The organism is Wolbachia pipientis (assembly GCA_023052945.1).
Classification (GTDB): Bacteria; Pseudomonadota; Alphaproteobacteria; order Rickettsiales; family Anaplasmataceae; genus Wolbachia.
Genome location: CP095495.1, coordinates 1,384,118 through 1,441,788, shown reverse-complemented (window position 1 = coordinate 1,441,788; position 57,671 = coordinate 1,384,118). Strand labels below are relative to the sequence as shown.

The 57,671-nt window shown below is 35.6% G+C and carries 55 protein-coding genes and 3 pseudogenes (1 of these 58 cut by a window edge); 39 read left to right on the top strand and 19 right to left on the bottom strand.

Going from position 1 to position 57,671, the window contains the following annotated elements; all coding sequences use genetic code 11:
• From MWH06_07155 to MWH06_07120, 8 genes are all read right to left on the bottom strand, one after another.
• A protein-coding gene (locus tag MWH06_07155) for a DUF4815 domain-containing protein (GenBank protein UPA54998.1) crosses the window boundary here: on the bottom strand, positions 1 to 1,865 show its 5' portion. The gene continues 52 nt to the left of window position 1, outside the view; the window shows 1,865 of its 1,917 coding nt (coding positions 1-1,865); the start codon lies at positions 1,863 to 1,865; its stop codon lies beyond the left edge, outside the window.
• A 106-nt stretch (positions 1,866 to 1,971) separates the two neighbouring features.
• A complete protein-coding gene (locus MWH06_07150; GenBank protein UPA54997.1) occupies positions 1,972 to 2,718 on the bottom strand; it encodes an ankyrin repeat domain-containing protein in 747 nt (248 codons plus the stop codon).
• A 98-nt stretch (positions 2,719 to 2,816) separates the two neighbouring features.
• Positions 2,817 to 3,830 carry an ankyrin repeat domain-containing protein gene (locus MWH06_07145; GenBank protein ID UPA54996.1) on the bottom strand — a complete coding sequence of 338 codons (1,014 nt, stop codon included), beginning with the start codon at positions 3,828 to 3,830 and terminating at the stop codon, positions 2,817 to 2,819.
• A gap of 20 nt (positions 3,831 to 3,850) precedes the next feature.
• A complete protein-coding gene (locus MWH06_07140; protein ID UPA54995.1) occupies positions 3,851 to 4,243 on the bottom strand; it encodes a hypothetical protein in 393 nt (130 codons plus the stop codon).
• A 28-nt stretch (positions 4,244 to 4,271) separates the two neighbouring features.
• Complete coding sequence (locus tag MWH06_07135) at positions 4,272 to 4,664, bottom strand: hypothetical protein (protein ID UPA54994.1); 393 nt, start codon at positions 4,662 to 4,664, stop codon at positions 4,272 to 4,274.
• A gap of 32 nt (positions 4,665 to 4,696) precedes the next feature.
• Positions 4,697 to 5,836 carry a ribosome-inactivating family protein gene (locus tag MWH06_07130; GenBank protein UPA54993.1) on the bottom strand — a complete coding sequence of 380 codons (1,140 nt, stop codon included), beginning with the start codon at positions 5,834 to 5,836 and terminating at the stop codon, positions 4,697 to 4,699.
• A gap of 4 nt (positions 5,837 to 5,840) precedes the next feature.
• Positions 5,841 to 5,987, bottom strand: a complete 147-nt coding sequence (locus tag MWH06_07125) for a hypothetical protein (protein UPA54992.1) — start codon at positions 5,985 to 5,987, stop codon at positions 5,841 to 5,843.
• 7 nt (positions 5,988 to 5,994) lie between these two features.
• Positions 5,995 to 6,618: a hypothetical protein gene (locus MWH06_07120; GenBank protein ID UPA54991.1), complete on the bottom strand. Its 624-nt coding sequence runs from the start codon at positions 6,616 to 6,618 to the stop codon at positions 5,995 to 5,997.
• Positions 6,619 to 6,930: 312 nt separating this feature from the next.
• Between MWH06_07120 and MWH06_07115 the strand changes: the two genes are divergently transcribed.
• The 7 genes from MWH06_07115 (at position 6,931) to MWH06_07085 (ending at position 13,263) form a co-directional block, all read left to right on the top strand.
• Positions 6,931 to 7,428 (top strand): sigma-70 family RNA polymerase sigma factor, encoded by a 498-nt coding sequence (locus MWH06_07115; protein UPA54990.1) that lies wholly within the window; start codon positions 6,931 to 6,933, stop codon positions 7,426 to 7,428.
• A gap of 52 nt (positions 7,429 to 7,480) precedes the next feature.
• Positions 7,481 to 8,284, top strand: coding sequence for an ATP-binding protein (locus MWH06_07110; GenBank protein ID UPA54989.1), 804 nt, complete (start codon positions 7,481 to 7,483; stop codon positions 8,282 to 8,284).
• A 22-nt stretch (positions 8,285 to 8,306) separates the two neighbouring features.
• Complete coding sequence (locus MWH06_07105; protein UPA54988.1) at positions 8,307 to 9,110, top strand: helicase RepA family protein; 804 nt, start codon at positions 8,307 to 8,309, stop codon at positions 9,108 to 9,110.
• A 40-nt stretch (positions 9,111 to 9,150) separates the two neighbouring features.
• The gene (locus MWH06_07100; protein UPA54987.1) at positions 9,151 to 9,642 is read left to right on the top strand and encodes a hypothetical protein; all 492 of its coding nucleotides are present in this window, start codon (positions 9,151 to 9,153) and stop codon (positions 9,640 to 9,642) included.
• Complete coding sequence (locus MWH06_07095; protein UPA54986.1) at positions 9,639 to 10,856, top strand: helicase RepA family protein; 1,218 nt, start codon at positions 9,639 to 9,641, stop codon at positions 10,854 to 10,856. Before MWH06_07100 ends, MWH06_07095 begins: the two co-directional genes overlap by 4 nt.
• Positions 10,857 to 11,016: 160 nt before the next feature.
• Complete coding sequence (locus tag MWH06_07090; protein ID UPA54985.1) at positions 11,017 to 12,993, top strand: AAA family ATPase; 1,977 nt, start codon at positions 11,017 to 11,019, stop codon at positions 12,991 to 12,993.
• Positions 12,994 to 13,104: 111 nt separating this feature from the next.
• Positions 13,105 to 13,263: a hypothetical protein gene (locus MWH06_07085; protein UPA54984.1), complete on the top strand. Its 159-nt coding sequence runs from the start codon at positions 13,105 to 13,107 to the stop codon at positions 13,261 to 13,263.
• Positions 13,264 to 13,986: 723 nt separating this feature from the next.
• Here MWH06_07085 and MWH06_07080 read toward each other — a convergent pair.
• Positions 13,987 to 15,093 carry a hypothetical protein gene (locus MWH06_07080; GenBank protein ID UPA54983.1) on the bottom strand — a complete coding sequence of 369 codons (1,107 nt, stop codon included), beginning with the start codon at positions 15,091 to 15,093 and terminating at the stop codon, positions 13,987 to 13,989.
• 150 nt (positions 15,094 to 15,243) lie between these two features.
• On the bottom strand, positions 15,244 to 16,290 hold the full coding sequence (locus MWH06_07075) for a hypothetical protein (GenBank protein ID UPA54982.1): 1,047 nt from the start codon (positions 16,288 to 16,290) through the stop codon (positions 15,244 to 15,246).
• Positions 16,291 to 16,516: 226 nt separating this feature from the next.
• Between MWH06_07075 and MWH06_07070 the strand changes: the two genes are divergently transcribed.
• From MWH06_07070 to MWH06_06955, 24 genes and pseudogenes are all read left to right on the top strand, one after another.
• The gene (locus tag MWH06_07070; GenBank protein ID UPA54981.1) at positions 16,517 to 16,984 is read left to right on the top strand and encodes a Holliday junction resolvase; all 468 of its coding nucleotides are present in this window, start codon (positions 16,517 to 16,519) and stop codon (positions 16,982 to 16,984) included.
• Positions 16,985 to 17,097: 113 nt separating this feature from the next.
• Entirely contained in the window at positions 17,098 to 18,312 is a 1,215-nt protein-coding gene (locus MWH06_07065) for a DNA modification methylase (protein ID UPA54980.1), read from the top strand.
• Positions 18,313 to 18,339: 27 nt separating this feature from the next.
• Complete coding sequence (locus tag MWH06_07060; GenBank protein UPA54979.1) at positions 18,340 to 18,825, top strand: hypothetical protein; 486 nt, start codon at positions 18,340 to 18,342, stop codon at positions 18,823 to 18,825.
• A gap of 19 nt (positions 18,826 to 18,844) precedes the next feature.
• Complete coding sequence (locus tag MWH06_07055) at positions 18,845 to 20,320, top strand: ankyrin repeat domain-containing protein (protein ID UPA54978.1); 1,476 nt, start codon at positions 18,845 to 18,847, stop codon at positions 20,318 to 20,320.
• Positions 20,317 to 22,143, top strand: a complete 1,827-nt coding sequence (locus MWH06_07050) for a phage terminase large subunit family protein (protein ID UPA54977.1) — start codon at positions 20,317 to 20,319, stop codon at positions 22,141 to 22,143. Before MWH06_07055 ends, MWH06_07050 begins: the two co-directional genes overlap by 4 nt.
• Positions 22,144 to 22,367: pseudogene (locus MWH06_07045) on the top strand (gpW family protein).
• On the top strand, positions 22,368 to 23,789 hold the full coding sequence (locus MWH06_07040) for a phage portal protein (GenBank protein ID UPA54976.1): 1,422 nt from the start codon (positions 22,368 to 22,370) through the stop codon (positions 23,787 to 23,789).
• Positions 23,749 to 24,807 (top strand): S49 family peptidase, encoded by a 1,059-nt coding sequence (locus tag MWH06_07035; protein ID UPA54975.1) that lies wholly within the window; start codon positions 23,749 to 23,751, stop codon positions 24,805 to 24,807. The genes MWH06_07040 and MWH06_07035 overlap by 41 nt, the downstream gene beginning before the upstream one ends.
• Positions 24,808 to 24,874: 67 nt before the next feature.
• Positions 24,875 to 25,249 (top strand): head decoration protein, encoded by a 375-nt coding sequence (locus MWH06_07030; protein ID UPA54974.1) that lies wholly within the window; start codon positions 24,875 to 24,877, stop codon positions 25,247 to 25,249.
• Between the two features lie 36 nt (positions 25,250 to 25,285).
• Positions 25,286 to 26,290: a major capsid protein gene (locus MWH06_07025; protein ID UPA54973.1), complete on the top strand. Its 1,005-nt coding sequence runs from the start codon at positions 25,286 to 25,288 to the stop codon at positions 26,288 to 26,290.
• Positions 26,290 to 26,601, top strand: a complete 312-nt coding sequence (locus MWH06_07020) for a hypothetical protein (protein ID UPA54972.1) — start codon at positions 26,290 to 26,292, stop codon at positions 26,599 to 26,601. The genes MWH06_07025 and MWH06_07020 overlap by 1 nt, the downstream gene beginning before the upstream one ends.
• Before the next feature lie 7 nt (positions 26,602 to 26,608).
• Complete coding sequence (locus tag MWH06_07015; protein ID UPA55775.1) at positions 26,609 to 27,097, top strand: phage tail protein; 489 nt, start codon at positions 26,609 to 26,611, stop codon at positions 27,095 to 27,097.
• 9 nt (positions 27,098 to 27,106) lie between these two features.
• Positions 27,107 to 27,589 (top strand): hypothetical protein, encoded by a 483-nt coding sequence (locus MWH06_07010; protein UPA54971.1) that lies wholly within the window; start codon positions 27,107 to 27,109, stop codon positions 27,587 to 27,589.
• Positions 27,576 to 28,040, top strand: a complete 465-nt coding sequence (locus MWH06_07005; GenBank protein ID UPA54970.1) for a phage baseplate assembly protein V — start codon at positions 27,576 to 27,578, stop codon at positions 28,038 to 28,040. The genes MWH06_07010 and MWH06_07005 overlap by 14 nt, the downstream gene beginning before the upstream one ends.
• A gap of 5 nt (positions 28,041 to 28,045) precedes the next feature.
• Entirely contained in the window at positions 28,046 to 28,300 is a 255-nt protein-coding gene (locus tag MWH06_07000) for a PAAR domain-containing protein (GenBank protein UPA54969.1), read from the top strand.
• Positions 28,301 to 28,321: 21 nt separating this feature from the next.
• Positions 28,322 to 28,657, top strand: coding sequence for a GPW/gp25 family protein (locus tag MWH06_06995; GenBank protein UPA54968.1), 336 nt, complete (start codon positions 28,322 to 28,324; stop codon positions 28,655 to 28,657).
• 2 nt (positions 28,658 to 28,659) lie between these two features.
• A complete protein-coding gene (locus tag MWH06_06990; protein ID UPA54967.1) occupies positions 28,660 to 29,460 on the top strand; it encodes a baseplate J/gp47 family protein in 801 nt (266 codons plus the stop codon).
• The gene (locus tag MWH06_06985; GenBank protein UPA54966.1) at positions 29,460 to 30,605 is read left to right on the top strand and encodes a phage tail protein; all 1,146 of its coding nucleotides are present in this window, start codon (positions 29,460 to 29,462) and stop codon (positions 30,603 to 30,605) included. The genes MWH06_06990 and MWH06_06985 overlap by 1 nt, the downstream gene beginning before the upstream one ends.
• A gap of 167 nt (positions 30,606 to 30,772) precedes the next feature.
• On the top strand, positions 30,773 to 31,492 hold the full coding sequence (locus tag MWH06_06980; GenBank protein ID UPA54965.1) for an ankyrin repeat domain-containing protein: 720 nt from the start codon (positions 30,773 to 30,775) through the stop codon (positions 31,490 to 31,492).
• Between the two features lie 25 nt (positions 31,493 to 31,517).
• Positions 31,518 to 31,988, top strand: a complete 471-nt coding sequence (locus MWH06_06975; protein UPA54964.1) for an ankyrin repeat domain-containing protein — start codon at positions 31,518 to 31,520, stop codon at positions 31,986 to 31,988.
• A 106-nt stretch (positions 31,989 to 32,094) separates the two neighbouring features.
• Entirely contained in the window at positions 32,095 to 32,370 is a 276-nt protein-coding gene (locus tag MWH06_06970) for a hypothetical protein (GenBank protein UPA55774.1), read from the top strand.
• Positions 32,279 to 33,997 (top strand): recombinase family protein, encoded by a 1,719-nt coding sequence (locus tag MWH06_06965; protein UPA54963.1) that lies wholly within the window; start codon positions 32,279 to 32,281, stop codon positions 33,995 to 33,997. Before MWH06_06970 ends, MWH06_06965 begins: the two co-directional genes overlap by 92 nt.
• Positions 33,998 to 34,119: 122 nt before the next feature.
• Positions 34,120 to 34,725 carry a recombination mediator RecR gene (gene recR / locus MWH06_06960; GenBank protein UPA54962.1) on the top strand — a complete coding sequence of 202 codons (606 nt, stop codon included), beginning with the start codon at positions 34,120 to 34,122 and terminating at the stop codon, positions 34,723 to 34,725.
• A gap of 3 nt (positions 34,726 to 34,728) precedes the next feature.
• Positions 34,729 to 35,955, top strand: a complete 1,227-nt coding sequence (locus MWH06_06955; protein ID UPA54961.1) for a KAP family NTPase — start codon at positions 34,729 to 34,731, stop codon at positions 35,953 to 35,955.
• Positions 35,956 to 36,078: 123 nt separating this feature from the next.
• Here the strand turns inward: MWH06_06955 and MWH06_06950 are convergent, their stop codons facing one another.
• From MWH06_06950 to MWH06_06940, 3 genes are all read right to left on the bottom strand, one after another.
• On the bottom strand, positions 36,079 to 36,894 hold the full coding sequence (locus MWH06_06950; protein UPA54960.1) for a transposase: 816 nt from the start codon (positions 36,892 to 36,894) through the stop codon (positions 36,079 to 36,081).
• 55 nt (positions 36,895 to 36,949) lie between these two features.
• Complete coding sequence (locus MWH06_06945; GenBank protein ID UPA54959.1) at positions 36,950 to 37,582, bottom strand: hypothetical protein; 633 nt, start codon at positions 37,580 to 37,582, stop codon at positions 36,950 to 36,952.
• A 78-nt stretch (positions 37,583 to 37,660) separates the two neighbouring features.
• On the bottom strand, positions 37,661 to 38,962 hold the full coding sequence (locus MWH06_06940) for a pyruvate dehydrogenase complex dihydrolipoamide acetyltransferase (GenBank protein ID UPA55773.1): 1,302 nt from the start codon (positions 38,960 to 38,962) through the stop codon (positions 37,661 to 37,663).
• A 73-nt stretch (positions 38,963 to 39,035) separates the two neighbouring features.
• Between MWH06_06940 and MWH06_06935 the strand changes: the two genes are divergently transcribed.
• The gene (locus MWH06_06935) at positions 39,036 to 39,524 is read left to right on the top strand and encodes an SH3 domain-containing protein (GenBank protein UPA54958.1); all 489 of its coding nucleotides are present in this window, start codon (positions 39,036 to 39,038) and stop codon (positions 39,522 to 39,524) included.
• Here the strand turns inward: MWH06_06935 and MWH06_06930 are convergent.
• From MWH06_06930 to MWH06_06920, 3 genes and pseudogenes are all read right to left on the bottom strand, one after another.
• Entirely contained in the window at positions 39,521 to 40,024 is a 504-nt protein-coding gene (locus tag MWH06_06930; GenBank protein UPA54957.1) for a hypothetical protein, read from the bottom strand. The genes MWH06_06935 and MWH06_06930 overlap by 4 nt on opposite strands.
• Before the next feature lie 114 nt (positions 40,025 to 40,138).
• A complete protein-coding gene (locus MWH06_06925) occupies positions 40,139 to 41,467 on the bottom strand; it encodes an IS4 family transposase (GenBank protein UPA54956.1) in 1,329 nt (442 codons plus the stop codon).
• 240 nt (positions 41,468 to 41,707) lie between these two features.
• A pseudogene (locus tag MWH06_06920) lies at positions 41,708 to 42,079 on the bottom strand (transposase).
• 77 nt (positions 42,080 to 42,156) lie between these two features.
• Here MWH06_06920 and MWH06_06915 point away from each other — a divergent pair.
• Positions 42,157 to 42,417, top strand: coding sequence for a transposase (locus MWH06_06915; protein UPA54955.1), 261 nt, complete (start codon positions 42,157 to 42,159; stop codon positions 42,415 to 42,417).
• Positions 42,418 to 42,431: 14 nt separating this feature from the next.
• A complete protein-coding gene (locus MWH06_06910; protein UPA55772.1) occupies positions 42,432 to 43,313 on the top strand; it encodes an IS3 family transposase in 882 nt (293 codons plus the stop codon).
• 137 nt (positions 43,314 to 43,450) lie between these two features.
• Here MWH06_06910 and pdhA read toward each other — a convergent pair whose 3' ends face one another.
• Positions 43,451 to 44,431: a pyruvate dehydrogenase (acetyl-transferring) E1 component subunit alpha gene (pdhA, locus tag MWH06_06905; protein UPA54954.1), complete on the bottom strand. Its 981-nt coding sequence runs from the start codon at positions 44,429 to 44,431 to the stop codon at positions 43,451 to 43,453.
• Positions 44,432 to 44,486: 55 nt separating this feature from the next.
• Here pdhA and hemJ point away from each other — a divergent pair, with 55 nt between their 5' ends.
• From hemJ to MWH06_06885, 4 genes and pseudogenes are all read left to right on the top strand, one after another.
• Entirely contained in the window at positions 44,487 to 44,915 is a 429-nt protein-coding gene (gene hemJ, locus MWH06_06900) for a protoporphyrinogen oxidase HemJ (GenBank protein ID UPA54953.1), read from the top strand.
• Positions 44,916 to 45,318: 403 nt separating this feature from the next.
• Positions 45,319 to 46,647, top strand: a complete 1,329-nt coding sequence (gene miaB, locus MWH06_06895; protein ID UPA54952.1) for a tRNA (N6-isopentenyl adenosine(37)-C2)-methylthiotransferase MiaB — start codon at positions 45,319 to 45,321, stop codon at positions 46,645 to 46,647.
• Between the two features lie 50 nt (positions 46,648 to 46,697).
• Positions 46,698 to 50,119, top strand: a pseudogene (gene ileS / locus MWH06_06890) (isoleucine--tRNA ligase).
• Between the two features lie 61 nt (positions 50,120 to 50,180).
• A complete protein-coding gene (locus MWH06_06885) occupies positions 50,181 to 52,919 on the top strand; it encodes a hypothetical protein (protein ID UPA54951.1) in 2,739 nt (912 codons plus the stop codon).
• Here the strand turns inward: MWH06_06885 and pheT are convergent.
• A complete protein-coding gene (gene pheT / locus MWH06_06880; GenBank protein UPA54950.1) occupies positions 52,916 to 55,255 on the bottom strand; it encodes a phenylalanine--tRNA ligase subunit beta in 2,340 nt (779 codons plus the stop codon). The two genes, MWH06_06885 and pheT, sit on opposite strands and share 4 nt — an antisense overlap.
• Positions 55,256 to 55,367: 112 nt before the next feature.
• The gene (locus MWH06_06875; GenBank protein UPA54949.1) at positions 55,368 to 55,655 is read right to left on the bottom strand and encodes a hypothetical protein; all 288 of its coding nucleotides are present in this window, start codon (positions 55,653 to 55,655) and stop codon (positions 55,368 to 55,370) included.
• A gap of 589 nt (positions 55,656 to 56,244) precedes the next feature.
• Between MWH06_06875 and MWH06_06870 the strand changes: the two genes are divergently transcribed.
• A complete protein-coding gene (locus MWH06_06870) occupies positions 56,245 to 57,213 on the top strand; it encodes a reverse transcriptase N-terminal domain-containing protein (protein ID UPA54948.1) in 969 nt (322 codons plus the stop codon).
• Positions 57,214 to 57,671 lie beyond the last annotated feature (458 nt).

Sequence of the window (57,671 nt, the reverse complement as noted above, 5' to 3'; positions counted from 1 at the left end):
TCACTTGGGGAAAATCCTTCGATCTCAAAATCTTGTACTGCTTCTCTCATAAATTCAGCTTCATATGAATTACTTGACAATAGCTCTGTTGTTTCTCTAGTATTAAATTCTCTTGTCACTGGACTTTTCCACACTGTCTTTACCTCGGGCCAGTGATCTGTATTCTTGGTGATTGTAACTTTTGCAGGTATCGGATCAAATGCCTGATATGGATTGATCCTTTCACTTTTAGTCTGTAAAAGCTGTTCCAATACCGGCTCAAGTTCATACGGCAATAAATAAGGTTCTTTGCCCTTTTCGACGTCTGTAACTTCTACATCAATCGGCAAAATTAGTTCCTTATTTACTATTGCTGCAAACTGAACAATTCCTTGATCACGCATATCATCATCAAAGAATGGATCAACAAATACTCCTTTTTTGGCTGTAGGATCCCTTGAATTTGCATCACTGCGTAGACGCTCCTCTGCAACTAGCGCATAAAGATCTCTTATTGCACTCTTCATTGCTTCGAGTTCATTCATCGGTACTACATGGATAGCATTATTCATTACTTTCACCTTTTCCCCATCTTTCCACGTTTGATGAATGTAGCAGAGCAAAAGTTGTCCGCTAGGCGCTTTTGGCATTGATGGTTTCCAAGGATGGGCAATTCCTTTTATTCTTCTTACCACCCCTTTTGCATCTATGGTAATTAAATCAAAGCGGGGCATTTTCCAGGTGTAATCAACTAAAACCAAGCTATTGTCAACTGCTCCTTTTACTTTGCATCCCTCTTCACTTATATCTTCAGGGCTCACCTGAGTACGACAGCGATAAGTTATTTGATAACTACTCCCAGGTGCTGGTTCTTTTCCTGCTAATGACCAATCAATATTTCCTGCGTTTAGTTTATAATCTACACTATTTTCATAAATTATATTGCCTTGCTTAACTTGAATAATCTCAAGTACTGCAGAGTCAGGTATTGGATCAACAGCTCCTGAGTATGAACCGTGAGTAACAGCAATGGTTTTTTGAACAGTTATATCTACTTTTTTAATTTCACTGATTGGAAAATCATTAACTTTCAGTTCCATTACTCTTTGGCTATTTGGCTGAAAAGTATGTGGTTCTGATTCAACTGCTTTTATATCTGGGTCTTCATCAAAAGAAACACGAATACTGTGAGGTAGCTCAATCTCATAGCCGTCAACATGAGCTTTTCCCTCATTAATCACAAATATTTTTTTTCCTCCTTCTCCCTCTTCCTTTTGCAGAAACATTACTTCTAGGCCATTTACAACATAGGAACCATTTGCCTCCTTGTCATAACGAGCAAGTGCAGTGGTTACTATGTTTGCCTGTGGTGGCGGTGAATACTGAACAAGAACTCCGTTTTCAATATTGTAAATTGGATAAAATTCTCCTTCAGAAAAACGTGGAAAAAAACCTTCTGCTTGATAACCCCAAATGGTGGAAACTTTAAGCCTTGCTGCTCCTACTTCTTGATAATTACGCGTACCAACTGCAGGATCACGAAGATTTTCATCCTCAAGTTCTGTGATGGTAGATAGGGCGAAAAAAACACCTATGCGAACTGTGGTATTTAGTGGAATAGTAAATTCTTCCTTTTCAACGCTTCTAACTGCTCCACGAAGATAGATTTTTCCCGCTTCAAGCGTGACTTTTTCCCCATCTATGATACAATCAGCTCCAGTTATAACATCACCATCACGAAATATCGCATCTCCTATGCCTTTGAGCCTCAAAAGAGCATAATCTTGAATCTCATTTAATTCTGCTGACTGCAAACCTCTTCCTGCTAGGAATAAACTTTTTTCGTATTCTTTGTCAGAGCGATTGTAATAGTTATTCAAGGTCATCTTTTTTCCCTTTTGCTAAAATGTAACGACAAAGGCAAAGGTTTCATGGATTGCTGCAGTTCTAATAAATGGGTTCAAGTACCAACAAATAGTTATTTGAGAGACCTCACTCAGAAACTTCCATTATCCAAACTTCACTTGGACTATGATATGTATCTATACACATACTGACTTTTTGTCCGGTTAAGTAGGCAAGTTTTGCTAATTGCTGTACTCTTACTACTTGGTGTTGTTGCGCTGTACCATCAGCTACTCTATATGGGATCTTATGCTCGTACTCATTGTGAACACTCAGATATTCTACTACACTTAGTGCACCACTATCAGCAGCCCAGTGTAATGGCGTCCAACCATCATTGTCTCTTGCACCAATATCAGCACCTAGTCTTAAAAGGTATTTTACTACATCTAGTCTATTACTCTTAGCTGACCAGTGTAAAGATGTCCGACCATGAGAATCTTTAGCTTCAATGTTAGCCCCTCTTTCTACAAGGTATTTTGCTATGTCTAAGTGATTAGCATCTGTAGCCCAGTGCAACGGTGTATAGCCCCATTCTCCTCTACCATCAATGCTAGATACTTTATCAGCATATTTTTTAACATCATCAAAAGTACCATTTCCTGCAGCATTACATAAATGCCATATATTTGATTCCTCTTGACTTAAAAAATTTACTACATCTGCTTGATTGGCCAATTGAGAAGGTTTCTTCTCTTCATTGTTCTTAGCATAAACGCTAGCCCCTTTCCCTACTAGGTATCGTACCACTTCTAATTTATTACCTATAGCTGCCTGGTGTAAAGCTGTCCAACCGTTAGAGTCTTTAGCTTCAATATTGGCCCCACTTTCCATAAGATATTTTACTACATCTAAGTAACCGTAACCTGCAGCTCCATGTAATGCTGTACCACCATAAGAATTTTTTGAATCAATATTAGGTACTTCTTTACTTAGATCTTTAACTTCATCAATATTACCTGACGTTGCTTTAATGATAAAATTTTCTGTTGTTGTTTTTGCATGCTGTAAGTAATCTTCGACATTTCTTTTATTTTGGCTCTTGCAAGTTCTTCAGGTGTTTCAGAACTATCATCTTCAAGATAAATATTAGCGCCATTTTCCACGAGATATTTTACTACATCTAAGTGACCATTTTCAGCAGCATAGTGCAAAGGCGTACGATTCTGACTGTCTTTAATATCAACTCCTTTTTTTATCAGGCGTTTTACCACATCCAGGCGACCATTTTCAGCAGCATGATGTAGTGCTGTGCGATTACGCAAAGGTCCCAAAAATTCTGCTACTTCTGAATGATTTTTTTCGCTAGCCAAATCATAAGGAGTTCTATTCCTTTTTTCCTTAGCATTAAAATCAGCTCCTTTTTCTACAAGATATTTCACTGTATCTAATTGATTACTATCAGCAGCCCAGTGCAAGGTCGTCCACAAATTTTCGTCTTTAGCATCTAAATCAGCTCCTCTTTCTACAAGAAGTTGCACTAAATTCAACTTATTAAAGGTCCAATGTAAGGGTGCATAATAATTATCATCTCTAGCATCAATATTCACTCCTTGATTAATTAAACTTGTAATTTGAGCAAGATCATTACCATGGTAATAATAATTATTTAAAGCATTGAATAAACTACTTTCCTTTTCAGATCTTTTTCCCCTTAAATAGGATACTATATCTGTGTGGCCTTTTGTTGCAGCCAATTGCAACGACGTAAAGCCATCATTACTATTAGCGTAAATATTACTACTACTATCTATTACAACATACGATTCTGGATTTTGTAAAGTCCAGCTTTCAATGTAACTAGATAATCTTACTTCATTCACAATCTTACCACCTGGTGCATTACTGCAAAGTCTTTTGAGGCTATCACTTGCTTTAGCAAATGCCGATTGAGAAGTAACTAAAATTGAAATTGCAATAGCAATACCTTGTACAGTCTTTTTCATAATTATACCTTTATATAGAGTTACGATCTTGAAACTTCCATGATCCACACTTCATGCGGACTTGCACTTTGATCTACACACATATTTATTGTTTGCCCAGTTAAATAGGCAAGTTTTGCCAACTGTTGTATTCTTACTACTTGGTGTTGTTGCTCTGGATGAGTACTATCAGTTCCCCTGTATTGTATTTGATATACCCCGCCATCTTTATTGTGAATATAAGCTCTCGGATCACCTGCGGTCCAACTTTCGGTGTATCCTCTTATCTTCATATCCTCCACAAGCTGACCAGGTGCTGCATTACTACAAAGTCTGCTCAGTGTATCACTTGCTCCAGCAAATGCAGACTGAGAAGCAACCAAAACTGAAACTGCAATAACAACGCCTTGTATAGTCTTTTTTATAGTTTTCATAATTACACCTTTAAGTTAAGAATAAAATTTAATTAGAAATTTCCATGAGCCAAACTGTGTTGTTGTGTGGAAAATTAGTAACACACATGTTAACCTTTTGCCCTGAAAAATAGGCAACTTGTGCTAAATCCTGAATCATTGCTGCTTGATGTTTCTGTTTCTCGTCGGTTTTATAGCCAGATTCATTGATACCAGATGAAATCTGATACTCTTGACCATCATCACATTTGATAAAAGATCGTGGATCTTGCAGAGTCCAACTTTCAATGTAGTTAGTTATTTTCACTCCTTCAATAATCCGTCCACGCGTGTCATGGTCATTGCAGTCTTGATGTAATGTACTGCTTGCCCCAGCCAATACAGATTGAGATGAAACCAAAATTGAAACTGCAGCAATAATAACTTGTATAGTCTTTTTCATAATTTTACCTTTAATTTAACTCAAAAAAATGTTTACCCGGCATGGGCAGAAGCTCCATAATCTATGTGTGTATTAAGTATTTCACTGATCAAAATAGGAGCAGAATCAATGTCCCAATATGAGTTGCCTGTCATGATGCCTTCTCTGCCTATATCACCAAGATAGCATTTGTCAGGAGAGTGAGACTCAGTATCCCTAGGAGAACGTCCACTAGGTCCTGGTTGATTAGAATTAATACATGAGTGAGCTAGCCCTAGAATGAGAGACATATCAGATTCAGAAATAGTTATAGTTTCCCTTCCTTCATATATCTGAGCGCTAAAGTAATTATTTATAGTATCTATAAGCTTAGTCAACTTTTGCCAATTTACGATTAGCCAGGATAGGTTATATACCGCAAGCCCCAAAACATAATCTGGATATCTTAAGCCTCCCACTGCAAAAAGATTGGCATTTGTGTTAACTGCACGATATGAGTTTAATGCATTTTGTACTTCACGCTGTACTGGAAGAAACCTTATTGCCTCAGATAAAATGAGAGCAAATCGGAATATAGAAGCTCTTGTCTCTGTAGGAATAGGGCTATTTTCATCTAGTCTTTGAGGGTCTGATCTATTAAGATTTCTTCTCTCAGCATAACGAATAAGTGGACGAATTAAGTCGTCAGGATCATGGCCAATGTTTTCATGAGGAATATCATAATTAGTTACTGGAGGCATATCTCTTATGTTTTGGCTGGGTATGTCAACGGTGATTCCTTCGTTTAGATTCCCATCTCTCATTCTATAAAACACACCATCTCTGATAAACCCAATAATATAAAGATCGCTATTTCTGAAAACTAATTGTACTGAGCCTACTTGATCACTGCCTACAAGTTCAACTCTACGTCCCCCTCCATCACCTCTTATTACTGGTATGTTATTAGATGGTCCTACGTAATTTATATTGCCATTATCACGACGAGCAAAAAGGTTTCTTAATTGATTAATAAACTCAGTATATCTATGGTCATTTCCAAATAGGTCTTCAAGTCTAATTGTCGGTGTCGGTATATCTCGTTTTTTCCGTATTAACTCAGAAGGCACTGAGTGCATTTCCTCAGCTAACAATCCATTACTTAGAATGGAAAAACTTAAAATAATTGCAAGTATGAAACGTATTTTTGACAAAATGTTACCTCCATATAGAAAATGCCATAGCTATGAGTTTGAAAGAGCTTGGATTAGCCGTTTTTTTTGCCGAAACTAACGTTAAACTCTGTGGGATCTCTAGTCCCATCCTTTGCAAGCGAATATTTGTCATTTCTTTTTCTCCTTTCATAAAATTTTCAAAATGTAACCACAAATGAAAAAGTTTCACGAGTTGCAGCAGTTCTGATAAGTGGTACGGTGTGTTCTAAAACTAATAAAATTCCCGGGTCTTCTATATCTTGCGGTTCAAAATATCTCTGTCCAGGCGGTACTTTTTTCTTCAGCTTTGTACCAACCATAACCCCAAGTTCCCTTATCACTTGATTTGCTGCGTCCGTGAAATCGAAAGTAAATGTGAGGAAAAGGTTATTGGTTGGTACATTAGAGGGCCTAAACCTTCCAGAAGGAGTTACAAGCTCTCCATTCTCATCACCTGTGCAGAATAGCACTTCATCTGCAGTACGTCTGCCAAGTTCATTCAAGAGCTTTATAGAATTTATAGGTTCAGGTGGTGTGCTTTCAGTATACTCTACAGTAACTGCACTATTTGCCCTGATAGAGCTATCTTCCGTACGTTTTATTACACCACTACTGCTATCAACTGTATAATCAATACTTGGCTGATAAATTGTTTGCCCGGCAAAAACTTTTACGTTTTTAATAGCGTGATGATCTAGGGTTATTTTGCCATCGGTGAAAATTTTCTCTACTTTATGGCTACTTCCCCAATTTCCATCACCACTTCCCCAGGCAAGATGCATAACTTGCTCTTTTATACTTGCGGCTATTGCTGCCCGACCCGATTGTGTAAGAATTGACACCTGTGATAAGTTTGAAAGGCTTATATAATATATATTCAGGATTTGGAAAATTTTTGTCCAAAAAAAATGAATTTTTGCCTAATTTTTTGTTGCAGTATTATTTAAAAATCGAACTGTATTATTCTCGAAAAAAAACAATAGAATATCAATAGGTTAAAAATCACATCTGTATTATTTATTTTTGTTCCTGTCCTACAAAGTGTACCTATAAGTTCTCATCCTTAAAGCTATTCATTGTTTTAAGGAGAAGTTATGAAACGTTATTCAGGTGTTGATCCTATAGTTGTTCAAAACATACAGTACCAAGTTAAAAGGTTAAAATTTTTTGAATGCTTTACTCATGAGACTCATCAAGATCTTGAGCAAGAACTCTTCTGTGAAATTTGGACTTATCTTGATAGATATGATGAAAGTAAAGGTAGCTTTAACACTTTTGTAGCAAGATTAACTGAACGTCGTGCTAACAACTTATTAGAGAAACAACTATGTATAAAACGCAATATTAATAACCACATCAATATTGAGAAAATAGAAGCTTTTGAAGATGAAGTAGCGAAACGTACTGATGTAGATTACATGATTTCAACGCTACCAAGAAAGATGCAAAAGATATGTGAGCAACTCAAGCACTTTAACTTATATGAAGTTGCTAAGATGAACAACATATCAAGAACTACTTTAAATACTATGATAAGAAAAATACGTACAAAACTCTCTTCCATTTACTACAAGGGCAAAAAGAAAAATTGAACATAAATTCTACCTTTCCTGAATATATAACATATAACATTGAGGTGAATAAATGACTTTTAAAATTTTAAACAATAATGAAAGACTGAAAACAACCACAGGCATAAAAGTAGTAATTTTTGGTCCTTACGGTATTGGTAAAACCAGCCTCTTAAAGACTATAAGTGAACCAACACTTTGTCTTGACTTTGAAGCAGGTCTGCTTGCTGTTCAAGATTGGCAGGGAGATTCTATTAGTGTTCGTACTTGGAATCAAGCTCGTGATATTGCTTGCCTAATTGGTGGTCCAAACCCTGCACTAAAATCTGATCAAGCGTATAGTCAAAAACACTATGAGCACGTATCAAGTAAATACAATGAAGAGTTTTCTAAATATCGATGTATTTTCATTGATAGCATTACTGTTGCATCTCGTTTGTGTCTCTTATGGGCAAAAATGCAACCGGAAGCTTTTTCTGAGAGAAGTGGAAAGCAAGACATGAGAGCTGCTTACGGAATACTTGCGCAAGAGATGATGGCTTGGCTCAATCAGTTTCAGCACATTCCAAATAAAGATATCATTACCGTTGGTACTTTAGGTCAATATCTTGATGACTGCAATCGTCCAACCTGGCTACCTCAATGTGAAGGAGCTAAAACTGCTAGTGAGATTCCAGGCATTGTTGATGAAGTAATCAGTATGGTTGGAATCAAGAAAGATGATGGTACAGAGAAACGTTCATTCGTCTGTCAGACTATTAACTCTTGGGGATACCCTGCTAAAGATCGAAGTGGTTGCCTTAATATGGTTGAAGAACCGCATCTGGGTAAATTACTTGCAAAAATTAAAGCCAAAACCTTGGCTTCTGTTGCCTAAATTTAATTTTAAAAGGAGTAATATGGAACAAAGCTTTTTCAATATCGGTCAAAAAGTCCCCTTTTTCAGCGTAAAGGAGTATTTAAGTGATCAAACGCCAATACCAGAGGACATAATTTCCCCTAGAATTCTAACTAAAAGAGGTTTGTTGGTACTGGGTGGCCCACCTAAAATCGGCAAAAGTGACTTTTTGATCTCTTGGCTTGTCCACATGGCTGCTGGAGTTTCGTTTCTTGGTATGACGCCGAGTAGACCTTTGAAGATCTTCTACATGCAAACTGAAATTGAATATGAATATATGAAAGAACGTTTGCAACGACTTCAACTTGATGAAGAACTTGTGAATATAGCCGCTAACAACTTAATCATTACACCAAAAGTGCACTTATCATTTAATCATGATGAAATAAGTGAAATTAAGGAAATCGTGAAAGAACGCTTTAAACCTGATGTTTTAGCCATAGATCCATTGCGTAACATCTTTAGCAGTGAGTATGGAAATGAAAATGACAATAGTGCTATGTTGTTCTTTCTGCAGAAGACTCTTGAAAAGTTACGCAGTGCTGTCAATCCAGATGCTTGTATTGTACTCACTCATCATACAAAAAAATTATCGAAAAAGATGCTGGAAGAAGATCCATTTCAGGGTTTAAGCGGAGCTGGTTCTTTGAGGGGATTTTACAGTACGGGAATGGTGATGTTTGCTCATGACGAAGAAAGTACTGTACGTCAGATAGTATTTGAACTGCGTAATGGTGAACGTGTGGCAAGTAAGCTTGTCGATAAGATAAATGGTCGTTGGAAGATTGTAGACCAATGGAGTTGATTCTTTTTTTCACTTTGCAATTAATCTATAGGAGGACAATATGCTATCAGATTTTTTAACTGATTTTAATACTGCAAAATCACAAAGTAATTTAATACCAAAAGGTACAGCGGTAAAAGTCAAAATGGCCATTAAACCAGGAGGTTATGAAAATTGGTTCACTAAAAGCTATACTACTGGCAGCATCTATTTAAACGCTGAATTTACTGTTACTGAAGGTCCATATGCAAAACGCAAGATTTTTCAGGTAATTGGTATTAAAAGTGGCAAGGCAAGCGTTGAAGGAGAAGATGTTTGGGCAGAATCTGGACGTTCTATGCTTAGAAGTATTTTGGAGTCAGCGCGGAACATTCATTCAAATGACACTTCAGAAAAAGCAGTTATTGCTAGAAAGATCAACTCTATAGCTGATTTTAACGGGTTAGAATTTACTGCAAAAGTTGGTATTGAAACTGATCGATATGGAGAGAAAAATAAGATTGCCACTGTTATTACTCCAGAACAATCTGAAGTTGATTGGTTGCCATTTTGAAGTACGACGAAGAGAAACTCTGGATTGCTGTAATTGAGAGAGCTATCAAAGATGCAGCAGGAAAAAATCTAGAGCTAAAGAAAGAAGCAATTAAATGGTTTGATTCAGAGTCTTTTGAAACTGTTTGTGAGCTAGCTAATCTCAGCTCTAAGCGTATGAAAAGTATGTATGGGGGTTTTATGCAGAGAAAGGAAATAAAAGGATTATTGATTGATAATATTAAGGAGTGTGTACCTTACCTAATTCCAAACGGTAATTTTTATCGAGAGAGGACTTATGTTGGCAACTGTGACGGGGATATGATTACAGTTAAAATAGTGGGTAAAGAAGCTGGAAATTGGCGTAATTTTACTAAAGGAATCAGTGGTGATATTATTGATCTTTGGACTTTAGTTAAAGGTGATATAAATTCCGCTAAGAAGTGGTTAAATACTAAAGAAAACACAACAGAACATAAAATTACATCGTTTTCAGCAAGGCATTACTTAAATGATAAATCACCAATGCCAAAAGATATAATAGGCCCAAGAATTCTAACTCCAGGCGGTCTTTTGGTTATAGGTGGTACTCCAAAAATCGGCAAAAGTAATTTTTTACTTTCTTTATTAGTGCATATGGCAGGAGGAATATCATTTCTTGGCATGAAACCTGAAAGACCACTGAAAGTATTCTACCTACAGAATGAAATGGAATACGATTATATAAGAGAACGTTTGCAGCAACTGAAAGTTAACCAAAAGATTCTTGATATAGCAACAGAAAACTTAGCTATTACTCCAAAAACAAAATTAGCTTTGAACCTTGAAGGCATAGAAAGAATAAAAAGTATTATAGCAGAAAAATTTAACCCAAAAACAGTTGATCTTATTGTGATAGATTCTCTCTATAATATACGTGATTATGGAAATAGTAGAGCCATGCTTTCTTTTTTGCAAGATGGAACTGAAAAATTACGTTCTATAACGAGTCCCATGGCTGGCATCATCCTTACGCATCATACTAAAAAAGTATCTACAGCCATGTTAGAAAAGAATCCATTTCAATCTTTAAGTGGTGCAGGAGTTTTAAGAAATTTCTACACGTCTGGCATTGTAATGTTTAAATCTAAAGAGCATAAAAGTACCTTAAAAGTAATGTACGAGCTCAGAAACGGAAAACCTATACCAACAAAATTCATAAACATGGTTAACGGACGCTGGATAGCTACAGCTTAACCAAATTTCTAAACTTTAAATATATTGGAGATTTGATGGATATTTATTGTGATTTTAATACTGTGGCTTCAAAAAAAATGGAAGCTATAAATTATCAGAAGAGAAAGAACAGCTTAAAGCTCAGCTTCTGTTGAATATCAGATCATGCCTTTCTTATCTATTGCCAAAAGGTATTTTTCGTGGTGATAAGTTTTATGTAGGAAATATACAAGGTGATAAAGGCAAGAGTCTAGTAGTAGAATTAAGTGGCAGTGAAGCTGGCCTATGGCATGATTTTGCAACAGGAGAAGGTGGTGATATCATTGATCTTTGGGCAGGAGTACATAGAAAAAGTACGAGAATAGAGTTTCCTGAAGTAATGGCTTCTATAGCTGAGTGGCTTGGTCATTTCAAAAGTTCAGGTAATCCAACTGCACATTGGGATTATTATGATGAAAACGGCCAAGCTATTGTTAGAGTCTATCGTTATGATGATAATAATGGAAAGCGATATCTTCCTTTTGATATAAAAAAATCTGACTTTGGTGCACCGAAGATAAGGCCACTATATAATATTCCAGGTATTTTGAAGTCCGATAAGGTTATTCTTGTTGAGGGAGAAAAATGTGCAGAAGCGCTGATGGAACAAGGTATCACAGCAACAACAGCGATGTCTGGAGCAAATGCACCAGCTGATAAAACAGACTGGTCACCCCTAAAGGGTAAAAATATAATTATTTGGCCAGACAATGATGAAGCAGGTAATAAATACGCAAAAAATGCTGAAAAAAAGCTTTTTGACGTTGGAATTGCATCACTTGTTGTTCTTAAAATTCCACAAGGTAAACCGAAAGGGTGGGATGCTGCAGATGGTGTATTAGAAGGAACGAACGTTGAAGAATTTATTCTTAACAACAAAAGCCCTAGAAAGTCAAAAACAATTGATACTACAGCTTGGACCAACACCGCTCCAGAGAGAAAATGGATTATTAAAGATTGGCTTCCTGTGGGAAGTGTTACAGCTCTCTACGGCGACGGTGGAGTTGGAAAATCTCTTCTTGCTCAACAATTAATGACTGCTGCTGGTATTGGTAAATCTTGGCTTGGTATAGATATTCAGCAGATGAGAACATATGGTGTGTTTTGTGAAGATGAGGAAGAAGAACTTTGGCGCAGGCAATGTGCAATACATAAACTTTATCAATTGGATATGGAATCTTCTGATTTTCATGACAATGTTTGCTTGTTGTCTCGAGTGTGGAAAAATAATATACTTATGGTTTTTAACAACAAAGATATAGGTCAATTGACCCATTACTTTCAAGAGTTACTTGAAGATATTGAATTGTTTCAGCCAAAGCTAGTGATTTTGGATACAGCAGCAGATCTATTTGGAGGCAATGAAAATAATCGTTCCCATGTAAGACAATTTATTCAAAACTGTTGTGGTCGCATAGCAGAAGCAATAAAAGGAGCTGTTTTGTTGTGTGCTCATCCTTCTGATTCAGGGATAGTACGTAAAACAGGTACAGGAGGTTCAACAGCGTGGAATAATTCTGTTCGATCTAGATGGTATTTGTCAAAACCAGAAAAGGCTAGTACTTGCCCTAATGATCGTGTTCTTTGCCGCATGAAATCTAATTATTCTGCATCTGAACAAGATAAAATTTCATTGTATTGGCACAACGGGTCATTTATGCAACATGATGTAACCTTTGATTCGGGAAGAATAGTAAGAGATAATTATAATCGAAAACTTGATTTGGAACGCTCAAGAAGACATGATATTATTTTAGAGTTAATTGCTAATGAAGCATATAAAGGTGAAACTTACACTGCGGCACACTTTGCTAAGTATTTTGAGGGAAAACTAGGCCTTGGAAGTGAACGTAGCATTCGTGAAAGGATTAGCCATCTTGCAGCTCTTGGTCATATAAAGTTCTTTAAGGAAGCTCTTGGATATAAAGTATCAAGGACTAAATCAAAGTACGGCTATTTATGTGTTAAAGACATGGAGTTAAAAATTTCTGAAAATCAACATGTGCTGGTAAAGCCAGATTATTATCTTTCACCAAATAACGGAGTAACCTTACCAGTTGAAAATCCAGACGTTTGGGTGATACATAATTCTACAAAACAAGATGGCAAAATAGTATAGTAAGTTGGCAAGATGGTAAGTTGGCAGACTTAAGAATTCGCCATCTTGCCAACTTAAAATTGATAAAAATACAAGAAAATCAACAGCTTAAAGAAATAGTAAGATGGCAAGATGGCAAAAAGTTGCCAACTAGATAGCATGGGTAAAGTCCTCTTCTATAGCGGGTTTGGGGAAGTTGGCAAGATGGCAAAAATCTATATATATATAAATATATACTATGCTATAGTACATAGTATATATCAGTTAAAAGAAGAACTTGACGTTTTTTGATGTCCTTTCATAATTTTGCTTTGTCTATGGAGTTGCAACCGATAATAAAAATATAAAGTAAAGGCAGTGAAAAACAAATGATCCATAATTGCGTTTTAAAGCGATTCTACAACTTCAGGGTACAAATTATACCACCAAGACCTAAGTTACTCATGTAGGGTAGCTTAAAGCTCGATCACGAGGCACTTCTAAATTATTTTTTACCCCAAACTTTTATTTACTACAAGAAACCCTAGAAATAGTCTATCATGTTTTTTTGTTGGTTGCAAAGAAAGTTTTTCAAACCTAAAGAACAAATGGTTAGTAGACTTTTTGAAACATTATTTTTGCAATAGCTTTGCTTCTACCATAAGTTTAACAGAGGCTCTATTCCTCATCTTTTTTTTACAAACGCATAACGCTGGTCCACTGAGTTTAATAGCTGAACTAAGAATTCAGATCTCCGGATTTTCCGGAATACTCAATAACTTCCAAGTGAGCTGGGTCTAGTTGCTTTAATAAGGCTTTTATGCAAGCGCGATGAAGACTTGAGGTAGAAAAGATTGAAGAAAGCAAAAGAAATTTAGGCTTTTACGTAATTGAGAATTTGTATTTTTTTAGATGAGGTAAAAACTTTGTTTTAAAGCTAGATGTAACTTTAGGAAAAATATACTACCCCAACCAAAGCTTAAAACTCAATTACACGAATTTTACTTTTTCCGTTTTTACTTCTCGTCAACACAGTTAACGAACTACCACAGTAAAAGGGTTAATACGATAACCATAATCTTTACGCGATGATCCCGGCCAACCAACTGTTTGAATCACATCATTACGTTCGATGTTTAGTCCTAACTTTTTAGCTAAGGTGGTTTTTATTGTCCTTTGGATTGTATTTAGTGGTTTTCTGATGTGATGTTCTGGATCTGCTTCTGGATCAAGATTTAGGCGCTTTTCTATTTGAGTTATGCTAAGCAACATGTGTTTTTCAGGAGGTAATTCCTTTTTACAATCATTCAAAAATTGTTCAAATAATATGCGAAAAACTTTCATACATGCTACAGCTTTCTTATTCAGAATCTCTATATTGTTTACGTAAAGAGAACCTTCTACCAATTGTAATTCTAGTAATTCTTTCTCTTTAGCAGGTTCAATTTGCTCAAGTGAAGTATGTAAAATTTGCATTGAAGTATTTGGTATTAATTCTGGCACTCCTTTTTTTACTGTTTCTTGAAATACTTCAATTAAAGTCCTGCGCTGACAGAAAAGGTCAACCATTTCTACTATAGGCAAATCAAGAGGTATGTCTGGTATGTTTTTTCTCAGTATTACTAATACGGTTGGATTGACTCTTAGCCTATCTATGGTTAAGAATGTTGGATTGGTGCAAAAATCAAGAATAATGAGATTTACAAATTCACCTTGGCCACCAACATGATAAACTCCTTTTTCCACCTTTTGCCACATGAAATGCGTATTACTTAGCTGATCTTCAAACCAATGCATGATTTTCTCTGGGTTTAAATATACAGATAAGCGATGAAATCTTTGCTTCTTATAGGTGTTAGGCAAAATATCACGGTTGCAATTTTCACAAATTATATTATCGCATACTTCATCAAAATCCTCATCAATGAAAATCTCATTGTTACAGTATGGATCAACTACATTTGGCCAATCTAATTTATCTTGTCTATGAGAGCAGATAATATAGGCCCTCTCTTGCATCTTAATTAATTCAAGATTCGACAAATACTTTGCTGCTTTGATATAATTTTGATTTGAATTAACCCAGGAACTACCAGAACTAAAAATGTCAGAAATTTGCTCTTGGCAAGATTGTAAGACCATAAAATTGTTTCATGTATGCTTTAAAATCCTCTCTTTCCTTTTTATTCAACGGATGTTCAGAGTAGTAAATTGCTATGTACTCATCACTTTGCTTAAAAAATAATCCTATCTTTTTGCCTTGAAATATTATCTTCATCAATTCAATAGATTTTAGTATATCACCAATAGAAGGGTGTAAAATATAAAGCTCAGATGCAATAGGATCATGTGGTATAACGGTAAAGTAATGCAAGTGTTGCTATATTTAAAACGATTTGACTGAAATTTTAACTCAAAAGTGAATATATTTGAATCAGAGCCATCAACACAAACTTTAATGAATTTATATACTTGCTCTGCAAAGTTTTTATCCTGCGCGTTTACAAAAACACATTCAGAGCTAAAATAACGACTCGCAATGCTATTTGCTATCTCTGTAGCTTGATCAATATTTTTGGCAGTAAGATCTACTTGAGTACCATTAACTAGAAAATCCAAAATCATCCAATCTGGCTTATGACCATGAATAACCTTGTTTGAGTTTAGTAGTAAATCTATACCACTAGCTCTACGAACTAATACATATAAACGATTTTGATGGTAGAAGAAACCTTGTAATTGATTTTCAAAACCGTCATTGCGTTTAATGTCGTCTTCTTTCAGTATCTGCACTATGGTTTCCTGAGAGATGAAGTCTTTAAATGGAACATTTGGTTGTCGTGGTGTCTTTTGAAGAGCAAATGATACAGAACCTTTTCTTTGTATTTTTTCAAAGTGATAGACAGACTTTAAAAGGTTGTGATCTACATGAAACAATAGAAATAACAAAGACTTTTTGTCGTATTTATTGTTACCTTTTAGAAGGTAGGATTTCATGAGTTCCTCAGTCAATGCAGATCTTGCAATTTCACTGACAGTAGCTTCAAGCTTTGCACGGTCGAAACAGCTAATCAGATAATAAATAACTAGAGAGTCTAAATGTTTAGCAATCACTTTACGTTTATATTGTATGGATGTGTTATCGTAGTTTTCATCATCAAAGAGTTGACCATTTAGTTTATCTTTAAAGCAGTGTTGAAAGATAATACTTAACTGCCTACCAGAAAGTGAATTCATCCAGGAATAACGCACTTCTGTATTGTGAAAACGCTCAAGTAAGTAGTTAACTGGTACTTCTAAATCATCTTCCCAGAATTTACGGTTTGGGTAAACGTTCATAAGAAATTAGCTAAGCTACGGTAGCATAATAGATTAATTACATTGTTAAGATAGAAATCTGAAAGTCTTGACCAATAATTATACAATGCTTGTTTACTGATTTTTAACCAAGTTTTTTTCTAAAAAGTTTATTTAAGAAGAAGATTTTTTGGACAAAAATTTTTCAAATCCTGAATATATATTATATAGGCTTCACGTACTCTAGCGAAACAAATTCTGAATATAAATGTCAATCCTAACACTAGATATCGGCAAGCAAACCGGCTGGGCAATTTTAACAGATGGAGTAATTGAAAGTGGCAGCAAAAGCTTTCATGGTAGCCGTTTCAGTGGAGGTGGAATGTGTTTCTTAAACTTTCGTAATTGGCTTAATTCTTTGAAACATGAGTTCACTGCAGTGTATTTTGAAGAAGTGAGAAGACATCTAGGAACTGATGCAGCTCATTGCTATGGTGGTTTTCTTGCAGTGCTGTCTGCTTGGTGTGAAGAGAACAATATTCCCTACCAAGGTGTTAATGTTAAAACTATCAAACGCTTTATAACGGGCAAAGGCAATGCAAGTAAGAGTGAAGTTATTGAGTCTGTAAAGGAAAAAGGATTTTCACCTAGAGATGATAATGAGGGGGATGCTTTAGCTTTGATGTTCTATGTTATGAATTTTAGTAAAGATATTAATAAGACGGAAAATCGATAAAAAGTGGGTCCTTTCAGCCATACTGGCGGGTTTGGTGGTGCTGACCTCAGGCCTTCTTTAGTGTCAGAGATATTTTAAATATTAACTTTTTAATCATTAAGAATTTAAATTATATGAATTTAGCAATCCACTATTATCCTACTCAAAATCTCATCGAATATGAGCATAATCCACGTAAAAATGACGATGTAGTAAACAGAATGTGTGCTTCAATCAGGGAATTCGGCTTTCGTATACCAATAGTTGCAAAAAGTGATGGTACTGTGGTTGATGGTCATTTAAGACTTAAAGCAGCAAGAAAACTTGGTATGGAAAGTATTCCCGTAGTCTTAAGTGATAATTTAAATGGACCACAAACCAAAGCTTTTCGACTGCTTGCCAATCAATCAGCTAACTGGGCAAAGTGGGATGATGATCTTTTGAAGGTGGAAATTCAAGAGTTAGAAGATTTGCAATTTGACCTTAAAATGACAGGATTTGAATTGGAAAAAGTTCAAAGGTTTCTCGATGATTTTGATGGTGAAAAAGAAGATCTTTCTGATTTAGCTGTTGATAACAAAAAAGTAACAAAACCAGGTGATCTTTGGATTTTAGGTGATCATCGAATCTATTGTGGTGATAGCTCTGTAGTTGAATCATATAAAGCGCTGTTAGATGATAAAATGGCAGACATTACTGTTTGTGATCCTCCATATAACGTTGATTATGGTAGCAGTCAAGAAAGAGAAGATAAAAAAATATTAAATGATAATCAAGGTGAAAAGTATGAGCTTTTTCTCTACGACATCTGTTCCAATATTTTAGCATATACGAAGGGAGCAATTTACATTTGCATATCATCATCAGAGTTTTCAACGTTGCAAAAAGCATTTGAGGAAGCAGGAGGGAAATGGTCAACATTTATCATTTGGGCAAAGAATCATTTTACGCTAGGTAGATCTGATTATCAAAGACAATACGAAGCAATGCTCTATGGATGGAAAAGCGGTAATAAACGTGAGTGGCATGGAGGAAGAAATCAAAGTGATCTATGGTTTTATGATAAGCCAACGCACAATACACTACACCCAACGATGAAGCCAGTAGAGCTAATGGAGAGAGCAATAGTTAATAGCAGTAGACCAGGAGACATAGTACTTGATCCATTTAGCGGTTCTGGCAGCACACTGATTGCATGTGAGAGAACAGGAAGAATTTGTAGGACAATAGAGCTAGATTCAAAATTTGTAGATGTAACGATAAAACGTTGGCAAGTATACACGGGAAGAGATGCAATTTTAGCCGGTACTGGTAAAACTTTTTCAGAGATTCAAGAAGAAAACTCGTAAAAAATAGGCAAAAAAAGAGAGAAGAAAGTGGAAAAAATAACACAAACAGAATGGGCAAGAGAGATAGGAGTATCAAAGCAATATGTCTGTTATTTAGTAAAAAAAGGAATAGTTGAGTTGGAGGATGGTTTGATCAATAGAGAACAAGCAAATGAAGCAGTAGCGGCAATAAGAGATCCAAGTCAGCCACTGAGGAGGAAAAATCCAGAAAACGAAAATACAAGTAACCTTTCCACGATGTTGCTAAAAACTCGAATAAAAAATGAAATGGAACGAGGTAAACTGCTTGAGGCAAAAGCAAAAGCTGAGATTGGTGAACTTGTGTCAGTAGAGGAGGTAAAAACCGAAGCATTTAATGTAGCAAGAGTTGTCCGTAATAATTTACTTAATATTCCAAATAGAGTTTCAGCACTGCTTGCATCACTGAGTGACACTGAAAAGATTCATATGGCGCTAACCGAAGAGATTACAAACTCATTACAAGAATTATCTAATACTAAATTTCAAATATAAAAAAGATTTTGAATATAAAATGGCTGATAACTTAAGTTTAGAGTTAATAAAATGCCTCATTAATCAACCTGGATTAGATGTTAATGTCAGAGGGTTAAACGGAAAAACTCCACTGCATTGCGCTATAGAGTTTGATGAATTAAGCATGGTGGATTTGTTACTCACGAAGAAGAATATTAATCCTTTTGTGGAAGATAATGAAGGTAAAACATCTCTTGATTACGCCAAAGAAGGGAAAAAAGCAGAAATATTGCAAGCGTTAATTAGTAACAAATACGGATCAGAACAAGATAGTTTACTTCATTTAGCTGCAATGATAGGTGAAATTAATGCAGTTAGATATTTGATCAGAAAAGGTATTGACGTTAATGTACGAAATGCTCTGCATCATACTCCATTACATCTAGCAGCAGGCATAGGACATGAAAATGTTGTCAAAATTTTAGTGGAAGAAGGAAGCGCTGAAATAGATGTCTTTGATGCACGAAATCAGACACCAATGCACTATGCAGTTAATAACAAGAAGTTGGAGATAGTAAAGTTACTGCTGAAGCTAGGTGCAGATGTAAATAGCGCACGTATAGGGCAAAACTCAATGAAATTGTCACCTCTTCACAATGCTGTAAGCATCAGCAATTATGATGAACGGGATTTATGTTTAGATATTGTAAGATGCTTAATAAATGCTCCTAATTCTGGGGTCAATTTACAAGACTATGAAAATAAAACACCACTACATTATGCTGAAAGACTTAAAACAATAGAAGTTTTACTAACGCGAGAAGATATAGATCCATTGGTAAAAGACGATAGGGGCAAGACACCATTTGATTACGCTGAAAATAGACCTGAGATAAAGAAGGTTTTGATGAGTAGTAAATACGGCTCTGAAAAGAATAGTCTATTGCATTTAGCTGCACAAAGAGGAGAAATTGAGATTGTAGATGCAATTTTAAAAGAAGAAATTGATATTGATATTGTAAATAATAAAGGTCTATCACCGATTTACCTTGCTGCAGAAAAAGGACATTTACATGTAGTAAAATTACTGCTGAAAAAAGGAGCAAACTATACACCTGTTCTGCATTTAGCAATCAAGTCAAATAATTTAGAATTGCTAAAAACTTTATTTAAAGAAAAGAGTATCAAATTACCAGATAAGATAGGCAGATCTGTACCAATTTATTATAGGTGTATGGAGCATAGAGATGCAAAAGTAAGAAAATACAATAGTGTGATCTGTGTTTTTACCTCAGTAAGTGCAGTAGCAATGGCAGCATATATAGGTTTAACAGCAACAACAATAAGCAATGCAATCATTTTTGCAACAATAACAGGAATACTTGCGCTTATTATAGCAATAATGATAAGTGAGATGAGCAAAAGGTATATAGAAAATGAATTTCAGAAAAAGATGTTTATGGAATTGGAGGAATGTAGTTCTACTGTTAATGATGTTGAGATAGAACCAGCAATAAGTAGGGTTAAGGTATGATCTATGCTACATCTTTTTCTGAAGGTTTAAGACCAGATCCACTACTTAAAGTATCAGAGTGGGCGAATGAGTATCGAGTTTTAGCGCCAACTGCAGCATCAGAGCCAGGTAAATGGAGAACGGAAAGAACTCCTTATTTAAAAGAAATCATGGATTCACTTTCTCCGTCCTCACCAACAGAAAAAGTAGTATTCATGAAAGGAGCGCAGATTGGGGGAACAGAAGCTGGTAACAATTGGATTGGCTATATTATCGATCAAACACCAGGTCCAATGCTGGTAGTACAGCCAACAGTTGAAATGGGAAAGCGTTGGTCAAAGGGAAGATTTGCACCACTAATTGAGAGTACACCATGTTTAAAAAGTAAAGTAAAAGACCCAAGGTCAAGAGATTCAGGCAATACTGTACAAAGTAAGGAATTTCCAGGTGGAATAGTAGTAATAACCGGAGCAAATAGCAGTGTAGCACTGAGATCTATGCCAGTAAAATATCTCTTTCTTGATGAAATAGATGCCTACCCAGGAGATTCAGGAGGAGAAGGAGATCCAGTACTGCTTAGTATTGCTCGAACTAATACATTTGCACGGCGAAAGATTTTTTTAGTATCAACACCAACGATTCATGGAATAAGCAGAATTGAGAAAGAATTTGAAGCAACAGATAAGAGATATTTTTTTGTACCATGTCCGCATTGTAATTACTATCAAGTTCTAAAATGGGCACAAATAAAATGGGAGAATAACGACTCAAGAACAGCACATTATGTCTGCACTGAATGTAGCGGCAAAATAGAAAATCATCAAAAAACAGAGATGCTTGAGCGTGGAGAATGGAGACCTACTAATAGAGTAAAAGGTGAGAAAAAAGGATTTCATCTTTCAAGTCTTTATAGCCCAGTTGGCTGGTATAGTTGGACTCAAGCAGTAGAAGATTTTCTGCATGCAAAAGAGAGTGAGCAATTACTGAAAGTTTGGATAAATACTACGCTTGGAGAAACTTGGGTAGACAAAGGAGAAGTACCAGACTGGAAGCAATTATTTAACAGGAGAGAATTTTTTCCCATAGGCACAGTACCAAAAAGCGAAGTAATCCTCACAGCAGGAGTAGATGTCCAAAAAGATCGTTTAGAAGTAGAAGTTGTCGCATGGGGAAAAAGTCGTGAAAATTGGTCAATAGACTACCAAGTATTTGAAGGAGATACAGGAGGTGGGGAAGTATGGGGAAAACTCTCCGAGCTCTTAAATCATCATTTTATCGGTGAAAATGGGCTTGAATATATGATAAGTATGATGGCAGTAGATGCTGGATATGCAACGCAAGAAGTATACAATTGGGTAAGAGGTCATCAGGGCTCTGGAAGAGTAATGGCAGTCAAAGGTGTAAACAAAGCGCTAGTACCACTTAGCAGCCCAAGTAGAGTAGATATAACAGTTGGTGGTCAAAAGCTAAAGAGAGGAATAAAGCTCTGGCCAGTTGGAGTATCGATATTAAAGTCAGAGCTTTTTCAATTACTTAATGTTTTAAAAGAAGGTGAAGAAGCTCCAGCAGGATATTGTCATTTTCCGGAGTATGCACCTGAATATTTTAAGCAGCTAACGGCAGAGCAATTAGTCAGTAAAGTAGTGAAAGGATATACCAAACAAGAGTGGCAAAAGGTAAGAGAGAGAAATGAAGTACTAGATTGCCGAATTTACGTAAGAGCAGCATCTATTGCGCTTGGTATTGATAGATGGCCAGAGAGTAAATGGAATAGTTTGAGTGAAAAAACTGCAAGTAAAAAATCAAAAAAAATAGTCAAAAGCAGATGGATTGGTGAGCAATAGATGTACGATCAAGAATATTTAGCAAAAGTTGAGCAAGCAATACAAAAGTTACAAAGTGGAGAAAGAGTAGTATCAATTGCATATGGTGACCATGTTGTGCGGTACGGGGAAGTTCAAATAAATGATTTATTGAATTTAAGACAACGAATTAAGGCTGAGTTAAAAGTTGCAGGCATGAGCCAAAGAGGAAAATTGTTTTTTCAACGAGTAAAGGAATTTTATAAATGCTGCTAAAAACCTTCAAGCAATTATTTAACAAACCAAAGATAAAAAGCTCAGCGTGGGATGCAGCAGGCTCAGGAAGAAGATTTTTTCACTTTCAACCAGAGTTAGGAAGTATAAACAATTTGCTGTCTCAAAACCTTGAAACTTTACGTAGTAGATCACGTGATATGGTGAGAAAAAATCCTTACGCTGCAAATATAATTGATACGATAGTAAGTAACTCTATTGGAACAGGAATAAAACCGCAATCAAAAGCAAGAGATGGAGAATTTCGAAAGAAAGTACAAGAATTATGGCTAAAATGGACAGATGAAGCAGACAGTAGCGGAGTAAGTGATTTTTATGGATTACAAGCTCTGGTATGTAGGAGCATGATAGAAGGTGGAGAGTGTTTTGTACGCCTCCGAAATCGTAAACTCGAAGATGGATTTTCTGTACCATTGCAACTTCAAGTATTGGAATCAGAGCATTTAGATAACAAAAGCAATCAGACTCTTGCAAACGGCAATATTATTCGTAGTGGTATTGAATTTAACCGACTTGGTCAAAGAGAAGCTTATTACTTATTTAGAGAGCACCCAGGTGAAGGTTCGTTTGGAGAATCAGTTAGAGTACCGGCAAATGATGTTTTACATATCTATAAACCTTTAAGACCTGGACAAATTAGAGGAGAACCTTGGCTTTCTAGTATACTGCTAAAGCTCTATGAACTTGATCAATACGATGATGCAGAGCTGGTAAGAAAGAAAACAGCAGCAATGTTTGCGGGATTTATTACAAGACTCGATCCTGAGGCAAATATTTTAGGAGAAGGTGAAAGTAATGAGCAAGGAGTAGCACTATCTGGACTGGAACCTGGAACAATGCAGCTTTTAGACCCAGGTGAGGACATAAAATTTTCAGAACCATCAGATGTAGGAGGAAGCTATGAAGCATTCATGAGACAGCAACTGAGGGCAATAGCAATAGGCACAGGGATAACATACGAACAACTAACAGGAGATTTAACCGGTGTTAATTATTCATCAATCAGAGCAGGATTAATAGAGTTTCGTCGTAGATGCGCTATGCTGCAACATAACATTATGGTATTCCAATTTTGCAGACCAGTATGGAGTAGATGGCTAGAACTTGCCACTTTATCTGGAGAGCTTTCTACAACAGATAATCAAGTATTTAAAGATGTAAAATGGATACCACAGGGATTTGATTGGGTGGATCCACTGAAAGATCAGCAAGCACAGCAAATGGCAGTAAGAAATGGATTTAAGAGTCGATCGGAAGTAGTATCAGAAATGGGTTACGATGTTGAAGAAATAGATCAAGAAATAGCAGAAGATCAAAAGCGTGCTAATTCTTTTGGACTTTGTTTCGATTCTGATGTTAATCATAAAAGGGGAGGAAGTGGTGTGGATAAATAAACCAGTAATGGTAGAGAGAAGAAGCTTTGAACTACTATCATTATATAACAGCAAACAACCTATCTTTAAGAACTTAAAGCATTTTCATATAAACCCAAAAGGAATAGCAATAATACGTATTTATGGAGTTTTGACAAAAAAAACAGAAGCTTTTGATCATATTTTAGATATGACTTCGTATGAAAACATTCATGAAGAGATAGAGAGCGCTTTAGAAGATAAAAGCATAGAGACGATTCTACTTGACATAGACAGTCCAGGAGGGGAAGTAAACGGTGTCTTTGACCTAGCTGATTTTATTTATGAATCAAGAACAAAAAAGAGAATTATTGCAATAGCAAATGATGATGCATATTCTGCTGCGTACGCTATAGCCTCTAGCGCTGAAAAGGTATTTGTGAGTAGAACTTCAGGAGTAGGAAGTATAGGAGTAATAGCAAGTCACATAGATCAAAGTAGGTTTGATGAAAGGCAAGGTATTAAGTATACCACAATCTTTGCTGGAAGTCGAAAGAATGATTTAAACCCGCATGAGCCAATGACGTCTGAAAGTTTAGAAAGCTTACAAAAAGAAGTAGGCCGACTATATGAAATGTTTTTGCAGCTAATAGCAAGGAACAGAGGTCTTTCAATTGAAAAGATTCGATCAACAGAAGCAGGTCTATATTTTGGGGAGAAAGCAGTAGAAATAGGTGTTGCAGATGGAGTTACAACATTTTTTGAATTTATCAATAATCATAAAAGTAGGAGTGTTAGTATGACAACTAATGAGTTAACTGAGGAAGGCTACGAGAACTGTCGTAGAGAAATTTTAGAGATAATAAGATTATGTAATATATCAAAGATGCCAGAAAAGATAGGAGAATTTATTGAGCAAAGCGTAAGTGTTGAGCAAGCCAGGGAAGTTTTAATGGAACTGCTAGCAGAGCGAACGAAGAAGACAGAGATACTGAGTGCAATATCACAGAATTCAGGAGAAGATTTAATGATACAGGTAGCAAGAAGTCGTTGGAGTTAAAGTATTTTTATAACCGCCGTATATAGCATTGATAAAAGCGGCAGTAAGCAGTTAAGGAGAGAAATTTATGAGTTGTATAAGCGAACAAAATAATCTAGGTGACTTATTAAAGTATGAAGCATCAAGTCTATATTCAAGAGACCAAATAACTGTAGCGAAAGGTCAAAATATTAAACTTGGTACAGTAGTTGCCAAGAAGACAGATGATGGTTTTATTAGAGTGCTGAACCCCACTGGAACAGACGGCACACAAACAGCAGTAGGAGTAATTACAACCGATATACATAGCAAAGATTCTGATATGAAAGGAGTAATTATTACTCGCAGTGCAATGCTAGCAGATCATGCAGTTGTGTGGCCAGCAAATATCACTGAAGAGCAGAAAAATGCAGCAATAAAGCAGCTTGAAGGACGAGGGATCATCATCCGCAAGGGAGCTTAAAAAAACTATTAAAAACACAAAAGGGGGAAAAGAAAAATGCAAAATCCATTTACAAATACAGCATTTAGCATGACGGCACTAACAAATGCGATAAATATATTGCCGATAAATTATGGACGAATTGAAAATTTAAATTTGTTTCCAAGTAGATCAGTAAGATTTAGACATATTACCATAGAAGAGCAAAATGGAGTATTAAGTTTACTACCAACGCAGTTACCCGGAGCACCAGCAACAGTAGGAAAAAGAGGAAAAAGAAAGGTAAGAACATTTACGATTCCGCACATTCCGCATGATGATGTAGTGTTACCAGAGGAAGTACAGGGAATAAGGGCATTTGGATCAGAAAGTGAACTGAAAGCGCTGGCAGACGTAATAACTGACCATTTACAGCTAATGAGAAACAAACACGCAATAACATTAGAGCATTTGCGTATGGGAGCGCTGAAAGGGATTATTCTGGACGCAGATGGGTCAGAGCTATTAAATCTATACAACGAATTTGAAATCACACCAAAAGTAGTAAATTTTGCACTAGGAACAGCAACAACAGATGTCAAGCGTAAGTGTCTGGAAGTACTCCGGCATATAGAAGATAATCTAAGTGGTGAATATATGACTGGAATTCATGCACTGGTAAGCCCTGAGTTTTTTGATGCACTCACTTCTCATACTAAAGTAAAAGAAGCATATGAAAGATGGCAAGAAGGTGCAGCACTAAGGAATGATATGAGGTCAGGATTTACGTTCTGTGGAATCACATTTGAGGAATATAGAGGACAAGCAACTGATCCTGAAGGAACCGTGAGAAGATTCATTGAGAAAGATACAGGGCATTGTTTTCCACTAGGAACAGCAAGCACATTTACAACATATTTTGCACCAGCAGACTTTAATGAGACAGTAAACACTCTTGGACAGCCACTCTATGCAAAACAAGAGCCAAGGAGGTTTGATAGAGGGACTGATTTACATACGCAGTCAAATCCTCTGCCAATGTGCCACAGACCTGGAGTGCTAGTAAAAATTAGTTCTAGCTGATGAATATAGGAAAACTATTGGAAGATTGTTTTGAGCATTTAGGAGTGGAAGCCATATACTGTAATAAAAATAAGGAGGCGATTCGAAAAATAAAAGTGCTAATTAAACGTCCTGAGACTACGTACTCTCTAGGTGCAGATGGAGCATTAACTCAGCAAATTGCTTCTATAGAAATACGTGATCAGGACGTTACTTCCTTTAGCACAGGTGATTATATCAAGATTGAAAAAAGGTTCTACAAGATTTTTGAACCACCGTTAAAAGATTCTTCGAGTGAAATATGGAAAATTGAAGCAATAGAAAGTGTTTGATATTAAAATTAGTAACAATATTAATGAAATAATCTCCAATATTGAAAGAAAAGAGCAGAAAATAAAACTGGCAGCTATAAAAGCGTTAAACAAAACGGCACTATGGTTAAAAGCGCAAGCAGCTAAGGAAATCAGTGAGGAAAAGAAGATAAAATTGACGATAATGAGAAGAAGGCTAAGAATTTTTAAGGCGAAAACTAGCAGATTAGACGTGTTAATTAGAGCAAATCTCTATGACATTAGAGCATCGACAATTGGCAAAATACAAAAAACAAGAAGAGGATCGAAAGTAGGAAAGCATGAGTTTATAGGAGGATTTGCAGCAGTTATGCTAAAAGGAAATAGCGGTATGTTTAAACGTGAAGGAAGGGCAGCATTGCCAATAAAGGAAGTTAAGTTGCCACTAGAACCTGAGGCTTCAAGGATAATAGGGAATCTTGTTAATTATGAAGTTGAAAAGGTATTTGAAAAATATTTTATACATTATATGAGTTAAATTATATGCATGACAAAGTTCTGGAAAGATTTACATCAAGCAATTTGCAGCACACTGAAGGAAGAAATACCGGCTATACAGACATGTGAAATTTATCCAGCAATAAGAAAAGAATTATTAGCGCCAGCGTTATTTGTAGAGCTTGTGAGTTTAGAATCGGGAAAAGATCCTGGAACAGAGGAATTAGCGCTGAAAGCAAGATTTGAAGCAAGAATTGTGATTGATAGCACAATAGAAAATGCTCCTATTATTGTCAGAACATTAGCTGCTGAGATTGCGAAAGTAGTAAATAAAAATACTTGGAACGTGAAAAATGTTTCACCAGGAGAATTTATCTCTGCAGAAATTGACGGATTTAGACCCGAATTAGATGCATATTTGGTGTGGATGGTTGATTGGAGTCATCAGCTTCATTTAGGTAAATCAGTATGGGAAGAGGGGAAAATTAAGCCACATAAAATAGAAGTGGGAGAAATGCATGTTGGAAAATAATTTTGCCATTGCAGAGTTACAGAGAAAAGTAGCGAATATTATCCGTATTGGATTGGTAAAAGAAATAGATTATGAAGAAGCTAAGGTAAGAGTGAAAATAGGAGATATTGTAACAGATTATCTGCCATGGATAACAAGCAAAGCAGGAAAAGATAGAGATTGGTGTCCTCCAGATATCGATGAACAAGTTATTATACTTTGTCCGCTGGGAGAATTATCTTTAGGAGTAGTACTTCCTGGAATATATCAACAAAAGTACTCTGCTCCAGAGAATAAAAAAGAAATAAATAGTGTAAAATTTCAAGATGGAACAAAGTTTACATATGATAAAGAGAAGCATCATTTAGAGATTGAAGTAGCAGACAAAATAACACTGAAGGCTGGGGAATCGAGTATAGAAATGACAAAAGGTAGTATTAAATTAAAAGCAAGAAGAATAGACTTGAATTAATATATATGAGTAAAGCAATTGTTTGCATAGGAGATCATTGCACAGGTATGCCGGTTCATGTCTGTGTGAGCGGGAGTGAAGATGTATTTGTTAATGGTAGACCTGCTTGTCGTAAGGGTGACATCTTGACTATTGGGGAAACAGTAACGCAAGGATCAAACAACGTATTTGTAAATGGTATTGGTGTAGCGAGAACAGGTGATGTGGCATCCTGTAGTTTTCAAATAGTAAGTAAAAATCAAAGTGTGTTTTCAAAATAAAAAAATTAAAATAGTCGAAAAATGAAAGGAATGGACGCTAAAACAGGAAAAGCGTTAGAAGGAATAGAGCACTTAAAGCAATCGATAATTGATATGCTGACCACTCCTATTGGATCACGTATTATGAGAAGAGAGTATGGTTCTCGATTATTTGAATTAGTAGATAAGCCAATAAATCGTGATTTTACATTAGAAATTTACGCAGCAGTAGCAGAAGCTTTGGAAAAATGGGAAAAGAGGTTTAAGTTAGAAAAAGTAAAGATTGCTGAAGTTAAAGAAGGAAAAATGACTCTTGTACTCGAAGGTATTTATCTTCCAGAAGGCAAATTCATAGATATTAGTGGAGTAGTTGTTTAGAAATGCAGACATCTAATATTATTGAAAAGCTAAGCTATGAGGAAATCTTTTCGAGAATGAAAGAAGAGTTAGTCCGTAGAGATGAAACCTTTTCAGGATTAGTAGAATCGGATCCAGCAATGAAAGTTCTGGAGGTAGCAGCATGGCGAGAACTTTTACTCAGACAAAGGATAAACGAAGCTGTAAAGGGTAATTTACTTAAATTTGCAACGGGAGAAGATCTTGATAACTTAGCTGAATTTTATGGAGTAGAGAGAGAAAAAGAAGAAGAGGATGAAAGATTTAGAAAGAGGGTAAAAGCAAAAATAGCAGGTTGGTCAACAGGAGGAAGTAAGGAATATTATAAATATCATGCACTGTCAGCAGATAGCAGAGTAAAAGATGCACTAGTGGAATCAACTATACCAGGGAAAGTACAAATCTCAATCTTATCAACACAATTATCCACAACTGGCATAGTGTCAGAAGAACTACTTGAAATTGTAAAAAAGCAGGTTACTAGAGATGATATAAGGGTTTTAACAGATACGATAACAGTAATTGGTTGCAATATTACGGAAATAGATATTCACAGCAGAATGAGTATAAGTTCTGTAATATCAAAGGAGGAAATTAAGGAACAGTGCATTAAGAAGTTTGAAGCAAGTAGAAGGTTGGGATGGAGTGTTACAAGATCATGGATAATAGCGAATCTATTTGTAGAGGGTGTAGAGAATGTAGAATTAATAGAACCAAAAGAGGATGTTGTGGTGCTAGGTAATGAGTGTGCAAATTTGAGAAATTTAAAGATTGAGTTGAATTAATGCTAAATGCAACAAAACAGGAAAAAGCGCTAGTAGAAGCAATCGATTATAAAGTAGATCCTGGTTGTATAAGGGGGTTTAAATTTAACCTAAAAGAAGAAGTATTGCCGTGGTTAGTTGAAGAATATGGATTGGGGGAAATTCTACGCTGGGTAAAAGATAAAAGAAAGGCGATAAAAGAAGGAATAAAATTTCAGCGTTTAAGAGGAACACCGGCGTCACTGAAAATAGCATTAAAATGGGCAAATATAGAAGATATTACAATTATCGAAGAGCCACCTGGTAAACATTTTTTTGAACTGCAGATAGGGATAAGGGATGTTCCAAATGACTTTTTTGTAGATGCAGTAGTAGAACTTGCAAAACTATCACTACCAGCAAGATCGCGATTAATGAGGATTTTTAACGATTATTACAACGTTGATAGGTTTATTTTAGATGAGAGTATATTTGGCAGCTTACTATCAGACTATTCAGGTAGAAAGGTTGAAAAAGATGGGCCAGTGTTATCGTTTGGAAGAATAAATTTTTTCAGTTCTAGAGGTTCGTTAGTAGAGATTGTAGACAACTATTTAAGAGAGCATTATGAACAAACATTTAGTAATGACATATATCGATTAGATGTAGCAGTACTTGGAGAAACAGAGACTCACACAAAGGATTACAAAGGCATCTATGAAAGGAGTCATCAGTGGTACAATTTAAAAGCACTATATCCATTACCACAAAGTTTATTACCAGAAATAAAGTTTGCTAAGGCACAAATAGTATTATCGGACAGTTGGAGGTTAGGAGAAATAAATTCGTGCTTTTCAGTTAGTAGTGTAGAGGAAAGAGGGGATAAATTTTTACTAGGGAGTAGCAAACTATCTGAGCAACATTGGAATTTAAAACACAAGCCAATTTTAGAAAGATTCAGCATTATACATGATTACAAAGTAGAAAATTACACCGATCAGAAGATCATAAGATACGGTTTAGCAGAACACAACGTTTACTATAAAAATGATTTAGAGCAAAAAGACTCAATACACGAGTTAGAAAAGCACATTTTAGTATTTTACCCTGGAGTGCTGAAGTGGCACGAACATCGACATTTGCACAGAAATTGGAAAAATAGTCAAATAATATCTCTAATAAATTAAGTATTTATATTTAGATCCTCACATATTATATTAATATTAGGTTAAAGTGTATGAAATAAAAAGAAAAGGACTTGCTTTCTTATGCTAAAACGCACATGACTTGAATAGCAGCAGGTAAACATAAGAAATTTGTCTGGCGCTAGAAAAGCTAATTTTGTGAGGTAAGTATGAAGTTTAGCAAAGAAAAGAGAGAATCTTTTAGTAAGTCTTTTAAAGAAGTATCAAGTAAAAATATCAATAAAAGAAATGAAGAAGGAGAGACGATATTGCATCAAGCAGTAGAAATCTCCAATTACAAAACAGTGAAGTTATTAATAAAAAAAGGGGCAGAGGTTAATGCAAGAGATAAAAATGGTTATACACCACTACACTGTGCAGTATTTGCGAAAAGCTTAGAAAATATAAAAGTGCTGCTAAGATCGGGAGCAGAAGTAAATGCCACTCAATATGTCACTGGATGTACTCCACTGCACTCTGCGTGCAAAATAGGAGGAGCAGGAGTTGAAATAATAAAAGAGCTAGTAAAGGCTGGAGCTGAAGTTAATCAACTGAATAAATATGGTGCAACACCAATGTATTACATATGGGAAAGTGAAAAGTATTGTCTATGTGATAGCAAAGAGAGTGAAAAGGCAAGTAAATTTTTAAGAGAAAAAGGTGGAGTAACAAAAAGTAGAGAACTGACCTGCTATGGAATAGAGAGGATAGTGGGAGAAATAGCAGACATGTTGAATGGAAGCTACATGCCGGAGCTAAAAATAATAGAGATAGAAGAAATAAGGAAGAGAGACAAATCGTTAATAAAGAAAGAATGTCAAAATTTAGCAAGCAAGATAATGAGCCAAGTGAACGAAATGATAGATGAGGTGGTGAGAAAGAAGGCTTAGGTTTAAAGAAAAGGTGAGGTAGATTATGATAAAGCTTGGCAAATTTAATAAGTCAGCAAAAGAATTATTAGAGAACTCATATAAAAATATTTATGCAAGAGACGAGAATGGAAGAACAGTTCTACATTATGCAGTAGACGCAAAAACAGTGGGGTTATTAGTTGAAAAAGGAGTGAATGTGAATGCAGCAGATGCAAGAGGATATACAGCACTGCACCTAGCGGTAACGGAGAAACGTCTAGAAACAGTTAGAGAATTGATAAAATCAGGAGGGAATGTAAATGCTGAAGAGTATGGCAATAAATGCACTCCGCTGCATCTTGCATGTATGGTAGGAGAAAAAGAAATAGTGGAGGAGCTAGTAAAAGCAGGGGCTGAAATAGAGCAAGCAGATAAATTTGGAATAACAGCGATGGATTATGCAAAAAATAGCAAAGAAATAGCCGAGGTATTAAAGAAAGAAACAGAGAAAATGGAAAGTTTGTTAAAAAAATAAGAGTCGTATCAGAAAGCGCAACAGCAGTTGGCAAAGGAAGGGCTAGACCAAATTTGAAGGCTGTAGCTGATAAAAGTTGGTCTTTTTCATAAGAGTAAATGGATTGATGGAAAAAAGGAGTGGTAAGGCTCCTTGCACTACAAAAACATTTGCAGGAGAAACTATGAGAAAAAGAACATTAACTTGCCGATACGAGCCAGATGAATTAGCGGAACAACATCTAGCAGACGCCTATGAGCTGTTACTAAGGTATGCGGTAAAAAGAAACAATGAAAAGGAGATAAAGAAAAATGATAACAGTGGCCTTATATGCAAGAGTTTCATCGAAGAGTCAAGCGCAGAACAATACAATAGAGAGTCAAATTGCCGAGCTCAAGCATAGAATTGCTGCAGATAAGCATGAGTTATTGAATGAGTATGAATTTAAGGATGATGGGCTTAGTGGGTGGAGTTTAGAACGTGAAGGTTTAGATGCATTACGTGATAAAGTAGGAGAAGATCAAATTGATAAGATTTATATTCATTCACCTGACCGACTATCAAGAAAATCTGCACATCAAATGATATTACTTGATGAATTTGAAAAAGCAGGAGTAGAAGTGATATTCTTAAATCATAAGACTGAAAATAATCCAGAGTCTAAATTGTTATTGGGAATGCAAGGATTAGTGGCAGAATATGAGTGTACAAAGATTATGGAACGTAGTCGAAGGGGAAAACTCCATAGAGCAAAAAAAGGCTGTGTAAGTGTCATTGGCATTGCACCTTTTGGTTATAATCGTATAAAGCATGTAGATAGAGAAAAGACAAAGTTTGAAATAAATGAAGAGGAAGCAAAAATAGTAAAGCAGATATTCATGTGGGTAGGGCAAGAGAGAATAAGTATAAGGGAAGTGATACGTAGACTAAGAGATAAGTCAATTAGAACAAGAACTGGAAAGAAGGTGTGGTGTCCAATAATAATTTGGAAGGTATTAAGAAATCCAGCATATAAAGGACAAGCAGCGTTTGGTAAATTAAAGAGGGTTGAAAGAAGAGAAAGAAATAAACAAAAGGTTTCTATCTGTCGCACAGATGAGGACAGCTGGATTTATATACCAGTACCAAAAATAGTTGATGAAGGGTTATTTAATAAAGTACAAAAGCAACTGGATGAAAATAGAAAAAGAGCAAGGATGCAGAGAGAGGGAGGAAAAAAGAAATATCTATTACAAGGTCTAGTTGTGTGTCAAAACTGTGGATATGCGTATAGTGGTGCACAATGTGGAGTTGAGGGAAAAAAGTTTAGCTATTATCGCTGTAGTAGTACTATACGTATTACTGATGGTAGGGAGAAGTGTACTAATAAATTGGTCCGTACAGATATGTTAGAAACAGCTATATGGGAAAAGGTGAAAAATTTACTAAAAAACCCAGAGATAATAAAAAATGAGTATCACCGTAGAATTGCAGAAAATAAAAATGATGAATCATCAGATAAGAAGTTTGCAAGAAGGGAAAATCAAATAAAACAAGGCATCGAAAAGTTAATGGAAGACTATTATAGTCAAGAAAATGTAGGAGATAAAGGATATATAAGTGAGGAAGAATTTAAACAGACGATGAAAAGAATGAGGGAACGCTTAAGAGGGATAGAAGAAGAGAAGAAAAAGGTAGTTGATCAAAAAGCAATAGAGAAGGGAATGAACCTTATCATCAACAGTATAAAGAGTCTTTATTCCAGTGTAAAATCTAATTTGGAACAGCTAGATTGGCAAACTAAGCGTGGCATCATTAAAGTATTAGTAGAACGAATTCAGATTGGTTATGACCAGGTAGAAGTGGCGTTTAGAATCGAAGAACCAGCACAGGATGGAGAGATTTTTAATTTGCAACATTGTACTGGACGTCATGATAAGGGGGCTGGCGGAGTTTGTCAAGCAGGTTTTTTCGTCTCTATTCCCAATAAAAGTTCGTTATTGGTTATGCAGGAAGTCTATTGTAATCAGGCTTTAAGTGTGCGGAAGTAATTTTTTGCATTAGAGTAAAAAATTTTTTCTATAGCTAATCAAAGTGGGATCAAGAGAAACTTACCACTTTCTTTACAAAGGGTTTGATGTTACCATTTGATGAACTATTCTGAATTTATTGAATGAACATTAACATAAAGAATCTAGTTCATGCTTTTTCTAAATTGCCAAGTTTAGGACCATCATCATCACGCAGGTTGGTTATACATTTACTCCAAAACAAAGAGAAAGTTATGCTACCACTTGCATCTTTGATTAAAGAGCTAGCAGATCTTATAATAGAGTGTGAGGTTTGCGGAAATCTAGATACTAAATCACCTTGTTCTATTTGTACTAACCCAAAACGTGACGCTAAGTTACTGTGTGTAGTAGAAGAATTGGGTGATCTATGGGCGTTTGAAAAAGGAAATATATATTCAGGTTTATACCATGTTTTGGGTGGCAGGTTGTCTGCGATAAATGGCATAGGTCCAAAAGAACTCAACCTTGATACTATTCTGAAAAGAGTGACGGAGTCTAAAATTGAAGAGATAATTATCGCAATTAATCCAACATTAGAGGGCCAAGTTACTGCACAATATATAATTGAATTGCTAAAAAACTTGAATGTGAAAATATCACGTCTTGCTTGCGGCATACCAATGGGCGGAGAAATTGACTACCTAGATGAAGGAACGCTGAGGATAGCACTTACTTCAAGACAAGAATATGAGTTAAATATAAAATAAGGTATGTACTTAAAAAAACTTATATCATGGATAACATTTAAAAAGAAAGAAGCAGCACCACTACCCGAGGTGGTGTGGGAGAATGACTATCTTGGCTATAAGCAATTTTCAGGCAAATTCAACACTATAATTAAAACGATTGATCAGTCTTTTACAATAATATCTTTAGAAGGATATGATGGATGGGGCAAGACGTTTTTTCTGAAAGAGTGGGTAAAAGAGTTAAAACAGCAAAATGAAATTGCAGCTTACTATAACGCATGGGATATCAATGCATTGGACCAACCACTACCCTCTTTTTTAAATTTTCTATTTGAAGATCTATTTGCGTCGTACGAAGTAAAAAGAAGCGTTATACAACAGTTCAAGAACATAAACCAAGAACTATTTTCTTTAAATACACTAGGAAAGCTGATCAGTAAATCTCCACTTGCTATGCTTTCAGTATTTCTTGATGCTGCAAAAGAGGCTGATAAAAAAGACATAGGTTTTGTCTTGAGTGAATTAAGTCTTCTCCAAAGAAGAAAAGAGAGTACTAGAGATTTTAAAACACAGTTAGCGGATGTGGTTAATAAAATCAGAAAAGACAAAAACATTTATATAATGGTGGATAATCTTGATGTGTGCCGTCCTAAATTTATCGTTGATTTTTTGGAATCTATAAAGTACATGCTTGATGTGGAGGGGCTGGTTTTCATTATTTCTGTCAGTAAAGATAAGAGCAATATGCATAAAGCCATTAGCACGATACTTGGACCAAATTTTGATCTAAAATCTTTTACTGATCTCTTTTTACATTTACCAAAACAACCGATAGAAAAATTTACAAAAGAACTGTTTCAAAATATTAAATTGCCGAAAAAATCAAAAAGTTTAATTATAGATAGTTTTATATTTTATGCAGAAAGCCTATCACTATCGCTGAAAACAATAGAATATTGCGCAAAAAAAATAAAACTATGTCTTCTGAATTATATAAAGGAAGAATTACCTGATCCGAATTTGTTTTCATTTTTGGTAATACTGCAATCGATAAATATTGATATATATGAAGAATTAGATTTATTGTATCAAAAAGCGCTGGAGAAGATTGAGAGTGAGTATAAGTCTCTAATTTTGGCTCAAATAAATGGTCAAGAAGAATGGGAAAGACTTAAAATTTCTTTAGAAACTGCCTTTGCAGAGAAGAAGTCAAAAATTAACAAAGCTATAAAGAATATAATATTTTGAAAAGATACCCTACCTTTGCATATACAAAGATAGGGTAACATTTGATTAACGCCTTTTTACTATAGACCTGCTGCGAATCAAGCGATAAAAAAAGGAAAGGAGGGTGACTAAAATCAAGGTTAACTAAAAGGCGTGCTTAAGATTTACAATACCAGCAATAATATTGAACCTCAGGTTATATTTTTTCTGAAAATTGCGATAAACATTCGACATAATCTTAAATATCTTTATCTCTCGGATCTTGTTTTCTACTCTCATTCTAAATGATGCTAATCTTCTATTATGCTCTGGAGTTAATGGCTTTTTACGATACTTTTTATATGGAATTATAACATTGCTTTGCAATTTTTGCCAACCTTGATATCCAGAATCGGCATGTTTTATGCTATCAAGTGGTAAATATTTTTCTTGTTTCCTTATGCGGAAATCACTAATTCTACCACGGTATGACTTTGACACTGATAAAATTCTTCCTCCTTCTTCGATAATAATCTCAGTTTTCATAGTGTTGGTTCTTTTTTTTCCTGAATATGATTTCTTCCGTTTTTTACTATCTTCTGGTCTCTGTATTTGCTGTTCTGTAACATCAGCCAAAATCTTCAGTATTTTTTCTGGCGTCATACTTCTATCTTTTGTTATAGTCACTTTTTTGGCGAGTAATGGCTCTATTCTCTTAAGTAACCTACATACATTTGCGTTGTGTACATTGAATAGGCATCCTAAAAATCTATGTGTTATGTAAGTGCGATAGTACAAAATTACGCAAAACAACTTATCTTCCAGAGTTGGTAGTTTTGATCTTCTACCATGACACTTTTTCTGTTTTTCCCATCCAGACCTCACTTTTTCCACTACTTTTTCGAACTCCTCTATAGTTAAACCTGTTATATTACGAAAGTTTCTTGGGTATTTTTTCATATTATAGTAACTAAAGCTCATTTTTTTTCCTTACTTGATCTGCTTATTCTTCTTCTACCTCTCTCACATCATTTTTTCAATCACCTTTTGCAGCAGGTCTTATGTTATTATCTTGTTCAAATTTTCTGATTAATTCGCTTACATTGACATTAGATAATTTTTTGCCTGTAGATTTGTCATTATGTGAAGCATCAGGTTTACGAATGTCTTCCTTACTGTTACTCCTAGTAATATTACATCTGACAATGCTTGAGTTGTGAGACTTATCGCTTATATCTGAAATATTGCTTTTTTCACTACATGAAGACGAATTACTCGACATATTGTCTAAACTAAAACGCTTTTTACCTTGATAGATTGGATTCCAATCAAGTGGATTATAAGCTTTAGCTTTTTTATCAAGAGTGCTGCTACTAACATCACTAACACCACTATCCCCTGAATCACGGCGTTGTTTGTTAGGAGTGCTATGAATATTGTCTTTCATGAGTTTTTGCATTGTTGGGCCAAATGTTCTTCCAAGATTGCTACTTACTGTTTTATTGCTATCATTTGCTTGGGAATGAGATGCATTTCGCTCAAAAATCGCTTTTATTCCAGCAAATTTAGCTTGGGAAGATTTCGGAGGAACAGGTGGAGCAACCATACCTTTTGAGTTTTCATTTTTAGGAAAATTTTTTGGATTATTTTTTTCTACTGTAGTATTCATTTTTTTACCTCTAAACCTATTAACTAATAAAAGTATAAATTGAGAGTATTAATTTTATAATAACGATGCTAATAGGTTTCAAATAAGCATCGCCAGAGGACTCTCTATATAATGCTTAAAGGCGTTTAAAAATTTTGCTCCGAGTGCTCCATCAACTGCTCTATGGTCAACAGAAAGTGTTACTGTCATTATTTCTGCTATCTCTATTTTCTCATTCATAACAATTGGTTGTTTTTTGGATGCACCAACTGCCATTATGCAGGATTGCGGCGGATTGATTATAGCACTGAAGGCTTTTATACCAAACATACCTAAATTAGAAATAGTAAACCCTCCTCCTTGAAACTCTTCAGGTTTCAATTTTCCAGATCTTGCTCTGCTTACTAAATCTTTCACTTCTTTTGATATAGATAAAATACCCTTTTTATCAGCGTTTTTCACTATAGGAGTAATTAATCCATCTTCAAGTGCCACGGCAATTGAAATATCTATATTTGAATATCTCAGTATTTTATTATCTATCCACGAAGAATTTATATCAGGAAATTTTTTCATGCTAAAAGCCACAGCTTTTATAATTAAGTCATTAATTGTTACTTTATTGTTTTCATCTGCTGAGTTAATCTCATTTTTGAGCGATATTAACTTATCAACTCGGCAGTCTACAGTTAAATAAAAATGTGGAACATTCTGTTTGGATTCAGTTAAGCGCTGTGCTATCACTTGGCGCATATTACTTACTTCAACTATTGTATTTTCCTCAGGACTTTCAGTGCGTGTACCACTGCTTAAAGACTCCAACACATCAGCCTTAATTATGCGACCATATGGACCTGTACCTTTTAATTGCTGCACATTAACCCCTTCATTTTGAGCTATTTTCTTAGCTAATGGGCTTATTTTTGTTCTACCTTCTACATAACCCTCTGTCATCCCAGTGCTTGACACTGGTTCTTTTCTTCTGGATTCCAGCGTCACGCGCTGGAATGACACCGAAGAATGACTTGTTGGCTTTCCGTTTAAATCTTGGTGTTCTGATTTTTGATTATCAACAGCACTTTTTGTCACTTCCTTTTTAACTGCACTATTGATGGAAGTTGAGGTATAGTTATTAAGCACACTGCTATCTTCTCCTTCTTCCAGCATTAAAGCTATCAGCTGATTTACAGGCACGCCACTTGTTCCTTCTGTTACTAAAATTTTTGCTAAAACTCCTTCATCTACAGATTCAAACTCCATTATGGCTTTATCAGTCTCTATCTCAGCAATTACATCGCCTACTTCAACTTTGTCTTGTTCTTTTTTATGCCACTTGACAATTTTTCCTCCAGTTTTGCTCATTGTCGGTGAAAGAGCAGGCATTAATATTTCTATAGGCATTGATTTTGCATTTAAAGATCTATTCAATTTTTAATTTACTCTTTATCTTATGTCAATCTAATCGTGAATTATGATGAATAAGTCTGTTACACTATCTCTCACGTCATCCCAGTGCGTGACACTGGGATCTTGGTTCAGTACTATTATCCTATTGTTTTTATTATTTAGCCATAGCTTGTTTGCTAATAACTTTGTTTCAACCAAATCAAATAAAATCAACATGAGAACGGGACCAGGATTTCACTATCCTGTAAAATGGATATACACTTGCAAAAATCTGCCCCTGAAAGTGATAGAAGAGTTTGAGAGCTGGAAAAAGGTTTGCGATATAGATGAGGACTGCGGATGGATAAAAGGCAATCTGCTTAGTGATAGGCACCACGCAATGATAAAAGAAGATACTTATGGATATCAAAAACAGAGTGTAGACAGCAAGATTACTATGAAAATAGACAAGTTCGTTGTAATGAAAATAGAAAAATGTAACGAAGAATGGTGCTTTCTTTCCACCCCAAAACGTAAAGCATGGGTACAAAAAAAACATATATATGGGGTTGATTAGGTTGATAAAGGATCTGGATTAACACTAGTTTCCGGACCTTCTGTAGCAGACTCTTCAGATGAAGCAGGAGTTGCACTAACTTCTTGAGGTTCTGGAGAATTATTTTGCCATATAGTGCTGTCACAAAAACTCTGTAACATCTTCTCAGCAGATGAATCTAAAATTTGTACAATAGACTTTTCACTTTGTTCTCTTAGCGATTGATCCATTCTAGAAATCAACTTAAGAAACTCACTACCTGATTTTTCAGCTTCACTTTTTATTTTACTTTCTATGCTTGCAATATTACCTTGATCAATTTCTTCTTTTGTTATGTTGAATGAATTTGCAACATCTTGATATCCAATCTTGCAATTTCCACAACCAATTATGCAAAAAGCAATAGAATTAGATATTTCATTTGCAGCCCACTTGTGTATAGTGTAAGCCAAATAATTGTCATGGTATTTAATGCTAAATTGTTGTTCTATTAGTTCAGAAATTTTATTCTTTAGAGACATAAAGTACCCTCCTACATTCGTTATACCTTTTTGTTAAGATACACCATTTACTACATGCTTTGTTTTAATTAATTATTAAAACAAGGGAGTGTTAAATAAACCATACGCGTCAAGTTAAGAAGTTGTAAGCAAGTTTAGGGAAGTTAAAGTAGATAACCTGGTCTTCCTATACCTGTCCTTTATAGAAAATTGTGACCAGTCTGTGGTAAGTTTTTTCAGAAAAATTCTCAGGTTATTAATTTTACTATTTAACGCTAAAAACAACTCCCTAATCCTTCTTTTTAGTTCAATGAAGGCCTTTGTTAAATTCAGCTCTGTATTCTCTTTCAGCTTTGTACAGCCAAATATTCCATGAAATATAAGAATTGCACACAATTTAGCATATAGCCCACATAATACTCTGTATGACTTTCCTTTAAGTTCATCAAGCCTGATGTGACTCTTATACAATTTAAATAATAATTCAATCTGCCACCTTACTCTGTAAATTGTTAAGACCTGCTCAGCGCTAATTTTACTTTCTGGAACATTAGTTATGAATATCGACCAATCCAGCAATTTTTGATTCTTTTGAGAAGATGTGTATCCATGTGACTTTGCTAACTTATTAGCCCTTCTTCTTCTGATTATAGACTGTTCTTCAGTTAATTTTTGACATATAATTCTGGCTTTAATTTTTACTTCTTTCCCTAATAGCACTTCCCTTTCTAGAAAGGATTGACCTTCTAAACATTCCAATAACTCTATTTTTTGATTTGTTTCGATGTCATATGTGTTTGTATCAGATTTATAACGGCTAACAAAATAAGCTCCAGCTTCATCAATTTGTTTAAAAGAAGCTGGCACGAAGTAGCCCAGGTCTGATATTAACAGATCATTAGTTGATATATTGCTTAAATGGCTTCTATAGCCCTGATCTGACCTTATTCCTTCCGTAAGATTAAGTTGATCCAGCGTCTGGTTTAAGTAGTCAAAAAGTATCTGTAATTTTATTCTAGACTTAGCATTGCTTTCATAATCACTATAGCTAGTGCCGTATCCTTTGTACATATTTTCCATATTATTAGGCAAGCTAATGTAGCTACTGTCCAATAATTTGACGCTTTTGAATTGCTTTAAAATTTTACAATCAATTTGTAAGCTATTCCTAAATATTAATAAGGATTCATTATACATTCTTCTCATAAATTCTACTGCTTCTTCAGCAAATCTCCAATCTAAACCCTGTTTTGTTATTTTTATTGAGTCTTCGTTGAGTAACTGACACATCGTTTCTATGCTGCAATTATCAACTCCTATATTACCAAAAACTATTGCTTTTATAAACGACGATCCTCTAAGCTTTCTTTTCCTTTTTATAAAACCTACCTCATCTGATATTTCATCTGCCTTTTCATTGAAGAATTCTTTGAGTTTTTTTGACAAGCACGCTATTCTGTCCATTGTAAGTTCTCTCTATTAAGCTATCCAAGAGAACTTATACCCTATTTTTCCTTCTCTCTGCTAATTTTCCTCTCACTTTTCCTTAACTTGACGCGTATGGTTAAATAAACTGTGTCAAACCGCATTTTTAGTTCAACTCAATTTTCAATCTGCCGGGAAAGAAGATATCAAATTGAGACATAGTTAAAGCCCAATTAGGATAGTCCATTTTTGCTCTACCTTTTTTATAGCACAATATACTATACCTAATATATTATACATACATTTACTTACACAACTCTTTGACTTTAAAAAACCATAAACACTATTGGATACATGGACTGCAGCGGGCGACTACGCCATTCATTGATTACTGGTAGCAATTTGTCAGTGATACTTGATATCTCTGCTACCGATATTTTGTGATCATAAATTTCCTCAACATGTAACGCTATATCTCTATAGCTCATACCACTGGCAAATGTGCTCAAAATCTTCGTTGCAAGCTCTGTTGTTTGCCTTTTTTTGACTATTTGTGGTTCAAAGCTTTCCTCCCTATCTCTTGAGCTCAAATGAACCAGCACTTGTCCGCAAAGTCTTTCCATTCCTCCCATTTCTTCGGTTACTCTCTTCGTGACCTTACCCAGGAAAAGTGGAGAGAAAGTTGAGACGTTTTTATAGTAAAAAATGTTTTCATAAAGAGGTGCAATATGACAAATGGAAGAGAGTATACAGCAGAGTTCAAAGAAGAAGCTGTAAAACTTTTCAGAGAAAGGGGAGAAACAATTTCACAAATAGCAAGGGATCTAGGTATAAATCCCGGTATATTAGGTAAGTGGATAAAGAAGTATAACGAGAAAAAGTCAGCAGTAAATGCATTTCCGGGCAGGGGTAACGTAGCGCCTTATGATAAAGAGAGATTTGACTTAAAGAGAGAGTTAGCAAGAGTAACAAGGGAAAGAGACATTTAAAAAAAAGCCCTGGGATATTTTGCCAGTCAAAAAGAGTAAAATATCTTTTTATAAAAGAGCATAGCAATTGCTATAAAGTACAAGAATTATGTAGAATTTCTGGTGTATCTGCTAGTGGTTATTACAAATGGCTTGCTAAAAAAATAAGCAATAGGGAATTGGCAAAAAAAGATCTATTAGCAGATATTCAAAAAATACATCAAGTTTCTAAATGCAGATATGGTGCCCCTAAAATTCATGCTGAATTGAAAGCTTTAGGTAAAAATTACAACATCAAAACAGTGCAAAATGTTATGAAAGAAAATGGCATTAAGGCTATACTTAAAAGAAAATTTAAAACCAAGAAACGGCAAACTGACAATAGAGTCATAGTTCCCAATATATTAGATCAAAATTTTATTACCGATCAACCAAATAAAGTGTGGGTGACTGATATTACTTATATAAGAACCAAGAAAGGATGGCTATATTTGGCAGTAGTAATCGATCTATATTCACGTATGGTAGTTGGCTGGTCGATGAGTAGCTCAATAAATAAACAGTTGGTTATTGACTCTTTGTTAATGGCCATTTACAAGCGTAACCATCCCAAGAATCTACTATTACATAGCGATCAAGGTTCACAATATACTTCAAAAAATTACCAAAATCTACTAGCTATAAAGAACATAGTTCCTAGCATGAGTCACAAAGGCTATTGTTACGACAATTCCGTTGTAGAAAGTTTCTTTAGTTCTCTGAAAAGAGAGTTATTAATAAATACTGCTAAGTACTCCAAACAGTCTATTAAAACTGCTATATTTGAATATATAGAAATTTTTTATAACAAACAACGCAGACATTCTACTATTAACTATTGCATCCCTGAGCTTTTTGATTCATCATTCTCTTTGTAAAAACATTCCCAACTTTCTCTCCACTTTTCCTGGGTAAGGTCAAGCACTGGGATGACAAAAAAAGAAGACTACTTAGATGACGGGAGAATTGAATGACATCGTTTACTATACAATTCATACAGTTCTGGATAAAAAAATTAGCTAACAAATTTATAAACATCAGTATATAGCTCATCGATGCCTGGCTCTTTACTATTTTTAGCAAAATCTTCCGACTTTTTTACTAAATCACGTACTTCCTTATCAATTACTTTACATTCTTCTTCTGAAGCAATTTTATTATCTATCATGTATTTCTTTAAAGTGCCTATAGGGTCATGATTTTGCTTCATATCTTCAACTTCTTCTTTTGAGCGATAAGTAGCAGGATCTGACATCGAATGGCCGCGATATCGATATGTCTTCATTTCAAGCAGGATAGGCCCTTTTCCGCTGCGTATGTGTTCCGCTGCTTCGCTTGTAGCCGCATAAACAGAGAAAAAATCCATTCCATCAACTTGTTTTCCAGGAATACCAAAACTTTCTCCTCTTTTATATAACTCTGTTACTAAAGTTGATCTTTGCACGGAGGTTCCCATTGCGTATTCATTATTTTCTATGATGTAAACCACAGGCAACTCCCACAAAGATGCCATATTGAACGATTCGTATACTTGTCCTTGATTTGCAGCACCGTCGCCAAAATATGTAAATACCACATTATCTTTTTTCTTATATTTATTAGCAAATGCTATTCCTGTGCCAATTGGAACTTGTGCTCCCACTATTCCATGCCCGCCGAAGAATTTTTTTTCAACGTCGAATACGTGCATCGAACCACCTTTACCTTTCGAGCATCCTGTTTCTTTGCCGGTAAGCTCTGCCATTACAACATTTGGATCAGAATCACATGCGAGCATTAAGCCATGGTCTCTATAACTTGTGATAAAAGCGTCACCTAATTTTGATGCAGCTTGAGTTCCAACTGCAACTGCTTCTTGTCCTATTGATAGGTGACAGAACCCGCCTATTAATCCCATTCCATATAATTGGCCTGCTTTTTCCTCAAATCTGCGTATGAGTAGCATTTTCCTGTAGAATCCAATTATCTGTTCTTTAGTGAAATTTTCTGCTTTCATATCGATTTCTTTTTCATTAAACTAACACAATACCAGGAATTTTAAATTTTTGCTAATGAACTATTACCACTGGCTTGAGGCTTTTCACGTTATCTCTGTTATCATGTGGATGGCAGGTATGCTTTATTTACCCAGGCTTTATGTCTACCATGCAACTGTAAAACCGGGATCGGAAAATGATAGCTTGCTTCAAACAATGGAAAAGAGGCTACTTAGATATATCATAAACCCTGCAATGCTTTTCTCACTTGGTCTTGGAATTACACTAATGGTTATTAGGGAAGCATATCGTGAAGGATGGTTTCATGTAAAAGCATTTGCAATACTTTTGATGTTAATTATTCATATGCTACTTGCAAAATATAGGAAAAATTTTGCAATGGGTTCGAATAAGAAGTCACATATTTATTTTTGCGTTTTAAATGAAGCAGTTACAGTATTGATGATAGTTATAGTTATTATGGTTGTTGTAAAACCTTTTTGACTGACCTTACCCAAAAAAAGCAGAAAGCTCGTATCTGTTCAGATGCATGGCTAATGTACAATACTGAAATAAAAATTCCAGTGCTCCCTTTCTTGTCATCCCAGTGCTTGACACTGGGATCCAGCTTTCTTTACAAATTCACCAAAAGTGCTTCATTCTATAACGCAAAACCCATACTCACCAAACTCAATGCATTACTTGCAATTAAGTTTCCTGGATGCCAGTGTCAAGCTACTCGGATAACACCATTCTTTTTCCTGGATCCCAGTGCTTGACACTGGGATCCAGTTTTTCGTATAATTTTGTCAAAATCTATTGTGCTAGCAAGTTCACTAGCGTCACGCGCTGGTCTGTTAGACATTTACGTGTAGGGTGAAAAAGTTTTGAAAAAGACATACCAAATATGAAAGGCCTATATATTAAAACTTACGGCTGTCAGATGAACGTTTATGACTCCGTTTTAATGGAAAATGTAATTAAACCTTTGGGGTTCAACGTTGTTAGTGATGCAGGGAAAGCCGATTTAGTGATACTGAATACTTGTCACATTAGAGAGAAGGCAGCAGAAAAGCTTTATTCTGAGCTCGGGAAGATTCATTCGTTACGAAAAGAAATGACTATAGTGGTGGCTGGGTGTGTAGCGCAAGCAGAGGGAGAAGAAGTGTTCAGAAGGGCTCCATTTGTGGATATTGTTGTTGGTCCGCAGAGTATCGCTACTTTACCGGAGCTGATAGTCAAAGCAAGCAGAAGTAAAGGTCATGTAATAAACACTGATTTTCCTGAAGTTGCAAAGTTTGATAAATTGCCAGATAAATGCTATGGCAATAGCCAGGGGTCTTCTGCGTTTCTTGCCATACAAGAGGGTTGTGATAAATTTTGTACGTTTTGTGTAGTACCCTACACTCGTGGAGCTGAGTATTCACGACTAGTAAATGAAATATTCCGTGAAGCATTGAAATTAGTTGCAAATGGAGCAAAGGAAATCAATTTGCTTGGTCAGAACGTCAATGCTTACCATGGGGAATGCGAAGGGGAAGTGTGGGATTTAGGAAAATTAATTAGTCATATTGCTAAAATTGAAAAGCTAGAAAGAATCCGCTATACAACTTCCCACCCAAGAGATATGCACGAATCTCTCTACTTGGCACATGCGGAAGAGCCAAAACTCATGCCATTTATTCACCTGCCTGTGCAGTCAGGTTCGAATAAAATATTGCACGCGATGAACAGAAAGCACACTGCAGAGGAGTATTTGGAAATAATAGACAGATTTCGCAAATTGAAACCTGAAATCGAATTTTCTTCTGATTTTATTGTTGGTTTTCCTGGAGAAACCGAAAAAGATTTTGAAGAAACTATAAAATTAGTAGAAAAAGTTAGATATGCTCAGGCTTATAGCTTTAAATATAGCCCAAGACCAGGAACGCCAGGAGCGGAAAGAAAAGATCAAATACCAGAAGATGTTAAAACAGAACGTCTTCTTCGTTTACAGAAACTAATTAGTAAGCAACAACTTGAGTTTAACCAGAGTATGGTGGGCAAAACTGTTCCTGCTTTGTTCAGTGATAAAAAAGGCAAACACCAAAACCAAATTATTGGTAAAAGCCCATATATGCAATCAGTGTGCATTGATGATCCTGAAGGTAAATACAGGGACAAAATAGTGAATGTAAAGGTACTGGAAGCTCGGCAAAATAGTTTGTTGGGGTGTGGGCTACGGAAATATTTTTGAATTTGTAATTTTTCAGAAAGCCCTATATTCTTTAGTTTTACATAGTGAACATGAAGTCAAAGCATTATCCTGATACAGTAAGTAGTCCTGATTTTTTGTCGTTAGAAAAAGAAATCATAAAATTTTGGCAGGAAAATAAAGTTTTTGAGCGGTCAGTTGAGAAACGTTCTAAGGATAATTGTTTTGTCTTTTATGATGGCCCTCCATTTGCAAATGGCCTTCCGCATTATGGACATTTACTCACTGGTTTCATCAAAGACGCATTTGCAAGATATCAAACTATGCTTCAAAAAAGGGTTGAACGTAGATTTGGTTGGGATTGCCACGGATTGCCAGCTGAGATGGGTGCAGAGAAAGAACTTGGAATATCGGGCAGGACTGAGATAGAGAAATTTGGCATTAAAAAATTCAATGACCATTGCCGCACTTCTGTGATGAAATTTTCATCAGAATGGGAGAAGTATGTAAATCGGCAAGCAAGGTGGGTAGATTTTCATAATGACTATAAAACCATGGATAAGTCATTCATGGAATCGGTCATGTGGGCATTTAAGCAGCTTTATGATAAGGGCTTGGTGTATGAATCAGTACGCGTTGTTCCCTATAGCTGGGCGTGCGAAACTCCATTGTCTAATTTTGAAACAAGACTAGATAACGCGTATAGAGAAAAGACTAGCAAAGCTGTAACTGTTGCATTTGAGCTTTTAGAAAACCCACAGCAGTTTAAAAGTGTATGTAAATTACTTGCTTGGACTACAACTCCTTGGACTCTTCCTAGCAATCTAGCATTGGCGATAGGAAAGGACATCAAGTATTGTGCAGTGTCAGTCCATTCTTTGGTGTCATTCCAGCGCGTGACGCTGGAATCTATTTCTGGATCCCAGTGTCGAAGCACTGGGATGACAGAAGTTAATGAAAGAAGTTCAGTGAACAGTGAAATTTATATTTTCGCTGAAAGCTACCTAGAAAAATTTATCAGCTACTCTGAACAAAACAATATTCCATATGAAAACTGCAATATAAAACTTAAAGCGAATGATCTTGCAGGCCTTTCCTATAAGCCGCTGTTTGATTACTTTAAAGATACAAAGAATGCATTCCGTGTTTTTGTTGCTGATTATGTTACAGGAGAAGATGGTACTGGTGTTGTGCACACTGCTCCTGGATTTGGTGAGGAAGATTTTAATCTCTGTCAAAGCCACGATATCCCGGCTGTTTGTCCAATTGATAACAGTGGAAAATTTACTGCTGAAGTTTCGGATTTAGCGGGAGTTCACGTTTTTGATACTAATGATATAGTAATAAAGAAGCTGAAAGGACAAGGAAATTGGTTCAAAACTGAGCAGTATATTCACAATTATCCACACTGCTGGAGAACTGACACTCCTTTGATCTACCGTACTATGCCTTCTTGGTACGTTGCCGTTACAAAATTCAAAAACAGGATGGTAGAGCTAAATAAGAGAGTTAATTGGATACCAAACCACATTAGAGATGGTCAATTTGGAAAATGGCTTGAAGGGGCACACGACTGGTCAATTTCACGCAATCGATTCTGGGGTACTCCGATTCCTGTGTGGCAATCAGATGATACAAGATATCCAAGAGTAGATGTATATGGTTCGATAGAAGAACTAGAGCGAGATTTTAATGTTAAAGTAGATGATTTGCACAGACCATTTATCGATACTTTAACAAGACCAAATCCTGATGACCCGGCAGGAAGATCAATCATGCGTCGTGTACCTGATGTATTTGACTGTTGGTTTGAATCTGGCTCGATGCCATTTGCACAAGTTCACTATCCGTTTGAAAATAAGGAGTGGTTTGAGTCTGCAGATTTTATCACTGAATACATAGCGCAAACCAGGGGGTGGTTCTATACGCTCTTTGTATTGTCCACTGCTTTGTTTGATAGGGAACCATTTAAGAACTGCATATGCCACGGTGTTGTTTTGGATGTAAAAGGGCAAAAATTATCCAAACGTTTGAATAATTATGCAGATCCAATAGAGGTTTTTGATAGGTATGGTTCTGATGCACTGCGTTTTCTTATGCTTTCTGGATCTATTGTTTGTGGTGGTAATTTGCTGCTTGATAAAGAGGGAAACTCAATACGAGATGTTCTGAAAAACGTAATAAAACCTATTTGGAACAGTTATCACTTTTTTACCATGTATTCAAATGCAGATGGAATTAAAGCTGAGGTTTGTAAGGATTATCAAAGTACGATTGATCGTTACATGATCTCCAAATGTTTTGAAGCTGTAGAAAGTATCCAAACTTCTATGAACAGCTATAACTCCCAAGAGGCTTGCAAAATTTTGATGAACTTTTTGAAGTGCTAAATAATTGGTATATTCGTCGCAGTCGCGAGCGTTTTTGGAAAAGTGATTTAGATCAAGATAAAACTGATGCTTATAATGTTCTATATACGGTTTTTTATTACATACTAAGAGCTGCAGCTCCTTTGTTGCCACTTATAACAGAGAATATATGGCAAGGGCTTAAGTATGAAGAAACATCTGTTCATTTGGCTGATTTTCCACAATTAGAGAGATATGATAGTCAGCTCATTGCCAAGATGGATTTAGTGAGAGAGGTGTGCAACTCTGCACTTTCGATCAGAAATACTTTTAATATACGTATCAGGCAGCCACTTGGCAGTATGACCATTTATCATAAATCTTCCTGCAACTTTCTTGAAGGTGAACCGCTTTCTGTCATCCCAGAGTTCTCTCCTGTTATCCAAGTAGCTGACACTGGGATCTGGTGTGCTGAGAATTCAAATGAGTACCAAGAGATGATAAAAGATGAGGTGAATATAAAGAAACTAGAGTTGGTAAACAAACTTGAAGATATTGCGTCACTAGAATTAAAGCTAAACTTTCCTATGCTTGGGAAAAGAATTCCAGACAAAATTAAGAAACTAGTTCAATATGTCAAAGAGGGGAAATGGTGGCAAGTTGAAAAAACTCACTCCGACGTCATCCCAGTGCTTGACACTGGGATCCAGATGCAGATTCCAGCGTCACGCGCTGGAATGACAGAAGGTTCCGCAAAAGGTTCAATATTTTTAGGAGATGAAACAGAGAACTATATTATAGAAAAAGGCGAATATGAACTATTATTAAAAGCAAACAGTGAATTTTCCTCTGTATTTGATAACAACAAAGGGGTTGTTATCCTAAACACTACTTTAAATGATGAATTGATTCTAGAAGGGCTCGCGAGAGATATTGTGAGGCTCATTCAAGAAACTAGAAAACAAGCTGATTTTCATATATCAGATAGAATTAGAGTAACAATCAAAACAGAAGATGAAAAAATTAAGGAAGCAATAACTACATGGAATGAATATATAAAAGAGCAGACCCTTGCCTTATCTTTGGACATTAATAAAGAGATCGAAGCCGACTTCTATTCTAAAGAATATCAAGGGTTGATAGTTGGTATCAAGTTAAGTTGTTAATAAAGTTGCAAAGTTACTAATGTTTATGCTATACTTAGATTGCTTAGGGTAAGGTTATAATATGAATAAAGCTGTTGCAGATGATTATGAAAAAGTTGTTAACAATAGTGATGGTTTAGGTAAAGTAGAATCTATTGTTACTTTGGAGGAGGAAGAAGAGTTTTTTGATGCTATGGAAGCTGTTTCTAATGTAGAAGAAGGGAATGATTTAGGTCTTGCTACTTCAGAAGAGGAAGAAGAATTTTTTGATGCTGTGGAAGAACAAGAGCCGTTAGCTAATTTTAACGTTCCACTGAGTATATTTCATTATAAAGATTATAACTCTGACTTTTTTACTTCTTGGTATAATATATCAAGCGGAATATTTAAGGAAATAAACAGAGCTTGCCCAGAGAAGAAAGTATTAAATTTAGCTCTGTCAGTTTTAATGCTCCCTTATATTGCTTTTACTGCACTGGGATTAGTCATATACAGTAGATTTAAAGCAAACAGCAAGAAACAAGAAGGTGTAGGTGAAGATAAGGCAAAAAAGGGTGAAACAAGTGTACCGAAAAGATTGGCATACGGCGCTCTTGCTGCAATAGCAATTTTTGTTAATGTGACTGTGCTTGTAGCCTTAATCGTTCCTGCAACAGTTGCTTTGGCTACTTTTTATCTTTTAAATAGAGATTTATCTCACTCTTTAGTTACTGCTCTTAAAATAAGTATGGGGCGGTATTCTAATAAGCATCAAAATATTGAGGTGTCTTTTCATGAAAAGGAAGTTACTGGACCAAATATTGCGTGGGATATGGAAATAGAATTTCCACCGCAATTTAAACGATTGCTTAGAGATTTGTATGAAAATGAAAATAACAAGTGGTTTGATGTGACGCGGGATTCAGAGCATAGCATCGTACTGAAATTGTCAACTAACATCAATTTAAAAAATGGTCTTAAGCTCTTACGCAATGAAATCAAGGATGTGCTTGCAACTTCTATTCAAGAATTTGCGAAGACTATGGAAGAACTGATAAAGCTAGAAAAGAAAGAGATTACATATGATAAGTTGAAGGAATTATTGAACGAATTCAAGTCGAAAGTGGTAGATAGTATAGGTCCTAATTTGACAAGTCACTTAATACAAAGTGCTTATCAAGTTGCCTTTATACAAGCAATTAAGTTTCAGCAAGATAGACGGGGAGAAGATTTTTCGCTGGAAGATGAGATAAGAAATACTTTGGTAAGACAAGAATTGGAGAATCAAGGTAAGGAATTGCCAAGTGAAAAAGAAATGATAATAAAAGATCTAAAAGAACTGCTATTAGGTGATGATATAATGGAGTTGCTTGATAACGCAGATGATATAAGTGATGATGTGCTTCTTGTGCTTAAAGCAAGGTGGAAACAGTTCATAGAAGAAGATGACATAGCTGAAAGGAAAGTAATTGATATATGTAAAGATATATATCCTAAAGAAACAGAAGAAGCTCTAAATAATGCTAAAGAAAGAATTAAAGATTTAAAAAAAGAAGGAGAAGAAAGATATGTTAGGATACATGGAGAATTGAAAAATATATATGATGAAGGAAAAAACAACTTAATAAACAATGATTTAAAGAGGAAATTAGAAGATCTTTTTAAGTTCGAGTATGATAATCAAGAGGTTGAGCAAAGGCTAGTAAAATCAGTGATAAAGAGAGCTGAAAGTAAGTTAAGTCAATCAGATATACCAGATAAGGAGAAGCAAAGCTTAGGGAAGCAGCTTAAAGATTTAGAAAAGGAAGCTTTAGCTAAAATAAATGACTTTGTAGAAAATATGTATTTAGAAGTAACAAAGTGTAAAATGCTAAATTTATTTAGAGGTCAAGCAAAGTCTATGAAAGGTTTATGCGACCTATTAAAAGAGGATGCGCCAAGTCTAATAGAAAGGATTGGTGCGCATCGAGCAGAAATTGCAAAATGCTTGGAACAACCTACACTATTGAGAGAAATAATAGAAGGGAGTAAGGATTTAAATAAGTACTTAAAAGATGAGCAAAAGAGAAGAGGAGAAAAGCATCCAAATACAAAGTTAATACAGAAGCACTTAGAAAATAACAAAGAAATTCTAAAAGCATTAGAACAGTTAAAATTGGAAGAAAAAGAGTTGTTGATAAATGAAAAAACAATAAATGATTATAGAGAAGAACTAGAATCTCGTGAAAAGATAAAGTTTGCAGTAATAGAGGATGATTTACTGAAAGCGTTCGAGCATGAAACTTTTGATGAAGAAGCAGTTAAAAAGTTATTAAAAAAAGCAGAACTTGAGTACTATTTGGCAGAAAAATGCATCAAATATCCTGTAATTAAAACAAAAGATAATATCAAACATTTTAGTCAAAATTTATTGTCTCCTTTAATAGACAGACTGGTGAAAAATATAATAAATAATGTGCCAAAAAGCGATAAGAGTTCATGGTTGCAACCTGTGAAAGCTGTTCAGACAGGCTTGGGATATATTAAAACAGGTCTTGCCGTTGCAATATACGGGGATAAGAGCACAGAAGGAAAAGCGTTGAGTGTGGCACATGATACTCATAAGGAAGTAGAGACATTTCTTCAATGTTTTCAGTCAAATTATGAAGGTGTTGGAGCCTTTTTAGGTAATTTATTTTCTGATGATGGAGAAGCATTTAAAAATGATGTATGGCCTAAAGTAGAAGAGCATTTGCATGGAATGTGGAGTAGATTTTTTAAGGATATTGAATTCAAGATAGGGAATAAATTGGATGAAGTAAATGTAACACAGCAACGGCAGGAAACTGTGATTGCGGCTTAATGACTAGTTCTCAAGGTTCCTCCGGTATTTTCATATATTAAATTGACTATAGCACTTAATTCTTTTTGGATCTCTTTTTCAGTTAAAGTGTGGATTGGAGAGCAGAAAGTAACTGATAATGCGATAGATATCTTATTTGGTTCTATATTATTTCCATGGTATACGTCAAATACTAAAACTTCTGTGATGAGCTCTGAGCTTTTTTTTACCACATTGATTATGTTACCTACTTCCACATCCTTATTTACAATAAATGCAAAATCGCGTTTTACACTTTGGTATTTATAATCAATAAAATTTTTCCTACTTATAGGTAACTTTCCAATGTTTTCTAGCATCACTTCAAAGGCTACAATTTTTTGTTTGATATCAAACAAATCCAGTACACTTGGGTGCAATTCCCCAAAGTAACCAACTATTTTACTTCTAAAAGATAAGGTACCTGACTTTCCTGGGTGATAATATTCTTTTTCTGCTCTTTCTATCATTAAATTATCACAATTGACGTTAAAAAACTCCAAAGCTGCTATGCAATCAGCCTTTGCGTCAAAAACATCTACTTTCCTATCAGTATTATAATGGTTTCGCGGTAAATTATTTCCTGTTCTTATTCCACTTAAGACATGTTTAGACCGAGCTTCACCATCGTAAATCGGCCCAATTTCGAAGATTGCAAGATCAGATACTCCATGGGCAATATTATCAGCAGTGACTTGCAATAAATTTGGCATAATACTTGGTCTCATCATATTAAAGTTATTGTTAAACGGATTATCGATGATAAATAACTTATTCGAGTAACCAAATTTTTCAGCTGTCGATTCACTCATAAACGACCAGGTTAGCACTTCATGAAACCCTCTGTTTGTCATCAAAATACGCAAATTGTCGTATGTACTATCTACTTCTACAACATTATTTGGTAGTGGTTCTTCTTTTATTTTGTCATAGCCGTATATCCTTGTTACTTCTTCAATTAGGTCAGCAGGTATAGTCACGTCCGGTCTCCAGCTTGGTACTTGTACATTCCAATTGCCTTCGGTTTTTTTATCAATATTAAACCCTAGTTTCGTTAAGATATCGAGCACTTCATCAGGCGATACAGACACACTTCCAAACTTGTTCACATCCTGATAATCAAAGTTCACCTTGGTGTCAGCCTTATCTAAGCTGCCAGCAGACACTACGCTTGAGACTTCTCCACCACATAAATCCAAAATCATTTTAGCTGCAAGATTGAGTCCCTCAAGAGTCAATTCAGGATCAACTGAACGTGCAAATCTGTAACTAGATTCTGTGGAGATGTTCATCTGCCTTGCAGATTTAGCGATAGATATAGGGTCAAACCAAGCAGACTCTAAAAAGATATCAGTAGTTTCAAGAGTACATTCACTGCACTTTCCACCTATAATTCCAGCAACTCCATGGATATTTTTACTATCAGAAATAACGCTTGTGTCCGTGTTTAATAAGTATTCTTTACCGTTCAAACCAGCAAATTTTTCTCCGTCGTTTGCTTTGCGTACTGTGAGCTCTCCTTCTATTTTTTTTGCATCATATGCGTGCATTGGACGATTAAAAGATATCATAATATAGTTAGTAATGTCAACTATTGTAGAAATGGAGCGCATTCCTATCGATTCCAATTTATCTTTTAGCCACTTTGGGCTTTCTTGATTTTTTACATTGGTGATGTGTATTCCACTAATAAAACTTTCTCCGTCAGTCACTTCAACATCGATTGGTGAATTTATAGAGCTGGTAAGTTGTGGAATGCTTAAAGTCTTTAATGTCCCAATTCCAGTTGCAGCAAGGTCGCGAGCTATTCCATAAATGCCTAAGCAATCTCCACGATTTGGAGTAACATTTATATCAATTACAGGGTCACAATTGAAAAATTTATCCCCTGCTTTATAATCATCAGAAAGCTCGATTATTCCTTCACTTTCCTCTTGAACTAGCGCAAGTTCAGAAGCAGAGCAGAGCATCCCTTCACTTAGCACTCCTCGTATTTTTGTGGGCTTGATTGTAAAATCACTTTCTGGCAATGTGCTACCAAGAGATGCAAGCACAGTTTTCATACCTTCTCTAACATTGTTTGCTCCGCAAACTATTTGTAGAGTTTTACTTCTGTCATCTACTTTACATAATTTTAATTTATCGGCATTTGGATGAGGTGCAACTTCTAATACTTTTGCAACAATAAAACCAGCTAATTTGGTATTGTCGATCACATCTTCTACTTCTAACCCTATGTGAGTTAATTTATCGGTAATTTCTTCTAAACTAGCATTGGTTTCTAAGTGTTCTAATAACCAAGATAATGTGAATTTCATGAACCTTTAAAGAAATAAAAGAGTTATTGTAATATAAAATGTAGTGCTTTTAAAGCTTGTTGTAGTGGAATACTTCTACATCATTGTTTATGATGTAGAAGCTTTTGTAACTTTATATCTTCTTGTAAAGAGAATCGATCTTCTCTATATCACCTTCTAAGTTTACTTCCATGAAATACTGAAGATTAACCTTATGGTCATCATGGTGAAAATGACAAACATAGCCGCCAACGGTTAGTGGTCCTAACGTGTTATGATTTTCATCTAATACTTGACCTATCATTCCATAATCACCGGTATTCTCATCAAAATAACCGTCAGTGAATCTAATATATCCACTACCAAATTCCTGCTCTAAATTTAAAGGATGATTAGTGTTAATAAAATCTATTTCGTTCACAATAATACCTCACTAAAAATTAAATTATAATTAAAATAAGATGTTAAGTCAAGAATTTAAAATAAGATTGGTAGATATAGTATGATTGTAGTTAGCATCTTAATTACATGTTTTATTAATATATTAATGCTATAATAATACAGGGCTTTCTATCTTAGTGCGATCCGAATAGTCGTGGTTTTGTGATGGTTAAATTCCATCTTCCCTAGACATCGGGGATAATGTATGTCTCACATCTTGGAGAATGGCAACCTCTGGGATGCAAGCATGAGACAAAAGCAGGTAATACCTAACCTTTATGGTAAATCCCTGCAAACAGAGTTAGATATGGTTACGAGAGGAACTTATGTTTGAATTGTCGTCAATATCAATATGCGAAATAAGGTTGATACGCATGGACCAAAATGGTATGAAGCACAAGAAGAATCAAGGTTTTGATGCTTGATTATGGATGTTTTCAGCTTCCGGCAAATAGTAAGAACCTAAGTTTAACGTGAAACGAAACCATGGAACGGAGTAACCACATGGAAGCTCTTATTATTCTTTATTTAAAGGATAATCAAGAAGGTAGCCAACCGAATGCTTCTATGTGGAAGGATTGTTTAAGAAGCTAATGCCCGAAGTAATATTTGGGATATGCAGACGTAAACACTGTAGTTTGGAAGGTAAAGTTGTGAATAGTAATAAATATGTTATAGACCAACAAAATGTTAGGTATAAATGGCGTACAATTCCTTGGCGTAAGTTAGAGAAATTTGTATTCAAGTTACAAAAGCGAATTTACCAAGCTGCAAAGTGTGATGATATCAAGAAGGTACATAAACTTCAAAGATTATTACTTAACTCAATGAGTGCAAAATTGCTAGCTGTTAGAAAGGTAACTCAGGATAACAGAGGAAAGAAGACAGCAGGTATTGATGGAAAGGCTAATCTTAATCAAGAAGAAAGATTGCAATTAGCATATTCTTTGGATATAAGAGAGAAAGCTAAACCATCAAGACGTATTTGGATTCCAAAACCTGGGAAAACTGAGAAAAGGCCGTTAGGCATACCTACTATTTCAGAGAGAGCAAAAGAAACACTTATGAAAATGGCGATAGAACCAGAGTGGGAGGCAAAATTTGAGCCAAACACATATGGTTTTAGACCTGGTAGATCATGTCATGATGCAATAGAGGCTATATTCATAGCTCTTGGAGGTAAGACAGCATTTATATTAGATGCTGATATTTCCGGATGCTTTGACCAAATTGACCAAAACGCCTTGCTAAAGAAACTCAATACCACACCAACTTTTAGAAAGATAATAAGAGGATGGTTGAAGGCAGGTGTTATGGAAGATGGAAAGTTTAAACCCACAAAACGTGGCACTATACAAGGAGGAACGATATCACCGTTACTTGCATGTGTTGCATTATATGGATTAGAACAATATGTCAAACAAGCATTAACAAATGAACTTTTTCAATTTATGAAAAAGAAGCGTGGTCAGGGATCGTATGAAGAGGTAAAACAATCAATAAGCGTAATCTTTTACGCAGATGATTGTGCGCCGTAGAGACACGGGAAGTGTTGAAGCTTGCAGTAGATGAGGGAGGGCCCCTCGGAGCCGGTTTGCAAGAGCAGGCTTCAAACAGCCATAAGCTGCTTTAGTAAAGAGCTAAGGTAGTGAGCGTTATGGAAAAGGCACAATTATGTGTCATGTATGAAATAGAGAGACGAACGTAAGTGAACCACTGATGAGGTGTCGAAAGCGTAGGGACGACGTCAAAACCAGGGGGTAGTCGTTAACCTGGGATAAATCTACCAGGAGCTTGTTTACTGGGTAGGTGGCGTCCGGCATAAAAGTGGCGTGAATCTATTTTAGGCTACTGCATGGAACTACGGGAACCTGTCGTTTTGATGATAAGGGAGAAGTCCAAAGAGCCGATCTCTGAGGATGAGAGTACCGATGCGAAAAACAGGGGCGGATCAGCTCGTAGTAGTGAAGAAGTTTCTGTAATGGAAATGGAGCGA

Excerpts from the sequence above, each read along its gene's own strand:
- MWH06_06930 (UPA54957.1), bottom strand. The coding sequence starts at position 40,024 with ATGTCTCTAAAGAATAAAATTTCTGAACTAATAGAACAACAATTTAGC.
- MWH06_07080 (UPA54983.1), bottom strand. The coding sequence starts at position 15,093 with ATGGTCTTACAATCTTGCCAAGAGCAAATTTCTGACATTTTTAGTTCT.
- MWH06_07085 (UPA54984.1), top strand. The coding sequence starts at position 13,105 with ATGGCAAAAAGTTGCCAACTAGATAGCATGGGTAAAGTCCTCTTCTAT.
- MWH06_07000 (UPA54969.1), top strand. The coding sequence starts at position 28,046 with ATGAGTAAAGCAATTGTTTGCATAGGAGATCATTGCACAGGTATGCCG.
- MWH06_07115 (UPA54990.1), top strand. The coding sequence starts at position 6,931 with ATGAAACGTTATTCAGGTGTTGATCCTATAGTTGTTCAAAACATACAG.
- MWH06_06940 (UPA55773.1), bottom strand. The coding sequence starts at position 38,962 with ATGCCTATAGAAATATTAATGCCTGCTCTTTCACCGACAATGAGCAAA.
- MWH06_07150 (UPA54997.1), bottom strand. The coding sequence starts at position 2,718 with ATGGAAAGTGGGGCCAATATTGAAGCTAAAGACTCTAACGGTTGGACA.
- MWH06_06985 (UPA54966.1), top strand. The coding sequence starts at position 29,460 with ATGCTAAATGCAACAAAACAGGAAAAAGCGCTAGTAGAAGCAATCGAT.
- MWH06_07135 (UPA54994.1), bottom strand. The coding sequence starts at position 4,664 with ATGAAAAAGACTATACAAGTTATTATTGCTGCAGTTTCAATTTTGGTT.
- pheT (UPA54950.1), bottom strand. The coding sequence starts at position 55,255 with ATGAAATTCACATTATCTTGGTTATTAGAACACTTAGAAACCAATGCT.
- MWH06_06885 (UPA54951.1), top strand. The coding sequence starts at position 50,181 with ATGAATAAAGCTGTTGCAGATGATTATGAAAAAGTTGTTAACAATAGT.
- MWH06_06975 (UPA54964.1), top strand. The coding sequence starts at position 31,518 with ATGATAAAGCTTGGCAAATTTAATAAGTCAGCAAAAGAATTATTAGAG.
- MWH06_07125 (UPA54992.1), bottom strand. The coding sequence starts at position 5,987 with ATGAAAGGAGAAAAAGAAATGACAAATATTCGCTTGCAAAGGATGGGA.
- MWH06_06945 (UPA54959.1), bottom strand. The coding sequence starts at position 37,582 with ATGAATACTACAGTAGAAAAAAATAATCCAAAAAATTTTCCTAAAAAT.
- MWH06_07055 (UPA54978.1), top strand. The coding sequence starts at position 18,845 with ATGGCTGATAACTTAAGTTTAGAGTTAATAAAATGCCTCATTAATCAA.
- MWH06_07065 (UPA54980.1), top strand. The coding sequence starts at position 17,098 with ATGAATTTAGCAATCCACTATTATCCTACTCAAAATCTCATCGAATAT.
- MWH06_07005 (UPA54970.1), top strand. The coding sequence starts at position 27,576 with ATGTTGGAAAATAATTTTGCCATTGCAGAGTTACAGAGAAAAGTAGCG.
- MWH06_06935 (UPA54958.1), top strand. The coding sequence starts at position 39,036 with ATGAATAAGTCTGTTACACTATCTCTCACGTCATCCCAGTGCGTGACA.
- MWH06_06995 (UPA54968.1), top strand. The coding sequence starts at position 28,322 with ATGAAAGGAATGGACGCTAAAACAGGAAAAGCGTTAGAAGGAATAGAG.
- hemJ (UPA54953.1), top strand. The coding sequence starts at position 44,487 with ATGAACTATTACCACTGGCTTGAGGCTTTTCACGTTATCTCTGTTATC.
- MWH06_06955 (UPA54961.1), top strand. The coding sequence starts at position 34,729 with ATGTACTTAAAAAAACTTATATCATGGATAACATTTAAAAAGAAAGAA.
- MWH06_07035 (UPA54975.1), top strand. The coding sequence starts at position 23,749 with ATGTTAATCATAAAAGGGGAGGAAGTGGTGTGGATAAATAAACCAGTA.
- MWH06_07050 (UPA54977.1), top strand. The coding sequence starts at position 20,317 with ATGATCTATGCTACATCTTTTTCTGAAGGTTTAAGACCAGATCCACTA.
- MWH06_06965 (UPA54963.1), top strand. The coding sequence starts at position 32,279 with ATGATAACAGTGGCCTTATATGCAAGAGTTTCATCGAAGAGTCAAGCG.
- MWH06_07025 (UPA54973.1), top strand. The coding sequence starts at position 25,286 with ATGCAAAATCCATTTACAAATACAGCATTTAGCATGACGGCACTAACA.
- miaB (UPA54952.1), top strand. The coding sequence starts at position 45,319 with ATGAAAGGCCTATATATTAAAACTTACGGCTGTCAGATGAACGTTTAT.
- MWH06_07120 (UPA54991.1), bottom strand. The coding sequence starts at position 6,618 with ATGCATCTTGCCTGGGGAAGTGGTGATGGAAATTGGGGAAGTAGCCAT.
- MWH06_06915 (UPA54955.1), top strand. The coding sequence starts at position 42,157 with ATGACAAATGGAAGAGAGTATACAGCAGAGTTCAAAGAAGAAGCTGTA.
- MWH06_07105 (UPA54988.1), top strand. The coding sequence starts at position 8,307 with ATGGAACAAAGCTTTTTCAATATCGGTCAAAAAGTCCCCTTTTTCAGC.
- MWH06_07145 (UPA54996.1), bottom strand. The coding sequence starts at position 3,830 with ATGAAAAAGACTGTACAAGGTATTGCTATTGCAATTTCAATTTTAGTT.
- MWH06_07020 (UPA54972.1), top strand. The coding sequence starts at position 26,290 with ATGAATATAGGAAAACTATTGGAAGATTGTTTTGAGCATTTAGGAGTG.
- MWH06_07100 (UPA54987.1), top strand. The coding sequence starts at position 9,151 with ATGCTATCAGATTTTTTAACTGATTTTAATACTGCAAAATCACAAAGT.
- MWH06_07040 (UPA54976.1), top strand. The coding sequence starts at position 22,368 with ATGCTGCTAAAAACCTTCAAGCAATTATTTAACAAACCAAAGATAAAA.
- MWH06_07030 (UPA54974.1), top strand. The coding sequence starts at position 24,875 with ATGAGTTGTATAAGCGAACAAAATAATCTAGGTGACTTATTAAAGTAT.
- MWH06_06950 (UPA54960.1), bottom strand. The coding sequence starts at position 36,894 with ATGAGCTTTAGTTACTATAATATGAAAAAATACCCAAGAAACTTTCGT.
- MWH06_06970 (UPA55774.1), top strand. The coding sequence starts at position 32,095 with ATGGAAAAAAGGAGTGGTAAGGCTCCTTGCACTACAAAAACATTTGCA.
- MWH06_07110 (UPA54989.1), top strand. The coding sequence starts at position 7,481 with ATGACTTTTAAAATTTTAAACAATAATGAAAGACTGAAAACAACCACA.
- MWH06_07070 (UPA54981.1), top strand. The coding sequence starts at position 16,517 with ATGTCAATCCTAACACTAGATATCGGCAAGCAAACCGGCTGGGCAATT.
- MWH06_07140 (UPA54995.1), bottom strand. The coding sequence starts at position 4,243 with ATGAAAACTATAAAAAAGACTATACAAGGCGTTGTTATTGCAGTTTCA.
- MWH06_06925 (UPA54956.1), bottom strand. The coding sequence starts at position 41,467 with ATGGACAGAATAGCGTGCTTGTCAAAAAAACTCAAAGAATTCTTCAAT.
- recR (UPA54962.1), top strand. The coding sequence starts at position 34,120 with ATGAACATTAACATAAAGAATCTAGTTCATGCTTTTTCTAAATTGCCA.
- MWH06_06980 (UPA54965.1), top strand. The coding sequence starts at position 30,773 with ATGAAGTTTAGCAAAGAAAAGAGAGAATCTTTTAGTAAGTCTTTTAAA.
- pdhA (UPA54954.1), bottom strand. The coding sequence starts at position 44,431 with ATGAAAGCAGAAAATTTCACTAAAGAACAGATAATTGGATTCTACAGG.
- MWH06_07010 (UPA54971.1), top strand. The coding sequence starts at position 27,107 with ATGACAAAGTTCTGGAAAGATTTACATCAAGCAATTTGCAGCACACTG.
- MWH06_07075 (UPA54982.1), bottom strand. The coding sequence starts at position 16,290 with ATGAACGTTTACCCAAACCGTAAATTCTGGGAAGATGATTTAGAAGTA.
- MWH06_06990 (UPA54967.1), top strand. The coding sequence starts at position 28,660 with ATGCAGACATCTAATATTATTGAAAAGCTAAGCTATGAGGAAATCTTT.